The organism is Bradyrhizobium sp. OAE829 (assembly GCF_040546575.1).
GTDB lineage: Bacteria > Pseudomonadota > Alphaproteobacteria > Rhizobiales > Xanthobacteraceae > Bradyrhizobium.
Genome location: NZ_JBEPOE010000001.1, coordinates 2,646,264 through 2,701,546, shown reverse-complemented (window position 1 = coordinate 2,701,546; position 55,283 = coordinate 2,646,264). Strand labels below are relative to the sequence as shown.

Annotated in this window: 56 protein-coding genes and 3 pseudogenes (2 of these 59 cut by a window edge); 34 read left to right on the top strand and 25 right to left on the bottom strand. The window is 59.9% G+C overall.

What is annotated here, in order from left to right:
* From ABIE49_RS13140 to ABIE49_RS13130, 3 genes are all read right to left on the bottom strand, one after another.
* Positions 1-1,185, bottom strand: the 5' portion of a protein-coding gene (locus ABIE49_RS13140; protein WP_192737502.1) for a DUF763 domain-containing protein. It extends 60 nt beyond the left edge of the window; only the first 1,185 of its 1,245 coding nucleotides appear in the window; the start codon lies at positions 1,183-1,185; its stop codon lies off the left edge, out of view.
* 33 nt (positions 1,186-1,218) lie between these two features.
* The gene (locus ABIE49_RS13135; protein ID WP_354066810.1) at positions 1,219-1,809 is read right to left on the bottom strand and encodes an alpha-ketoglutarate-dependent dioxygenase AlkB; all 591 of its coding nucleotides are present in this window, start codon (positions 1,807-1,809) and stop codon (positions 1,219-1,221) included.
* A 97-nt stretch (positions 1,810-1,906) separates the two neighbouring features.
* Positions 1,907-3,409 (bottom strand): FAD-dependent oxidoreductase, encoded by a 1,503-nt coding sequence (locus ABIE49_RS13130; RefSeq protein WP_192737501.1) that lies wholly within the window; start codon positions 3,407-3,409, stop codon positions 1,907-1,909.
* Between the two features lie 147 nt (positions 3,410-3,556).
* On the opposite strand from ABIE49_RS13130, the gene ABIE49_RS13125 reads away from it, so the two are divergent.
* On the top strand, positions 3,557-3,766 hold the full coding sequence (locus tag ABIE49_RS13125) for a DUF3072 domain-containing protein (protein ID WP_192737500.1): 210 nt from the start codon (positions 3,557-3,559) through the stop codon (positions 3,764-3,766).
* 10 nt (positions 3,767-3,776) lie between these two features.
* Positions 3,777-3,932, top strand: coding sequence for a DUF3072 domain-containing protein (locus ABIE49_RS13120; RefSeq protein ID WP_192737499.1), 156 nt, complete (start codon positions 3,777-3,779; stop codon positions 3,930-3,932).
* A 50-nt stretch (positions 3,933-3,982) separates the two neighbouring features.
* On the opposite strand, the gene ABIE49_RS13115 is transcribed toward ABIE49_RS13120, so the two are convergent.
* The 3 genes from ABIE49_RS13115 to ABIE49_RS13105 are packed head-to-tail and all read right to left on the bottom strand — an operon-like array spanning position 3,983 to position 6,212.
* The gene (locus ABIE49_RS13115; RefSeq protein ID WP_192737498.1) at positions 3,983-4,237 is read right to left on the bottom strand and encodes a SemiSWEET family sugar transporter; all 255 of its coding nucleotides are present in this window, start codon (positions 4,235-4,237) and stop codon (positions 3,983-3,985) included.
* Positions 4,238-4,252: 15 nt separating this feature from the next.
* Positions 4,253-4,987: a DUF72 domain-containing protein gene (locus ABIE49_RS13110; RefSeq protein WP_192737497.1), complete on the bottom strand. Its 735-nt coding sequence runs from the start codon at positions 4,985-4,987 to the stop codon at positions 4,253-4,255.
* A gap of 55 nt (positions 4,988-5,042) precedes the next feature.
* Complete coding sequence (locus ABIE49_RS13105) at positions 5,043-6,212, bottom strand: zinc-dependent alcohol dehydrogenase (protein WP_192737496.1); 1,170 nt, start codon at positions 6,210-6,212, stop codon at positions 5,043-5,045.
* Positions 6,213-6,336: 124 nt separating this feature from the next.
* Between ABIE49_RS13105 and ABIE49_RS13100 the strand changes: the two genes are divergently transcribed.
* From ABIE49_RS13100 to ABIE49_RS13070, 7 genes are all read left to right on the top strand, one after another.
* Complete coding sequence (locus ABIE49_RS13100) at positions 6,337-7,116, top strand: SDR family NAD(P)-dependent oxidoreductase (RefSeq protein WP_192737495.1); 780 nt, start codon at positions 6,337-6,339, stop codon at positions 7,114-7,116.
* Between the two features lie 178 nt (positions 7,117-7,294).
* Positions 7,295-8,290, top strand: coding sequence for a DUF305 domain-containing protein (locus ABIE49_RS13095; RefSeq protein WP_354066809.1), 996 nt, complete (start codon positions 7,295-7,297; stop codon positions 8,288-8,290).
* Positions 8,291-8,927: 637 nt separating this feature from the next.
* Positions 8,928-9,512 carry a phosphatase PAP2 family protein gene (locus ABIE49_RS13090; protein ID WP_192737493.1) on the top strand — a complete coding sequence of 195 codons (585 nt, stop codon included), beginning with the start codon at positions 8,928-8,930 and terminating at the stop codon, positions 9,510-9,512.
* The gene (locus tag ABIE49_RS13085; RefSeq protein ID WP_192737492.1) at positions 9,499-10,104 is read left to right on the top strand and encodes a cupin domain-containing protein; all 606 of its coding nucleotides are present in this window, start codon (positions 9,499-9,501) and stop codon (positions 10,102-10,104) included. Before ABIE49_RS13090 ends, ABIE49_RS13085 begins: the two co-directional genes overlap by 14 nt.
* The gene (locus ABIE49_RS13080) at positions 10,101-10,448 is read left to right on the top strand and encodes a DUF3147 family protein (protein ID WP_192737491.1); all 348 of its coding nucleotides are present in this window, start codon (positions 10,101-10,103) and stop codon (positions 10,446-10,448) included. The genes ABIE49_RS13085 and ABIE49_RS13080 overlap by 4 nt, the downstream gene beginning before the upstream one ends.
* Positions 10,448-10,930 carry a DUF3147 family protein gene (locus ABIE49_RS13075; RefSeq protein WP_192737699.1) on the top strand — a complete coding sequence of 161 codons (483 nt, stop codon included), beginning with the start codon at positions 10,448-10,450 and terminating at the stop codon, positions 10,928-10,930. Before ABIE49_RS13080 ends, ABIE49_RS13075 begins: the two co-directional genes overlap by 1 nt.
* A 514-nt stretch (positions 10,931-11,444) precedes the next feature.
* A complete protein-coding gene (locus tag ABIE49_RS13070) occupies positions 11,445-11,618 on the top strand; it encodes a hypothetical protein (protein WP_192737490.1) in 174 nt (57 codons plus the stop codon).
* A gap of 238 nt (positions 11,619-11,856) precedes the next feature.
* Here the strand turns inward: ABIE49_RS13070 and ABIE49_RS13065 are convergent, their stop codons facing one another.
* Positions 11,857-12,372: a YciE/YciF ferroxidase family protein gene (locus ABIE49_RS13065; protein ID WP_192737489.1), complete on the bottom strand. Its 516-nt coding sequence runs from the start codon at positions 12,370-12,372 to the stop codon at positions 11,857-11,859.
* 85 nt (positions 12,373-12,457) lie between these two features.
* Between ABIE49_RS13065 and ABIE49_RS13060 the strand changes: the two genes are divergently transcribed.
* From ABIE49_RS13060 to ABIE49_RS13050, 3 genes and pseudogenes are all read left to right on the top strand, one after another.
* Positions 12,458-12,673, top strand: coding sequence for a hypothetical protein (locus tag ABIE49_RS13060; protein WP_192737488.1), 216 nt, complete (start codon positions 12,458-12,460; stop codon positions 12,671-12,673).
* Between the two features lie 27 nt (positions 12,674-12,700).
* Complete coding sequence (locus ABIE49_RS13055) at positions 12,701-13,309, top strand: cysteine hydrolase family protein (protein WP_192737487.1); 609 nt, start codon at positions 12,701-12,703, stop codon at positions 13,307-13,309.
* Between the two features lie 63 nt (positions 13,310-13,372).
* A pseudogene (locus ABIE49_RS13050) lies at positions 13,373-15,384 on the top strand (NAD(+) synthase).
* A 20-nt stretch (positions 15,385-15,404) separates the two neighbouring features.
* Here ABIE49_RS13050 and ABIE49_RS13045 read toward each other — a convergent pair.
* Positions 15,405-15,782, bottom strand: a complete 378-nt coding sequence (locus ABIE49_RS13045) for an MOSC domain-containing protein (protein ID WP_354067474.1) — start codon at positions 15,780-15,782, stop codon at positions 15,405-15,407.
* Here ABIE49_RS13045 and ABIE49_RS13040 point away from each other — a divergent pair.
* Positions 15,759-15,914, top strand: coding sequence for a hypothetical protein (locus ABIE49_RS13040; RefSeq protein ID WP_354067743.1), 156 nt, complete (start codon positions 15,759-15,761; stop codon positions 15,912-15,914). The genes ABIE49_RS13045 and ABIE49_RS13040 overlap by 24 nt on opposite strands.
* An 86-nt stretch (positions 15,915-16,000) precedes the next feature.
* Here ABIE49_RS13040 and ABIE49_RS13035 read toward each other — a convergent pair whose 3' ends face one another.
* Positions 16,001-17,776, bottom strand: a complete 1,776-nt coding sequence (locus tag ABIE49_RS13035; RefSeq protein WP_192737485.1) for a thiamine pyrophosphate-requiring protein — start codon at positions 17,774-17,776, stop codon at positions 16,001-16,003.
* Positions 17,773-18,309: an aldo/keto reductase gene (locus ABIE49_RS13030; RefSeq protein WP_210337376.1), complete on the bottom strand. Its 537-nt coding sequence runs from the start codon at positions 18,307-18,309 to the stop codon at positions 17,773-17,775. The genes ABIE49_RS13035 and ABIE49_RS13030 overlap by 4 nt, the downstream gene beginning before the upstream one ends.
* Positions 18,310-18,516: 207 nt before the next feature.
* Here ABIE49_RS13030 and uvrA point away from each other — a divergent pair, with 207 nt between their 5' ends.
* The 4 genes from uvrA to ABIE49_RS13010 all read left to right on the top strand — a co-directional run bounded on the left by uvrA (position 18,517) and on the right by ABIE49_RS13010 (position 22,811).
* Positions 18,517-21,045, top strand: coding sequence for an excinuclease ABC subunit UvrA (uvrA, locus tag ABIE49_RS13025; protein WP_192737484.1), 2,529 nt, complete (start codon positions 18,517-18,519; stop codon positions 21,043-21,045).
* Between the two features lie 96 nt (positions 21,046-21,141).
* Complete coding sequence (locus tag ABIE49_RS13020) at positions 21,142-21,540, top strand: VOC family protein (protein WP_192737483.1); 399 nt, start codon at positions 21,142-21,144, stop codon at positions 21,538-21,540.
* A 169-nt stretch (positions 21,541-21,709) separates the two neighbouring features.
* Positions 21,710-22,117 carry a hypothetical protein gene (locus ABIE49_RS13015; RefSeq protein ID WP_192737482.1) on the top strand — a complete coding sequence of 136 codons (408 nt, stop codon included), beginning with the start codon at positions 21,710-21,712 and terminating at the stop codon, positions 22,115-22,117.
* A 226-nt stretch (positions 22,118-22,343) separates the two neighbouring features.
* Positions 22,344-22,811, top strand: a complete 468-nt coding sequence (locus ABIE49_RS13010) for a hypothetical protein (protein ID WP_192737481.1) — start codon at positions 22,344-22,346, stop codon at positions 22,809-22,811.
* 465 nt (positions 22,812-23,276) lie between these two features.
* On the opposite strand, the gene ABIE49_RS13005 is transcribed toward ABIE49_RS13010, so the two are convergent.
* The 3 genes from ABIE49_RS13005 to ABIE49_RS12995 form a co-directional block, all read right to left on the bottom strand.
* Entirely contained in the window at positions 23,277-23,768 is a 492-nt protein-coding gene (locus ABIE49_RS13005; protein WP_192737480.1) for a hypothetical protein, read from the bottom strand.
* 116 nt (positions 23,769-23,884) lie between these two features.
* Entirely contained in the window at positions 23,885-24,988 is a 1,104-nt protein-coding gene (locus ABIE49_RS13000; protein WP_192737479.1) for a glycosyltransferase family 4 protein, read from the bottom strand.
* A gap of 42 nt (positions 24,989-25,030) precedes the next feature.
* Positions 25,031-25,876 carry a glycosyltransferase gene (locus ABIE49_RS12995; protein WP_354066808.1) on the bottom strand — a complete coding sequence of 282 codons (846 nt, stop codon included), beginning with the start codon at positions 25,874-25,876 and terminating at the stop codon, positions 25,031-25,033.
* Positions 25,877-26,151: 275 nt separating this feature from the next.
* Between ABIE49_RS12995 and ABIE49_RS12990 the strand changes: the two genes are divergently transcribed.
* The 3 genes from ABIE49_RS12990 to ABIE49_RS12980 all read left to right on the top strand — a co-directional run bounded on the left by ABIE49_RS12990 (position 26,152) and on the right by ABIE49_RS12980 (position 29,153).
* Positions 26,152-26,487, top strand: coding sequence for a DUF1236 domain-containing protein (locus tag ABIE49_RS12990; RefSeq protein WP_192737477.1), 336 nt, complete (start codon positions 26,152-26,154; stop codon positions 26,485-26,487).
* A gap of 248 nt (positions 26,488-26,735) precedes the next feature.
* The gene (locus ABIE49_RS12985; RefSeq protein ID WP_192737476.1) at positions 26,736-27,134 is read left to right on the top strand and encodes a hypothetical protein; all 399 of its coding nucleotides are present in this window, start codon (positions 26,736-26,738) and stop codon (positions 27,132-27,134) included.
* Between the two features lie 285 nt (positions 27,135-27,419).
* On the top strand, positions 27,420-29,153 hold the full coding sequence (locus ABIE49_RS12980) for a peptidoglycan-binding protein (RefSeq protein WP_192737475.1): 1,734 nt from the start codon (positions 27,420-27,422) through the stop codon (positions 29,151-29,153).
* 296 nt (positions 29,154-29,449) lie between these two features.
* On the opposite strand, the gene ABIE49_RS12975 is transcribed toward ABIE49_RS12980, so the two are convergent.
* Complete coding sequence (locus ABIE49_RS12975; protein ID WP_192737474.1) at positions 29,450-29,653, bottom strand: CsbD family protein; 204 nt, start codon at positions 29,651-29,653, stop codon at positions 29,450-29,452.
* A 256-nt stretch (positions 29,654-29,909) separates the two neighbouring features.
* Between ABIE49_RS12975 and ABIE49_RS12970 the strand changes: the two genes are divergently transcribed.
* From ABIE49_RS12970 to ABIE49_RS12960, 3 genes are read left to right on the top strand one after another with little or no spacing between them, the layout of a single operon-like run.
* Positions 29,910-30,416 (top strand): 2Fe-2S iron-sulfur cluster-binding protein, encoded by a 507-nt coding sequence (locus tag ABIE49_RS12970; RefSeq protein ID WP_192737473.1) that lies wholly within the window; start codon positions 29,910-29,912, stop codon positions 30,414-30,416.
* On the top strand, positions 30,413-31,402 hold the full coding sequence (locus tag ABIE49_RS12965; RefSeq protein WP_192737472.1) for an FAD binding domain-containing protein: 990 nt from the start codon (positions 30,413-30,415) through the stop codon (positions 31,400-31,402). The genes ABIE49_RS12970 and ABIE49_RS12965 overlap by 4 nt, the downstream gene beginning before the upstream one ends.
* Positions 31,399-33,708, top strand: a complete 2,310-nt coding sequence (locus ABIE49_RS12960; RefSeq protein WP_192737471.1) for a xanthine dehydrogenase family protein molybdopterin-binding subunit — start codon at positions 31,399-31,401, stop codon at positions 33,706-33,708. Before ABIE49_RS12965 ends, ABIE49_RS12960 begins: the two co-directional genes overlap by 4 nt.
* A gap of 133 nt (positions 33,709-33,841) precedes the next feature.
* Here ABIE49_RS12960 and ABIE49_RS12955 read toward each other — a convergent pair whose 3' ends face one another.
* Both ABIE49_RS12955 and ABIE49_RS12950 read right to left on the bottom strand, forming a co-directional pair.
* Entirely contained in the window at positions 33,842-34,012 is a 171-nt protein-coding gene (locus ABIE49_RS12955) for a hypothetical protein (protein WP_192737470.1), read from the bottom strand.
* A 118-nt stretch (positions 34,013-34,130) separates the two neighbouring features.
* Complete coding sequence (locus tag ABIE49_RS12950) at positions 34,131-34,595, bottom strand: PRC-barrel domain-containing protein (protein WP_354066807.1); 465 nt, start codon at positions 34,593-34,595, stop codon at positions 34,131-34,133.
* Between the two features lie 126 nt (positions 34,596-34,721).
* Here ABIE49_RS12950 and ABIE49_RS12945 point away from each other — a divergent pair, with 126 nt between their 5' ends.
* The 11 genes and pseudogenes from ABIE49_RS12945 to ABIE49_RS12895 all read left to right on the top strand — a co-directional run bounded on the left by ABIE49_RS12945 (position 34,722) and on the right by ABIE49_RS12895 (position 47,210).
* Positions 34,722-35,807, top strand: coding sequence for an AI-2E family transporter (locus ABIE49_RS12945; protein WP_192737468.1), 1,086 nt, complete (start codon positions 34,722-34,724; stop codon positions 35,805-35,807).
* Positions 35,723-36,508, top strand: a complete 786-nt coding sequence (locus ABIE49_RS12940) for a hypothetical protein (protein ID WP_192737467.1) — start codon at positions 35,723-35,725, stop codon at positions 36,506-36,508. Before ABIE49_RS12945 ends, ABIE49_RS12940 begins: the two co-directional genes overlap by 85 nt.
* Before the next feature lie 47 nt (positions 36,509-36,555).
* On the top strand, positions 36,556-37,734 hold the full coding sequence (locus tag ABIE49_RS12935) for a hypothetical protein (RefSeq protein ID WP_192737466.1): 1,179 nt from the start codon (positions 36,556-36,558) through the stop codon (positions 37,732-37,734).
* A complete protein-coding gene (locus tag ABIE49_RS12930; protein WP_192737465.1) occupies positions 37,727-38,350 on the top strand; it encodes a YtxH domain-containing protein in 624 nt (207 codons plus the stop codon). Before ABIE49_RS12935 ends, ABIE49_RS12930 begins: the two co-directional genes overlap by 8 nt.
* A gap of 16 nt (positions 38,351-38,366) precedes the next feature.
* Entirely contained in the window at positions 38,367-38,726 is a 360-nt protein-coding gene (locus ABIE49_RS12925; RefSeq protein ID WP_354066806.1) for a phage holin family protein, read from the top strand.
* Between the two features lie 5 nt (positions 38,727-38,731).
* A complete protein-coding gene (locus ABIE49_RS12920) occupies positions 38,732-39,400 on the top strand; it encodes a hypothetical protein (protein WP_354066805.1) in 669 nt (222 codons plus the stop codon).
* A 142-nt stretch (positions 39,401-39,542) separates the two neighbouring features.
* Complete coding sequence (locus ABIE49_RS12915) at positions 39,543-40,373, top strand: hypothetical protein (RefSeq protein ID WP_354066804.1); 831 nt, start codon at positions 39,543-39,545, stop codon at positions 40,371-40,373.
* Between the two features lie 386 nt (positions 40,374-40,759).
* Complete coding sequence (locus ABIE49_RS12910; protein WP_192737461.1) at positions 40,760-41,653, top strand: YihY/virulence factor BrkB family protein; 894 nt, start codon at positions 40,760-40,762, stop codon at positions 41,651-41,653.
* A 129-nt stretch (positions 41,654-41,782) separates the two neighbouring features.
* Positions 41,783-42,061, top strand: a complete 279-nt coding sequence (locus ABIE49_RS12905) for a DUF2934 domain-containing protein (RefSeq protein WP_192737460.1) — start codon at positions 41,783-41,785, stop codon at positions 42,059-42,061.
* Between the two features lie 563 nt (positions 42,062-42,624).
* Entirely contained in the window at positions 42,625-45,729 is a 3,105-nt protein-coding gene (locus tag ABIE49_RS12900) for a DEAD/DEAH box helicase (protein ID WP_192737698.1), read from the top strand.
* A gap of 130 nt (positions 45,730-45,859) precedes the next feature.
* A pseudogene (locus ABIE49_RS12895) lies at positions 45,860-47,210 on the top strand (transposase).
* 711 nt (positions 47,211-47,921) lie between these two features.
* On the opposite strand, the gene ABIE49_RS12890 reads toward ABIE49_RS12895, so the two are convergent.
* The 9 genes and pseudogenes from ABIE49_RS12890 to ABIE49_RS12850 all read right to left on the bottom strand — a co-directional run.
* Positions 47,922-48,251 (bottom strand): hypothetical protein, encoded by a 330-nt coding sequence (locus ABIE49_RS12890; RefSeq protein ID WP_354066803.1) that lies wholly within the window; start codon positions 48,249-48,251, stop codon positions 47,922-47,924.
* 350 nt (positions 48,252-48,601) lie between these two features.
* Entirely contained in the window at positions 48,602-48,757 is a 156-nt protein-coding gene (locus ABIE49_RS12885; protein ID WP_192737459.1) for a hypothetical protein, read from the bottom strand.
* Positions 48,758-48,811: 54 nt separating this feature from the next.
* Positions 48,812-49,303 carry a DUF2231 domain-containing protein gene (locus tag ABIE49_RS12880; protein ID WP_192737458.1) on the bottom strand — a complete coding sequence of 164 codons (492 nt, stop codon included), beginning with the start codon at positions 49,301-49,303 and terminating at the stop codon, positions 48,812-48,814.
* 1,118 nt (positions 49,304-50,421) lie between these two features.
* Positions 50,422-51,051 (bottom strand): LabA-like NYN domain-containing protein, encoded by a 630-nt coding sequence (locus tag ABIE49_RS12875; protein ID WP_192737457.1) that lies wholly within the window; start codon positions 51,049-51,051, stop codon positions 50,422-50,424.
* 917 nt (positions 51,052-51,968) lie between these two features.
* A complete protein-coding gene (locus ABIE49_RS12870) occupies positions 51,969-52,298 on the bottom strand; it encodes a hypothetical protein (RefSeq protein ID WP_192737456.1) in 330 nt (109 codons plus the stop codon).
* 202 nt (positions 52,299-52,500) lie between these two features.
* Entirely contained in the window at positions 52,501-54,123 is a 1,623-nt protein-coding gene (gene groL / locus ABIE49_RS12865) for a chaperonin GroEL (protein ID WP_354066802.1), read from the bottom strand.
* Between the two features lie 48 nt (positions 54,124-54,171).
* A pseudogene (gene groES / locus ABIE49_RS12860) lies at positions 54,172-54,498 on the bottom strand (co-chaperone GroES).
* Between the two features lie 446 nt (positions 54,499-54,944).
* The gene (locus ABIE49_RS12855) at positions 54,945-55,115 is read right to left on the bottom strand and encodes a hypothetical protein (protein WP_192740760.1); all 171 of its coding nucleotides are present in this window, start codon (positions 55,113-55,115) and stop codon (positions 54,945-54,947) included.
* A gap of 129 nt (positions 55,116-55,244) precedes the next feature.
* Positions 55,245-55,283: the 3' portion of an NADH dehydrogenase ubiquinone Fe-S protein 4 gene (locus tag ABIE49_RS12850; RefSeq protein ID WP_192740759.1), read on the bottom strand. The gene runs 678 nt beyond the window's last position; the window shows 39 of its 717 coding nt (coding positions 679-717); its start codon lies beyond the right edge, outside the window — the gene reads right to left on this strand; its stop codon occupies positions 55,245-55,247.

Sequence of the window (55,283 nt, the reverse complement as noted above, 5' to 3'; positions counted from 1 at the left end):
GTCCAGCGCGGGAGAGGCCGCGCGCTCAACAGCCATGAAGGCTTCCAGCGACGGACCCTCGGCGAGGCCCTCAAGCCGACGCGCCTGGTTGTCGAGGCGCTTGAGGGCCTGCATCTCCTCATCTCGTCCGAGCTTGGCTTTCTGTACGGCAGACTTCATCACGCGGATGGTTTCATCGTAGACTTTGAGGGGAACCGGGTAGGGGTGACGATCCTTCCCGCCGTGCGCCAGCGAGAAGCGGGCGGGATCCCGGAAGCGATAAGGCGCTCCGTGCACCACTTCGGCGACCATGGCCAACGACCGGACCGTACGCGCGCCAACGCCAGGCGTCAGGAGAAGATCGGGAAAGTCCACGGGGCCACGCTCGGCTGCCGCGGCGAGCGTGCCGTGGAGCCGCCGCGCAAAGACGTCACCGGAGCGGACGTCGTGGTGTGCCGGCATGGCGAGATGGGGGAGCAAGGCTTGCGCCGGCGCCTCGCCCGAAAGGGCGGAAAGCTCGGAAACGATACGGTCCGGGCCCAGACCGGTCAACAACTCCAACTGGGCGGTACGAGAGGTCTCGGCGCGCTTGTCAGTTAGGTTCACGATCTCACCCTGCACGGGACCGTCGATCGCACTATGCGGTTCGTCGACGAAGCTCTTCAGATCCTCAGAATGCCAATGGTACCGCCGCGCCTGCTTGTTGTCGCCATTCATGCCCTGCTGCACAACCGTCCATTTGCCGTCGTCGGTCACAAAGAATCCATGCAGGTAGAGATCGAAGCCGTCCTGGACGGCGGCGCTATCGACTTTGGCGACGAGGCGGCTTGCGCGGGTGAGCCTGGCGCCATCAAAACCGACGCGTTCACCAAGCAGGCGCAATTCGTCGGGCGTCTTTCGCGAATGCTGGCCTCGGCCGCCGCAGACGTGGATGCCGAGTTCATCCGAGAGCGGTTGCAGCCCCCGCTTCAGGGCGCCGATAACGCTGGTCGTGATGCCGGACGAGTGCCAGTCCATGCCCATGACGGCACCGAACGACTGAAACCAAAATGGATGTGATAGTCTTTGAAGGAATTCGTCCCGGCCGTAATGGTGGACGATCGCCTGCGTAATGATCGCGCCGAGCGAAGACATGCGCTTGGCCAGCCAAGGCGGCACGCGTCCGCCATGCAGAGGAAGAATTGCGGTGCCGGAGCGTCTTACCATCGAATCGCAAAGTCCAAGGATGCCCGAACCGTATCAGGCCGGCGCCCCAAGGTCAGGTTCATAGCCCATCGTGCGAAATGTAATGGAATACCGCGGTGCCTCTACGGCGGGAATGCTGTGTTCCCACGTCAGTCGCGAGGGGCCAGACATCGTGTAAAGCGAGCGAGGTTCAGCATCGAGCGTAAAGCGCTCCCACGACTTACGGGCGGGTCTGCGGAATCGGAATTTGCAGGCGGCTCCGAGGGAAAGGCCAAATATCCTGTCAAAGTGGGGCTTGTCGCGGTGCCAGCCGATGCCGACGCCGATGCCGTATTCAGTACAGAGAACCTGCTGGATTCGGGTTCCAGGACCTCCGAAGGTCTCGACGCTTGTGACGATTTCCGCCAGCCAGGCGGGAATCGGCTCGGCGCGCTTCAATTGGCGCTGGTCATAGTCGTAGCGGAAGCCGAACGAAGCTACCCGCCGCTTACCTTCAAACTGGCCGAATTGAAAAGGCTGAAGTGGCAAGGTCCGGATACACTGAATAAGTTCCCTTTCGATTGCAGGCGATACGAAGTCGGCTGCGTAGCGCAGCCCTTCCGGCTCTGCACGCACTTTATCAAACAAGGCCAATTGCTCGGACACGAAACCTCCATGGGCGCATGAAACGTATGTAGGTTTCCACGGCGCGTGTTGAAGGGCGGGCCTACGCCGTTAGGGCTGTTCGCAGCCAAGGTGATTGTCAAGAAATCGGAGTAAGTCCGGATATCGCTGGCGCGCTCAGCACCTGTCCCTCAGGCCCAAATATGGAGCCATGGCAAGGACAGTCCCAGCAACTCTCAAAGCTATTCCAGTGTAGATGGCATCCGAGATGCGTGCACGCGGCGGAATGCTGGTGAATGATTCCGTTGGCATCCCGGTAGGCCGCGACCTTCCTTAGCCCTTCGCGTATGATCGCGCCCTGCCCAGGCTCTAGTTCATTCGCAGAGCTGATTTCGCCCGGGGTCACATACTCTGCCAAATTCTTGAGCGCCGTGCTGTTTTCCATCACCCAATTTTTGGCTGCCTTCAGTGGCTTGCGGTCGGGCGTATAAAGTTCTGCCCAATTGCTTTCGCCGCCGGTAACGAGGGTTGCATTCAGCATTGCACCCATCACGCCGTGCGTCAGGCCCTGTCCGGAGTCGCCGGTGGCGACGTAAATGTACTCCGACCCCGGGTTTTTGCCAATGAAGCCCGCGTAGTCGATCGTATCGAGTACCTGCCCCGACCAGCGATGGGTGACATCCTTCAGCATCGGCATTTTGCCGCGCGCCCATTGTTCCAGGCGCTTGAAACGCTCGTCCGCGTCATCGGCTTCGCCGCTCTTATGATCCTCGCCGCCAACCAGCACGAAATCCATGCCCTTGTCTCCGGGCTGAAGGCGCACGTAGTGATAGGGTTCTTCTGTATCCCAATAGAGCGCATCCGGTAGGGCGCCGCGATCGATTGCGAAAGCAATGACATACGTTCGGTAAGGCGCCGTTTTCGAATGCAGCGCCACGCGGTCAACGATCGATGAATTGGTGGCAACAACGGCATGGCCGGCGCGGATCAGGCCGCGCGCGGTCTTGACCGTCACCGCGCCATTTTCTTCGACGATTTCATCTGCGGCCGTATCTGCAAAGAAGCGAACCCCGCGCTTGACGCAAGCGTCAGCCACTCCCGCCAGATATTTAAGCGGATGAAATGTCGCCTGTCGGGGGTAACGCAGCGCGTGTCGGCTGTCGCATCTGCTCAAAGGGACGCCGACCAGACGCTCGACGGACGCACCTGCTGCCCGCACTGCATCGAGTTCCTCGTCGATCACGTCGGCGGGCATATCGTCGCCCTGAAACAAGTAGCCGTCGAGACGGCGAAAATCGCAATCGATTCCTTCGCTCTTCTGTATTTCTTCGATGCGGTCTACTGCCGCGGCCTGGCTTTCATAATAGAGCCTCGACTGATCTTCCCCTTTGATCTTTTGCATCTCGCTCATCAGGTCATCGCACAGCGGCGCCAAGTGAGCGGAGGTACGCGCGGTCATACCGCCTGCAATCGGTCCGCGATCAATAACGATCACCGACCGACCGCGCTGGCTCAACTCATAGGCCGTCGACAGGCCGGCAATGCCGCTCCCCACGACGACCACGTCGCACCGTTCGTTACCTGCCAAGGGAACGGCCTGAGGCGCCACGGTAATCGACATCCAAAGAGATTTGCTGGTCATTGAAATTCCTCGCTTCAATGCATGCAACGGCTTGGCGTATCGCCAGTTCCAACCCCTGCCAGGACGCGAGACGAGGCTAGGGCCGACTGCCAGGAGAAGGAACATTCAGCGAACGCCCAAGTTATTGCGATCGAAAGGAGCGTCATCATGAGTAATCCAAAAACAGAGTTGACCGACAACACTCAAAAGGATCCCGACGAATGGGTTTCGGGCGATGATCCGATGACCGGTGCTCAAGCCTCCTATTTGAAAACACTCTGCGAGCAGGCGGGCACGCCCGAGAAGTACGCCGACGATCTCACCAAAGCTCAAGCGTCAAAGCTGATCGATGAGATGCGGGAAAAAGCTAACATTTAGAGGAGAAACCATGGACGAACCAATGATGACCGAGGCGCAACGGGACGAACTCAAGACGCTGTGCCAGAAGGCGGACGTTCCGGACAAGTCGGGTGAAATGCTGACCCAAGAAGGGGCGCAGCGTTTCATCGATGATCTGAAGAAGCAGATGGGCGAGCGAAAGTAGAGAGATGTCTGACCTCACAGCTTGCGAGATTGTGGGCTTCCATCCGGACTTTAACCAGCATCCCGGATCTTGAAGCCGATCAGCATCGCAACCAAGAGAAAGCCGACGGCGTTCGCGACGATGATCACGAGATCGCCTTTGAGGATGCCGTACCCGATCCACAAGGCCAGTCCAGCTGCGAGCACCGCAAGCGTTTTGGACGAGAGGTCGTCGGTTGATCCTGCTGGAAGCGCTTTCTTCACTTGCGGGATGTAGGAAAGCGACGTTAGGGCAGCCGCCAAAATGCCAATGATGGTAATGAGCATGCAAGGCCCCTTGCTCTAACGTTTGGGCAGTAAGATTCTCTTCAGCTTCAGTGCATCAATCGGCGCGGCGCTCTTTTGGTCGTTATCGAAGAATACAAATACGTCACACCCTTGCGCTTTCCACGAACTGATACGCTTGGCCCATTCCGCCAAGACATCTGTTGAGTAGTGTCCCTTGTACCGTCCGCTAGGACCATGCCCTCTAACATAGACGAAGTCTGCGGTACGCCTCCAAGGCGCCGGCGCATCATGATGGTCGGAGATGCATAGCGATATGTTGTCCTCCGAGAGGAGGCGCATGATTTGTGGCGAATACCAACTGGGGTGCCGAAATTCGATGCTGTAACGTCTTTTCGGCGAAAGCATGCGCAGAAATGCGGTTAGGCGGTCCGCGTCGGCCCTGAAGTTGGGTGGCAATTGGAAAAGAACCGGAGCGGCCTTTTCGCCCAGTAACGACAGACGACTCTCCATCAACTCGAGGCTGTTCACCGAGTTAGCCGACAGCCGCTTCCAGTGGGTGATGAATTTCGACGCCTTCCATGTGAAGACGAAGTTCTTGCCGGTCTGCTCCTTCCAGCTTTTGACGGCAGCCGGCGTAGGTGTTCGATAAAATACGCCATTGAGTTCGGCGGCTTCGAACTGGCTTGCGTAATATTGAAGCTGCGCCTTGATAGGCAGTCCCTGGGGGTAAAAACGACCCCGCCAAGAATCATAGTGCCAGCCCGAAGTGCCGATCCGAACGCGGGCCATGATTATTCCGGCGGAACACCGCCGCCAAGTCCAGCATTCATCGACCTGCAGCCGATCATGGCTTCATGACCACTTTGATGCATCCGTCCTGCTTGGCGCGGAACTTCTTGTAGAGTTCAGGTCCTTCTTCAAGTGTCGCCCGATGGGTGATGACGAACGACGGATCGATCTCGCCCTTCTCGATACGTCCGAGAAGCTGGGGCAAATAGTGCTGGACCGGCGTCTGGGCCATACGGAAGGTGAGTCCGCGGTTGATGGCCGATCCCATCGGAATCTTATCCAGCAGTCCGCCGTACACACCGACGATCGACACAGTGCCAAAATTACGACAGCAGTGGATTGCCTGCCGCAGGACATGCGGACGGTCCGTTCCCATGAACGTCGCGACCTTGATACGGTCGACGACGGCGTCGAAGCCGGAGCCAATATCAGGTTCGGTGCCGACGGCATCGATGCAGGCGTCGGCCCCGCGGCCATTGGTCATTTCCTGGATCCGGTCGTAGATGTCCTCTTTCCTGAAGTCCAGGGTGACGGCACCGGAGGCTTGAGCGAGGGCGAGACGCTCCGGCACGGTGTCGATGGCGATAACCCGTTCTGCGCCGAGCAAGAACGCGCTCTTGATGGCAAATTGTCCGACGGGACCGCAGCCCCAAATGGCCACCGTCTCGCCGCCTTTCAGATTGCAGAAATCGGCGGCCATGAAGCCGGTGGGGAAGATATCCGACAGAAACAGAACCTGTTCGTCGCTCAGGCCCTGCGGCACCTTGATTGGGCCGACGTCGGCGTAAGGCACGCGGAGATATTCCGCCTGGCCCCCGGCATAGCCGCCGAGCATGTGGGAATAGCCGAAGAGACCGGCGGGAGAGTGCCCCCACAGTTTCTCGGCAATCTTGTGATTGGGGTTGGAGCGTTCGCAGCCTGAGAAAAAGCCCTTCTTGCAGAAGAAGCATTCCCCGCAGGAGATCGTAAAGGGAACCACGACGCGGTCGCCCACCTTCAGTTTGTTGTTTTCGGAGCCGACCTCGACCACCTCGCCCATGGTCTCGTGGCCGAGGACATCGCCCTTTTCCATTGTGGGCATGACGCCGTCGAACAAATGCAGGTCCGAGCCGCAGATGGCGCAGGCGGTGACCTTGATGATGGCGTCGCGCCCGTGCTCGATCTTCGGGTCCGGCACTGTGTCGCATCGAATGTCATTCTTGCCGTGCCAGGTCAGCGCTCTCATCCCAAATCTCCGTACCAAATGTGTGTCGGGACAAATTCGGTGGCGAAAATCGGTTCCTATGGTTTGCGGAACGACAGGCAAAAATGAGGGTTAATGATCGAATGGCACCACAAGGAGATCAATCATGTCCCGACCTTTCGCGATCGTCACCGGTTCGTCTACGGGCATCGGCCTGGAACTAGCCAAGCGCTGCGCAAAGGAAGGCTACGACCTCTTGATCGCAGCTGACGAACCTGAGATCGAACACGCGGCGGCTTCCCTTCGAGCCGGCGGTACCGAGGTCCAATCCCTCCAGGTCGATCTTGCGACGACTGAAGGAGTGGACAAGTTATATGCTGCTGCGAAAGGCCGTCCCGTAGATGCACTCTTGGCGAACGCGGGGCGCGGCCTCGGCCATGCGTTCCTGGACCAGGATTTGGGGAAGGCGCGGCAGGTGGTCGACACCAACATCATGGGCACGATCTATCTTATCCATAAGGTCGGCAACGACATGCGGCGCCGAAATTCCGGAAGAATCCTGATCGTGGGATCAATCGCAGGCTTCACCCCCGGCAGCTTCCAGGCCGTCTACAACGGCACCAAGGCTTTCCTGAACTCTTTCTCCTTCGCGCTTCGCGAGGAACTCAACGATACCAAGATAACGGTCACCTGCCTGATGCCGGGCGCCACCGAAACGGAATTCTTCCGCCGTGCGGAGATGATGGATACTGCCGTCGGGACAGCCGAAAAGGATGATCCCGCTGAGGTCGCCAACATCGGTTTCGATGCCATGATGAAGGGCGAAGGCGATGTGGTCAGCGGGTTGAAGAACAAGGTCCAATCCGCGGCTGCGAATGTAATCCCAGCCGGCGTTCTGGCCAGTCAGCATCGTAAAATGGCCGAGCCCGGCACCGCAAAAAAATGACAGATACCTTCCCGGACGTGGATTTCCATTGATATCGGGGGACAGATTCTCCGATTGCGCCGGGACCGCCAGGCGATGGATCGCGGCCGCCTATCTCGGGCTCCTCAGCAGTACATTTTCTACAATTGTCAGCCAGCTGTCTGCCGCCAGAATTGGCCGCGATGGGCTGGTAGACTGGATGTCGGTCGCAGCCATCCCGACCCGCGACTGGGCGTTGAGCGCGGAACCATCGATCGGCGCGGTCGTGGTCGGCATCGCATTTCACCAATGGGCCGATTTCTCCTGGGCGCTAGTCTTCTTCGGGGTTCTCGGAAGGTGGACCGCCACGCGAGGCCCCGCCTGGCTTGCCCTCGCGGCTGTGCCTTGGGCCATCCTGACCTCGGCGCTCGAATGGTTCGTGCTGGTGCCCTTATGTCCGTTTTGGCAGCCGATCTTCACGTTACAGCAGCCCTATTGGATCGGCTTTCTGGTCCATCTCTCGTCGGCATCCGTGTACCCGCTATTCGCCTGGCTCTGTCGCTCGCCTTCGGAGCGTTGGTCATTCAAAGGACGGACATTCCTTCGAATATGGAGCTTGGCCGCCATTGCCGGGATCCTGCTCCTCGGGACTTTTGCACTTTTCGCCGCCTACGATCGCGAACTGCCTTGGAGCGGTCGGGATCCCACCATCGACCAGACGTTCATCCGGCATATGTTGACCCATCACGAGCAGGGAATTCTGCTGGCCGAAATTGCTGCGGAGAAGGCCAGCAACTCTCATCTTCGCGCCCTTTCGAAGCTTATGGTAGCGAGCCAAAGGGGGGAGGCCAGGATTCTCTCACATTGGTGGGCGAGCTGGTTCGTGGAACCGAGGCAGGTCTGCTCAGCGCGGGAGCGCGAGTTGATGCCCGGCATGCTCGACGTGGTGGAGGTCGAGAGACTTGGATCCACAGAAGCATCCTCTTTCGACGTCCTATTCATCGAACTCATGACCCGGCATCACAAGGGAGCAGTCGCAATGGCAGATGCTCATCTACGCGATGGGAGCGACCCGCGGCTTCGGATCATGGCGCATGCCATCCGTCATGAGCAGCAAGGGGAAATCGCGCTGATGCACGGCGTGAGCGGCGGACGTGCGGTATTCGCCGCTTTCCGAAACATGTTTGCTGACAACGTGAATTCCGCCAAATTCTAGGTGTGATCGAACCTTCCGAACCGGGATAGGATGCGAAGATCGACATCGCCTACCATGCAAACCTGGCTTAGATCGTTGATGCCCAGAGGGTGTCCACCTGGACGATCGTTATCCCTTTCGGGTCGTTCCCAATAGCCTTGGCGCTCCCGGCGATTGCCTTCGACGAGCTTGCCGTCGCCCAATTCACCGCCGCACCTTCTTGGTCTTGCCGATAATGTTATCGCTATCCTTCGACATCCGCTTTCCTTCTGTTCTCAATGAAACTGATCGCACAACAAGCCATGACCCGGCGTTCCTTCAGCATGCTAGAAGGAGCTTAGGTCGGCCGGAAGTACGTTCGCGCGGGCCCCGGCGACCACTCGCTCAGTCTTGACAACGGAGTCGGCGTGGACGGCCCTCGAATCCTTACCGCCGGTCAGAGATACCCGATCACGAACCAGCCAGCAGTTCCGCGTACTCGCCGTCTCGCCATCCCCCTGGGTTCTCCGCACCGCGCCCCGGTCGTGCTTTCATTGGCGGGTGTTCGATCGGTTCCATGACGGGCCGATGAACCTGGAACCAGCCAGGGAGTTAATGGTGGCAAAACCATTTAAACAAAGTTCTGCGGCTTACCCCAGACGTCGCCCCGGACGAAGTGATGGCTCTAGTCAAGGTCAGACCTACAAAGCCCGACGTGCTGATCGCGCGGACCGTGGCACGCAACACCAATCAGCGCGTCGAGGGGATCCCGCGGGGGCTTACCTGGGCTGCCGACGAGAAGATCCTCTTGCTTCTGGCTACCGCCGGATGGGTCGCAACCCGCAGCAGGTCTGAGGAACTGCAGCGAGTCGGCAATCACGGGCTCCTCGTCGCGGTGGCGGCTTCGCTGATACCCCATGCGATGAAGTCGGTGTTCGACCAGACCCGCCCTGACCGGAAGACGGTACTCGGCCATGTGCACGGCGTCTCTTTCTCCGGCAGGCGCGAGGATGCTTTCCCGTCCGGGCACGCCCTCCACATGGGCGCGCTGGCTTCCGCTGCGGGCACCCTGCCGCCTCTGCCGAGGCGGGCAATCCGCACGCTGGCGGTCGGTCTTTCGCTGACGCGGATCGTCGTGCTGGCGCACTGGGCCAGCGACGTGGTCGCGGGCTTCGCGCTCGGCGCCATCACGGAACGGCTGTTGCGCTTCTGGACCGGCTATCCGCTGCGAGCATCGAGGGAAGATGAACATGCCAATCCTTGAGGACGTGAAGGCGTACATGCAGCGGGCGACTGGGCTGCGACGCCCAGGCAAGAAAGAAGCTCCAGAGCTCGCGCGTGCGAGAAAACCTCATACCGTCAGGTTCAAGGATGACGGTCTCATCCCCAATCATCCTTGCTGGCCCTTCGTCATCTATCGGAACGCCGTCGATCTCGGCGACGATCACGATCCGGCGGCCGTGATGGAAGACCTCTTCGAGGCCAACGGTTGGGGCGATACCTGGCGCGATGGTATCTACGACTACGTCCACTACCATTCCAGGATCCATGAGGTGCTCGGCATCGCGCGCGGCAAAGGTCGGGTGCGCTTCGGCGGCAACAAGGGCCGAATCTTCACGCTCAAGGCCGGTGACATCGTGATCGTGCCGGCCGGGACCGGCCATCAGTGTCTCTCCGCCAATGAGAACTTCCTCGTCGTCGGGGCCTATCCGCCGGCCGGGACCTATGACGAATGCACGAAAGTTGAGGATCGCCCTCGAGCCCTGAAGACGATTCCGAAGGTGCCGGCGCCCGAGAAGGATCCTGTATACGGCAAGAGCGGTCCGTTGGCCAAACTCTGGAAGAGGCCGAAATGACCGAGTACCTCGTCCGCTTTCTGGTCGGCGGGATTGTGGTGTCGGCTTTCGCGGTGCTCGCCGATGTTCTGAAACCCAAAAGCTTCGCCGGGCTGTTCGGAGCAGCGCCTTCGGTGGCCCTGGCGACCCTCGGCATCGCGATCTACCAGCACGGGCCATCCTATGCGGCCTCTCAGAGTCTCTCAATGATGGCTGGCGCAATCGCACTGGTCATCAACAGCGTCGTCGTCTGCCAATTGTTGATTAGGGCACGCATACGAGCACTGTGGGCAACGATGGCATCGGTCGTGGTGTGGCTAATCGTTGCTTTCAGCTTGTGGATCATCGCGGGAATGCAGACATGATGGCGCCGATCCGCATTTCTTCGTCCTCGCTGCGGCAAGGTCGCTGGTACGAATACGTGATCCGTTTCGCGCTCGGAGGAGGCGCGACGGTCTTCACAGGAATTATCAGCAGTCGCTACGGGGCTTCCGTCGGGGGCCTCTTCCTGGCCTTGCCGGCAATCTTTTGCGCCAGCGCGACGCTCATCGAAAAGCACGAAATTCGACGCAAGCGCGAAGCGGGTCTCAGCGGCGTACGGCGCGGACAGGAAGCCGCAGCACTCGACGCCGCCGGTGCCGCCCTCGGAGCCCTTGGAATGCTCGCCTTCGCCGGAGTGTTCTTGTGCCTGGTCGAGCGCAGCGTCGCCGCTGCCTTCGCTGCAGCTTCGCTGGCGTGGATACTCGTCTCGGTGGCGGCCTGGTTCGTTCGGCGGAAGTTGAGATTTGCCCGGCGGGTTGTCCGGGAGACGAACGGCTCTGCGATGCCGCGAAGGCGCTCGTTCTGAGGATGGAATGCTTGGTCCCAGGCGGGCTTGCCGGCTGATCATGCCCAGCAAACTTCCAACCACCATTTTGATGCCGAAAGCCCCGCTCATCAGCACACCAACTGACGCTGTCGGCCAATCAGGTTCGATTGTACTCGTAACGGTCACGTACGATCTGGTCTGTCATCCGGTGCTGGCGTCGATTGGCAATTCAGCGTTCCATTTATCAAGGGAACCAGGAGCACGAACGCGCTGATGAAATAAACGCTTCCATGAGACCTCCGGCAAGTCCCATCGGGCAAGTTAATGATGTAGTGAAAAACGCGGTAAAAATCTCGTGGTTCCTCCCGATCCTACATCAGCCTTTTGAGTTAGGTTCCAGGCAGACAATGCCGAAAGAATAAACAAGGGAGTTTGGGCTCGATCAAAAGGCCCCGGCGATTGAAAATATGCGCTTGGGAAACAACTAAAGCGAACCGGGACAGTCCTTGCAGCCCTTCAGGAAGGACGACGAGCCTCGAAACGAGGGATATCAATGTATGCTTTGTTTAAAGGCGAAAAACAGATTGGAAACCCGTTCCCAACCGAGAAAGAAGTGTGGGAGGCCGCATTGAGTGAAGGCCTTGTCTCCGACATTCCGGTAGCGGACGAGGAAGGCGGTCAGGTTATTCCGAAAGGATACCACGTCGCACATGTCGCCGATGTTTGATTGCGATGGCTGCGGCAAAGTTCGTAGCAATGAGCCGAGACGCCGATCTTATTCAAACCGTCGCAACTATCCGTAAGCGTGCCGTCCGGCAAGGACGGCCACGCTTTCTTACGAATTTTTATCTACTCCCAGGCTTGACCTCTCTGGCCGCCTCTCAAATTGCAGCCAGCTATTGCCTGACGGCTCTCATGAGAGGGCGGCTTCGCTTTCGCGAGCCGCCCGGCAAAATCAGCCGACATCAGGCAGCGGTCGAGGCTTTCGCGTTGACGCCTTTGCGCAGCGCAACCGTGTTGAGCTTGGTGTTCGCCGCCTTCTCCTCGTTCAGGTTCGTTGTCAGAAAGCGCACGATGTCGTCGTGGCCGAGTTCTTCGGCCCATGCGATCAGCGTCCCATAACGACAGATTTCGTAGTGCTCGACAGCTTGCGCATTCGCTACGAGGGCCGCGTCCAACACGGTTTTGTCCTCGATTTCACCAGCCGTCTCGTCGGCCTCTTTGATGATACCGTCGATGGCTGGACAGCTGGTCCCGCTGGGCTCCTTGCCTAGCTTTTCGAAGGCTTTCTGAAGCCGTTCGACCTGCTTGTTGGTTTCTTCGAGATGGCCCTTCAAGCCGGCGACCAGGTCGCGGTTGGTGGCTTTCTCGATCATCTTTGGGAGCGATTTGATAATCTGCTGCTCGGCGTAATAGATGTCCTGAAGGCCGTGAAGCAGCAAATCCTCCATGGTTTTGATGTCTTTGGTAAAAAGTCCCATTCGAGCCTCCTTCTGCAATGATGGCAATGGAACGCCGAGGCCCGTTCGCGGTTCCTTTCTCATCGACAGCAATTCCGGAGGGCCAATGACGGACAGACTGGAACGCTTCGCGGGCTTGCTCGGACGGGCGGCTATGGATGTTTGGGGCGACATGCCGCGCGATATTCAGGAGGCCTTGTTTGAAACGGCCATGAAAGGCCAGGACGCGGAACGGGAGGAATTGGCCCGCGTCCTGCACGACCGTCACCCTCGAACCTTGCATCCACCGAGGCGCGATCTTGAAGCAGAAAGGTCTGCCTGAAGGTTACCTCATCGAGGGCGTAAGGGTATGGCACTGCCGCAATCACTCGAACCGATTTCGAATGCCGTCCATCTATCCATCGACATGCAGAATTTGTTCGCACCTGGGGGCATCTGGGCGACTCCCTGGATGGAGCGGGTGCTGCCGGCGATCGTGGCAGTGGCGGAGCTTAATCCCCAGCGCACAGTGTTCACCCGATTTGTGACGCCTCTGCACGCACAGGACAGGCCGGGCCGATGGCAGCGATACTTTACGAGATGGGAATGTGCGACACGCTCTCGTCTGCCTGGCGCGCAGCTTGAGATCGTATCCCCGCTATCCCGCCTGATACCCCCGGCCACGGTCATAGACAAGCCCGCTTACTCCGCGTTTGCGGAATCCGGGCTTACCGCATTTCTCCACGATAAGAGCGTCGACACTCTTATCATCACCGGTTCGGAGACCGACGTGTGCGTGCTGGCCACCGTGCTCGACGCGGTGGATCTGGGCTTTAGGACCATAGTGGTCGAAGATGCCCTCTGTAGCTCGTTCGATGAAGGTCATGATGCGCTGATGACGCTTTACCGCAACCGCTTTTCAGAACAGGTTGAATTGATGACGCAGGCGCAGGTAGCCGAGCTTTGGCATGACCGTTGAGACACGATTGCTCGGGCATCGAATGCCAAACAGGAAGCGAAGCCGTCCGTGATGGGCCGTAAAATGAACTTTCATTCAATCTACAGTCACGGCTTCGCGCGGGTTGCGGCCTGTACGATTGCCTCCAATGTGGCCGATCCGAGCGCAAATGCGACCGCGATAATGGATGCTGCGAGAGCGTGCCACGAGAAATCGGTCGCTGTAGCGGTATTCCCCGAGTTGTGCCTTTCGGGATATGCCATTGAAGATCTTTTGCTGCAGGATGCGCTTCTCGATGCGGTCGTGCGTGGGCTGACCGCCGTCGTGGAGGCGTCGACTAGGTTTATGTCGGTCTTGGTCGTGGGCGCACCGCTTCGGCAGGGCAGTCGAATTTACAACTGCGCTGTCGTAGTCCATCGCGGGCGGGTCCTCGGCGTCGTGCCAAAAACCTACCTGCCGACCTATCGCGAGTTCTATGAAGCTCGTCACTTCGGATCGGGGAAGGACATTGTCGGTCTCGAAATTTTGATCGACACGATACGCGCACCCTTCGGTACCGATCTGACGTTCGAAGCTAATGACGTGCCGGGTCTGGTCATCGGGATCGAAATTTGTGAGGACATGTGGATACCCGTCACCCCGGGATCCGAACTTGCGCTCGAAGGCGCTACCGTACTCCTCAATCTTTCCGGAAGCCCTATTACGATAGGTCGCGCTCGCTCCCGCGCACTCTTGTGTCAATCGACTTCAGCCCGTTGTCTTGCGGCCTACGTGTACGCGGCCGGGGGTGCGGGAGAATCCACGACAGACTTGGCGTGGGACGGTCAGACGTCCATTTTCGAGAACGGCACCCTTTTAGCTGAAGGCGAGCGCTTCAGGCAGGACGGACAAATCACGGTCGCCGATATTGACCTAGACCTCCTGCGGCAAGAGCGCGCGGCCATGGGCACGTTTCATGACAACCGCTTGAATTCAAGGAAGCGAACTCCATTCCGGCGTATACAGTTCTCGGTGAATCCGCCCGAAGAGAATATCGGGCTCGCTCGGACGGTGGAACGCTTCCCGTTTGTGCCCAGCGATGAGAGCAGGCTCGAGCAGGATTGCTATGAAGCATACAACATTCAAGTCGCCGGACTTGTGCAGCGTCTACGCGCGATCGGATCGCAGCGGGTGGTGATCGGCGTATCCGGCGGGCTGGATTCCACGCACGCGCTGATCGTAGCGGCGAAGGCGATGGATCTTCTGGGTCGCCCACGGACCAACATACGGGGACACAAAGCAAGAGCCAGGCGTGGGCCTTGATGCGAGCGCTTGAGGTCAGTTCCCAAGAACTGGATATTCGGCCGTCTGCGACGCAGATGCTCAAGGACATGGGCCACCCCTTCGGTAAAGGCGAGCCCGTTTATGACATCACGTTCGAGAACGTGCAGGCGGGATTGCGGACTGATTACCTGTTCCGTCTGGCAAACCATCACGGGGGCCTCGTCATTGGCACGGGCGATCTTTCGGAATTGGCTCTCGGATGGTGTACTTACGGAGTAGGGGATCAAATGGCCCACTACAACGTAAACTCCGGCGTCCCGAAGACGTTGATTCAACATTTGATCCGGTGGGTCATCTCGTCGCGGCAATTCAGCGACGACGTCTCGCAGACCTTGCGCGCTATTCTGGCAGCGGAGATTTCGCCTGAACTTGTTCCAGTAGGGGAAGGCCAGAGACCGCAAAGCACAGAGGCCGCAATCGGCCCCTACGCGCTGCAAGATTTCAATCTGTATTACACCCTGCGGTTAGGGTTCCGTCCGTCCAAGATCGCATTCCTGGCGATGCACGCCTGGCACGTTGATGCAAAGGGCGATTGGCCGTCCGGTGTGCCGGCCGATCAGCGGCATGACTATGATCTGGTAGCCATCCGAAAGTGGCTGGAAGTGTTTCTCAGACGGTTCTTTGCGTTCAGCCAGTTCAAACGATCTGCGATGCCAAATGGTCCGAAGGTTTCTGCAGGCGGTTCGTTATCACCTAGAGGCGATTGGCGGGCTCCTTCCGACGGGAATGCGGCTGCATGGCTCGAAGATCTTGAGCGCAACGTTCCAACGTAAACGTCTGTTCTCGGACGCAGTTAAAGCGCGGGAAGCGGCTTTAGGCTGGACGAGGGAAGCTCGACAATTATGGGATCGCCCGGTGCAATCTCTCCAGGCGCCTTTGCCACGCCGAGCACGCCGCATCTGAACATGGGCTGTTGGTGCTTCATGATCATAGCTCGCTTCAATCCCTTCTGAAATCGGTCGATCAGGGAACACGGTGTCCGAAGCCCCGTGAGCTCGACAACCGCTGAATGCCCTAGTCGTAGTCGAGTGCCGAGCGGGAGTTTAGTAAGATCCAGTCCTGCAGTAGTTATGTTTTCGCCGAGGTCACCGGGCGCGACGTTGAAGCCGCTCGAGCCCAGCTCGGTGAACAGTTCGGAAGCTATTAAATGAACTTGCCTGTTGTTGGGCATAATCGGCATCTTTCTAGCCAGATAGCGATGCTGCATAAAGCGGCCGGCGTGGGCGTCGCCTTCCACGCCATAGTCCTCGACAAGCGTTATGGCCTGTCTGGTGCGTTTGCTAAATTCGTGTTTTGCCTTTGACGCTACGGCAACGACGGTGCCCCTTAGGACCGTACTTATAATTGAATGGGTCATGTTCTCATGGAGGTCGAGTCGCTAGACATTCGTCATTCCTGCTTGCCGAAGAGGCCGCCGACGACTTGCTTTGCCGTTTCACTGATGATGTGGCCGGCTTCGTCGTCGCCTTTAGCAATCGACGACATGAATCCCCGCGCCTGCGTGAGCGTCAGGTGTGGCGGCAGAGGTACGACTTCAGGGTCGGTTTTGACTTCGATCACGACCGGCCGATCGCTCGTGAGGCTTTCTTGCCAGGCCAAACCCAGGTGATCAGGAGAGTCCACGTAGATGCCCTTGAATCCGAGCATCTCGCCGAATCTGGCGTAAGCGAAGTCGGGAATGTCCTGTGAGGCATTGAATTTTGGATTGCCTTCCATCACGCGCTGTTCCCAAGTAACCTCGTTGAGATCCTGATTGTTGAATACACATACAATCCAGCGCGGATCCACCCAGCCCTTCCAATATTTCTGGACCGTGATGAGTTCGGCCATGTTGTTCATCTGCATGGCACCATCCCCGACGAGCGCGATCACCGGTCGGTCAGGATGGGCGAACTTGGCGCCGATGGCGTATGGCACGGCCGCGCCCATCGACGCCAGGCCGCCCGAGAGCGATGCTGCTTGACCCTGCTTCACCCGATAGTCTCGGGCAAACCAGTTGGCGCAGGATCCGCTGTCGCAGGTAATGATCGCGTTTGCCGGCAGCAGGGGCGACATTTCCCAGATCACGCGCTGCGGGTTTACTGGATCGGCCTTCGCCATCGCGCGCCCTTCCAGCTTCTTCCACCATGCGCCCACGTTGGATTCGACCTTTTTCGACCAGTCGCGGTCGTCCTTGCGTCGGATCAGAGGAAGTAGTGCCTCCAATGTATCGGCGGCATCGCCGTGCAGATTGACTTCTGCAGGATACCGCAACGAAAGCATCGAGGCATCGATATCAATCTGCACGGCGCGTGCGGCGCCGTCCTTGGGCAGAAATTCGGACCAAGGGAAGCCGGTTCCCACCAACAGGAGGGTGTCGCAACCTTGCATCAGGTCCCAACTCGGCTCGGTGCCCAGGAGCCCGATTGCGCCGGTGACGAAGGGGAGGTCATCGGAGAGCACATCTTTTCCCAGCAGCGCTTTTGCGACGCCTGCGCCCAAGCGTGTCGCCATTTCCGTCAGATGAGGCGCCGTTCCACGAGCGCCGGCACCTATCAGGATCGCAACCTTGCTGCCAGCGTTCAGGACTTCCGCTGCCTTGGCGAGATCGGCCTCTTCCGGCACGATCTTCGGCTTGCTGTAACCGATGCCCGAACGGGTGAATCCGTGGGCGACAGCGGGCTCTTCGTAATCCTCATTCTGAAGATCTTTCGGCAGGACCAGGACGGTGGGGCCGTTTGATGCTCTCGCTACCCTGACGCATCGATCGATCAGATGCCGCACCTGGGCCGGTGCAGAGGCTTCTTGTGCGAAAAGGGCCGCATCCGAAAACATGCGGTCCAGGTTGAGTTCTTGTTGGTAGTTGGCCCCCCGGACCGTGGCCTCAGCCTGTCCGCAAATCGCCAGAATGGGCGCGTGGTCCAGTTTGGCGTCGTACAGGCCCGTGAGCAAGTGCGTAGCGCCGGGGCCGCCGGTTGACAGGCAGACACCGAGCTCACCGCTGAACTTGGCGTGGGCGACAGCCATGAAAGCCGCCATTTCTTCGTGGCGGACCTGAACAAATTCGATCTTGTCGGCTCGTTGAAGCGCCCCGATCACACCGTTGATGCCATCACCGGGATAACCGTAGATGCGCCGAACGCCCCAAGCATGCAGCCGCTCGACGACGAAATCACCGACTTTCATCTCACAACTCCGGACTGGCGGGAAGCGATGCGCCGGGCTCGATCAGGCCTTGCTGTTTGAGTTCTGCCCAGACATCGGAAGGAATCTTGGCCTTTAGCGAGTTGTAGTCTTACTGAATCTGCTCCGCGCTTCGCGTCCCCACGACCAAAGCGACCGCGATATCCGCCGCCGCCGAGAACTGAAACGCAGCGCTGCGTAGATCGACGCCGTACCGGGCGGCGACTGCCCTGAGTCTGTCGCGCTTTTCGATCGCGGTCGTCGGAATTTTGGTTCTTCGAAGCCTCGAAGAGCTTTCCCACTTTGGAGGAAAGTAAGTAATCCTCGCGCTTTTGATTGTGCAGGAAATGACCGAAGCGACGCTCAGACAATCCAAAGCCATACCAGCGACCTACGTCGAAATACCGCATTCCCACTGCCCTAGCAGCTTCGAGGGTCGCCCCGGCGCCCTTGTCGGTATGCTTGTTGAACTCGTTGCCGAGGGAGGCTCCCCCCAGTCCGAAGCGAAATTTCGGTTGCCGCGCGAGATTACTCATGAGAAATGCTCAATACTTTCCTCGTCCGAACAAAACAGCGCTCTAACGGACGGGTTCCATAGCGCGAATTCTAAAACCGCCCTTCTGAAGACGCCGCTGCGTTGGGCATACCCGGTTGCGGGCCGACCCCTGCGGGAACCGGTCATTCCACGAAGACTTTCCTTATCCAAACCGCCGCGGCCGTTTGCGCGCGGCAAGGAGGTCTGGATGGAAAAGTCGCTGGTCGGCAGCAGGGCCAGACGTGACACGGAAGTCGACGGCGGCTTCGTGCAAGTCCGCGGAGCCCGCGAGCATAACCTCAAGAACGTCTCGCTTGAGGTTCCCCGCAATGCCCTTGTTGTCTTCACCGGCGTGTCCGGATCGGGAAAGTCGTCGCTCGCGTTCGGGACGCTGTATGCCGAAGCTCAGCGGCGCTACCTCGAATCCGTCTCGCCGTACGCCCGGCGCCTTTTCCATCAGATGGCGGTGCCCGAGGTGGATTCGGTTGAAGGGTTGCCACCGGCTGTGGCCTTGCAGCAGCAACGCGGCTCGCCGACCACCAGATCATCGGTCGGAAGCGTGACGACGTTATCCAATCTGCTGCGGATGCTTTACTCGCGCGCTGGAGACTATCCCCGAAATCAGCCGCTTCTTTACGCAGAATCGTTTTCACCTAATACCCCCGAGGGCGCCTGTCCGAATTGTCACGGCATCGGTCGTGTGCATGAGGTTGACGAGCATTCGCTGGTGCCAGACGACCGGTTGACCATTCGCGAGCGGGCCATCGCGGCATGGCCGAGTGCCTGGCAGGGCCAAAACCTGAGGGACATTCTGGTGACGCTCGGTTACGACGTGGACAAGCCGTGGCGGGAACTACCGAAGAAGGATCGGGACTGGATCCTGTTCACCGACGAACAGCCAACCGTGCCGGTCTACGCCGGATACACGGCGGCGGAGACCAGGCGGGCACTGAAACGGAAGGAGGAGCCCAGTTATCAGGGCACCTTTACCGGTGCTCGAAAATACGTGCTGCAGACCTTTGCCACGACGCAAAGCGCGATGATGAAGCGACGGGTGGCGAAGTTTCTCTCAAGCTCGGACTGCCCGGTCTGCAAAGGCAAGCGGCTTAAACCCGAGCCTCTCTCAGTGACCTTCGCGGGAAAGGACATCGCCGAAATTTCGCGACTGCCGCTCAAACAGCTGCGCGAAGTGCTCGGCCGGGGTCTCGGCAGCCGAAAAATGAACTTGGCCGAGCATCCTGAGAAGGCTCTTGTCGTACAACGGATAACCGAAGACATATCTGCACGTCTGGAAGTACTGCTCGATCTGGGTCTCGGCTATCTGACTCCCGAGCGCAGCACGCCGACGTTGTCGCCGGGAGAGTTGCAGCGGCTTCGGCTGGCCACGCAAGTCCGATCCAATTTGTTCGGTGTCGTGTATGTTTTGGACGAGCCGTCGGCAGGGTTGCATCCGGCGGACACCGAGGCCCTGTTGCGCGCCCTGGAGCGCCTGAAGTCGTCCGGAAATTCGTTATTCGTCGTCGAGCACGAACTCGACGTCGTGCGGCGCGCGGACTGGATTGTCGACGTCGGTCCAGACGCCGGTGCGCAGGGCGGCCAGATCATGTACAGTGGCCCGCTGGCCGGCCTCGCGGACATGCGGGAGTCCCGTACGCGGCCCTACCTTTTCGGCCAAGCCGACAGGATTGCTAAGATGCCACGCGAGCCTCGCGGCTGGCTTAAGCTCCGCGGAGTGACACGCAACAATCTGGATCATCTGAATGCGAATATTCCCTTGGGCGTCTTCACGAGCGTCACGGGCATTTCCGGGTCGGGCAAGTCGAGCCTTATCAGTCAATTCCTCGTCGAGACCGTCGGCGACAAATTGGATCAACGCAGTGAGCCGCCGGATGAGGATGATCGACTAGAAGCGATGGTGGAGACATTAGGCGGCGAGATCATCGGCGGTCTGGAGAAAATTAAACGGCTGGTGGTTGTTGACCAAAAGCCGATCGGTCGCACGCCGCGGTCAAATCTGGCGACCTACACCGGTCTCCTCGACCATGTCCGCAAGCTCTTCGCCGCCACCAAGCAGGCGCGCGCCAGACGATACGACGCGGGCAGGTTCTCTTTCAACGTGGCAAAGGGCCGTTGTGAGACATGCCAGGGCGAAGGGTTCGTTTGCGTCGAACTGCTCTTCCTGCCCAGCGTGTATGCGCCCTGTCCGACATGTAAGGGGGGGCGCTACAATGCCAAGACCTTGGAGATCAAGATCCGGGACAGGTCTATCGCGGATGTGTTGGCCATGACGGTCGATGAAGCGTTCGGATTCTTTGCGGACGAGGATGCCCTGCGCCGATCCCTTGGTGTGCTTCGTGAAGTCGGTCTGGGATACATCCGATTGGGGCAATCCGCCACGGAACTGTCCGGTGGGGAGGCCCAACGCGTCAAGCTTGCCACCGAGCTCCAGCGCGCGCAACGAGGCGAAACGCTTTACGTGCTCGATGAACCGACGACGGGGCTGCACCCGTCGGACGTAGCGAAGTTGATGAAACAGCTGCACAGCCTCGTCGAAAGCGGCAACACGGTCGTCGTCGTCGAACATGACATGACCGTCGCCGCGGCCAGCGACTGGATCATCGACATTGGGCCTGGAGCAGGCGACGAGGGCGGCCGCATAGTGGCTTCAGGACCGCCCAAGCAGGTCGCATCAGAAACGCAGAGCCGAACGGCGGAATACCTTGCCGCTTCTATTTGACGAGGTGCCAAGGCGGGTGCAAGTTTTTAGGACCGGCCAATTGGCAGGTCCTCGGGCGATATCGGTCCGCCGTGATTTGGAGAATGACGAAGCCCCATGATTCATCACGTCTCGCTTGGTTCCAACGACATCGCAAAGGCGCGGGCATTCTACGACCAGCTCATGTCGCTGATCGGCTTTCGGGTATTGAAGGCATCGGCCACTGCCGCCCATTACGGGGCATCCGATATCGTCTTTAGTCTTGAAACGCCGGTCGACGGTAACCTCGCTTCGCCCGGTAACGGCGTCCATGTCGCCTTTCAGGCACCTGACCGAGAAACGGTCCGGCGCTTTCATGCTATGGCGCTGGAACGGGGTGGGCAGGACGAGGGCGCGCCAGGCATTCGCGCCAACTACAATGCCAACTATTATGCGGCGTTCGTGCGCGATCCCGACGGCAATAAGATCGAAGCCGTGACCTACACAGCCCGTGAATGCTTCGACGCGATAGCTTAGTCTCGCTTGCTTTCCCCCGCGCTTCTCCACCTGCCTGCTTTGGTTCCTATGTACGCAAGCCGACCTGGACCGATCTATAGCCGTAATGGTCTTGCGCACAGGCGGGATAAAGCGGCAATCTGTGGCGGATGGGCTGGTGGGACGGCCCGCGTACCCGCGTGGGCTGACGGTGAACTTCCAGGTGACAGTTCTGAAAGTGCTGGTGAGCTATCCCGACGGCTTTGCAAGCTTGTCGGAGCTCAAACGTGACGTGGCCATCCTCGTCACCAGCGGACGGGAGTGGTCGGAACGCACCACAAAGCTGGCGGCTCGTGTACCCGGGCTCGAAATATTCGGCCAAGGTCTGGTCGAACGGCGCGACGGTGGCTGGCAGATCACCGACGCGGGGCGGACCGTTCTCGCGCGAATGGAGGCGCAATCCGAAGCCGCCGTTGACCCGCAGGTTGCCGCGCCGGGTGCGCCGGCTGCACAGCCCGCTCTTCTAGCCATCTCGGGAAGCGAACGCCGTCGCCAGCAGCGCCGAAAGCGTCGCCGGCCCTCCTCCAATGACGCACGCCATTCATTCAAGGCGTCATAGTCGGTACGGTTTGGCTCGGGGCCGTCGACGCGAGCGCGAGGCCATCGATTAACGTTCGCAAGGCACGAACGCGTTTGCAATATCGAATTAGGAACTCTTGGTAACCATGACGTGTTGGTGGGGACCCGGCCGAAATGTGGCTCATGGGCGCAATTTCCTTGCTAAGGAAGTGAGGGCGGGGCGCACGCGAAAGGAATTTGGAATGCATCGGAAGGGAGATCGCATAATGCGTTTGCCGTACTTGATCATTGCCACGGCATTGACGTTCGCTCCAGCAATTGCCGATGCTGGCGGCACGGAATGGCGCCGCTATGTAATCCCGACCACGGGAGCCAGCATCGATATGCCGATATCGATCTTCAGTCGGGATGGTGGACGTGCGGAAAGCGGAGCGGGGCGGCGTTTTTTCACTGATGACAATCGGGCCGATCTCACAGTCCAGTCCATTCCGAACCCTTCGAGTGATTCTCCTGCCGAATTCCTGGCCAAGAAGCGGCCGCCGGCCGGCATCATTTACAAACGGATTACGCCTTACTTTTTTGTGGTTTCCAGCATTCGCAATGATCGGATCTGGTATAACCGTTGCAATCGCGGCGACAGGGTCATGAACTGCGTGATGATCAACTACCCAGCCGTAGAGAAGCGCGGCTGGGACGGGGTGGTTACACGGATAAGTCACACCCTGCGAGGTTAGCCCCGCCGGTGGCCATTTTCGGCACTAGAAAAAGCTTGAATATTACGTCTGAATAATTGCGGATTGCCAGCAATATACTCGGCCCAGAGTTCCCTCATAATTCTCTCTACGTCATCGGAGTTGAAGTTACTTCCATCTGGCTGCTTGCTGCCGAGTCGACCCATACGTAAGATCCCCGAATACGGGTCGCCGGGGCATGGCGTAAAGGCCGCATCCGTTGGCTCGTGGATAATTCCTTGCGGGGAAATGTTAAACTGGTCGCGCCTGACGAGGCAGCTATCCATGATCGTCTTCGCATTCTCCGGCACTCAGTTTCAGTTTCCTTCTCAAGCCGAGTAAACCGGGCAACTCCCGAGTGAGAATGCCATGCTGTATTGCGGCTCCCGCTGGGCCACGTCGATTAACGGGTTCGCTGGCGGTTTTCAGAACACTTCCTGACATAAAAGATCCCAGCACGATTTGTCGCTAGTTACCGAAGAAGCCGAAGCCGGCACTTTGCCGACGTTCATCGCCACTAAAGGCCATAATGGGCGCGTCCTGCCGTTCGGCCTGTTCTATCTGCAGCTCGCGCTTAGCTTTTTCTGCTTTCCACTTTGCTTTGCGTTCGGCGTATCGCTTGCGAGGCTCCCGCTGCTCCGCTTCAGCCTTTCTGGTAGCTATCTTCTCGACTTGCTTTTCCACGGGCGGCTCGGCTTCCTTTACCGGCCGTATCTCCGATGGCGGTTGCGGCGCGGCGACAATCTGTGGCGGTGGCTGCGGCGGCTGCGCTGCCTCGGCTGAGGTGGGCAGAACTGTTCGGACGGCCGATGGCGGTTCTGGAACAGAAGCGACGTTCCGATACCCAATTGGTTGGTTCAGCGCCGATTTGGCCATCATGAGCCCGCCGCCAAATCCTGCGCCAAGAATGATGAAAGTGGTTCCCATCCCTGCGAAGAAAATGCCCGCGTTCGATGCCATGACGGCGTCTCCGTTGATAGAAGACGAACGCGGAGATCTCCAAAAATGTTCCGGCCTAGGAAAAAGTGGTAATAGCCTCCCATGACGACATCGCAAGCGCCGTTGGATTCGCGTTTTCAGTTCCGGGCCGGAAGGCGATCACCCACCGAATCTTGAAACAGGGCAGACCTGATGACTGCATGACCCCCGCCGGCATTCGGTTTACCCAAAGCTTCGTAGTGGCGGAGATACTCCTGCGCCATTCGCCTTGCGGCAAATCTCTGCTCGAACTGCCGGCGCACCTGCCGCCGATCGAGTTCGGAAAGCCTGCCAATCGCCTGTAGAGCTTCTGCTTCCCCCGATACGACAAAGCCGGTAATGCCATCGTCGATGACCTCCGGCACCGAGCCGGACTTGAAAGCAATGACGGGCGTGCCGCAGGCCATAGCTTCGATCATAACGAGACCGAACGGTTCTGGCCAATCGATGGGAAACAGCAACGCAGCCGCGCCCCCCAGAAAGTGCTGCTTCTTTTCATCATCGACCTCACCGATAAGCTGGACCTGATCCCCGTCGATCTGCGGCTCAAGCTTTTCCTTGAAATATTTCCTTTCGCCCCGCGGTACCTTCGCGGCGATACGAAGCGGCATTTTGGCGGCATGGGCAATCCGGATCGCAGCTTCCGGCCCTTTTTCCGCCGTCAGCCGGCCCAGGAAGGCGAGGTAGGAGCCGGGTTCGAAGGACGGCCGGAACAGGTCGGTCGGCAAACCGTGGTAAATCGTGCCCAGCCAATTTGCCTCACTCAGGGGAGCGCGCTGATCATCCGATATCGAAACGAACGGCGCGTCGGGAAAGAGGCTGACCACGTCAGGAAAGCCCGGCAAATCCATCCGTCCATGGCAGGTGATCAAAAAGGGCACACCGAGCCGGCTAAGGAGCGGCAGTTGCAGCCAGTCGATATGCGTATGGATGACATCGAATTCAGTCGCGCGGCGGGCTACCGCTTCCAACAATGCTGCCTGGGCAACCATTGGGTCCGTCCGTGGGCGGCCGAGGCGTAGGGCCTGAGGCCAAACGGAATGGAGCTTAGCGGCGGTCTTCGAGTCCCCGCTGGCGAACAGCGTCACGTCATGCCCCAAGCTTACCAGTTCATCGACCAGCCACGCTACCACCCGCTCGGAGCCGCCATAGAGCTTGGGAGGAACACTTTCGGCCAGAGGCGCTACCTGGGCAATTCGCATCGGCTTTCCACCATTTAGGTATCACTCGCGAATCCAAACCGGTCAGACCACCGGCCGTTCGTATTTGGCCAGCAGGTCGAGCCAATCCTCTAATAGCCGGCTCATCAGAAAGTTCTGCCGCACGCTTTCTTTCGCCCGCGAACCGACTTGCTCGCGGAGCCGCGGGTTCTTCAAGAGCTGGACGATTCTTGCGGCCGCCTGATCGGGCGTACTCACCAGAAACCCGTTCCATTCGTCCTTGATCTGGTGCCGGATGCTTCCTACGTCGCCGCCGATGACGGCGGCGCCCTTCCACATCGCCTCGGTCACCGTAAGGCCGAAGCCTTCGCGGGTCGACTTCTGCAGGACGACAGCAGCGGCGCGCTGCAGCGCATTCACCAAGGTTGGATCATCCACTGCGAGAACAATGATGCTTTCATCGGCAACGCTCTTGATCGTCTTGAGGATTTCTCCACCTTCAGGATCGTCGGTGGCATTGTTGCCGACAAGCACGAGCGTACACTCCACTTGATCTCTGGCTTTTCGGAAGGCCTCAATCACGCCCATCGGGTCTTTCCATCGATCGAACCTGGAAATCTGCGTCACTAATGGACGATCTGTCGGAATTTTGTAGTTGCCCAGGAATTCTCGAATCTCCCGATCTGACAGGTCCCGGTTCTTCGCGGAAAACGGATCGATCGATGGGGTAACGAACTGCTGGTCGATCTGAAGGTCCTGGCCGTATTCGGGGAGCGAGAAGATGGCACCGTTATACTGCTCGATGAACTGGCGCAGATAGGTCCAGACCGGCGCATGCGGCGACGAAAGATCGACGTGACATTGCCAGAGCCAGGGCATTTCCCGATCGGCGAAATGTGTGATCAACGGCAGAGGCTGAGGATCATGCACAACGCACACGGGGATGGATCGAGCGACCCTCCCGGGCGCCTTTTACACTTTTTCCCACTGCAATAATTCCGAAGGCGCCCGGAAGTTGCCTCCGCCTATGACGTGCTAGGGAATTGAAACGGGATGAACGTCTGTTCATCCCGGCGCGATTTCGGTGGCGCAAAAAACCCCATGCGCAGACGAGGTTGCCGCAAGCCGACAAACCTTCCGACTGGGAACAAGTGGCAATGGCTGCAGTTTTGTAATTTGTCGCATTCAGCGACTGGAGAAAATCGATGAAGAAATTGATTTTGGCGGCTGCGGCAGTCGCTTTGCTGTTAACCGGCGCAACGGCGCAGACCACGGTTACCACCGGCGCCTCGCGTGCCACGGTTCAGATCGAGCCAGAGGCTCGTACCAGGATTAGGAGCTATGTGACCGAACACAAGATTCGTCCGGTTACGGTCAAGGAGCGCATCGCCGTCGGCGCGACCGTGCCAAGCGATGTCGAACTGGTGCCGGTGCCGTCCGATTGGGGGCCGTCGCTCACGAAGTATCGCTACGTCTATTCGAACAATCGCGTTCTGCTGGTGGATCCTGGCAGCCGCGCGGTAGTGGAGGAAATCGACTGACGTGATCTGGCTGCCTGCGTTAGCAGGCAGCCATCGAGCGGTTCTCGATTTGAGGCCAAGATTGGCGGTGGTCTTGACGTGCCTCGTGCGGACCCGTATGGCCGCCGTCGGGCTCCGAATGCGGGCTGCGCTGCACGGCCGTTCATCAAGATTAAATTCGAGAGCCATTCGTTCGAGTGAGGTTTCGTGAGGAACCCACACCTTCCTGCGGCGGTTGAACGCTTCAAGAAACCAGGAAGGAGACGACCATGAAGAAGACTGCATTGGCACTAGCTGCGGCCGTCACCATTGGCGTCACTGCTGTGGCGTCGCCGTCACCAGCTGAAGCACGGTGGCGTGGTAGCTGGGGTCCTGGAATCGCCGGCGGCCTCATTGGCGCTGCCATCATCGGTGGCTTGGCTTCCAGCGCCTACGCCTATGGGCCAGGCTATGGGTACTACGGCTATCCGTACGCTGGCGGCTACGCGCCGGCCTATTACGACGGTTATGGCCACGGTCCTTATCCGTGGGGTGCCTATACAACCACCTATTATAACGGGTACTCGCCGGCCTATTACGGCTATCGCTACCGCCGAGTTGTTCGACCGGCGTTCGCCTACTACGGCGGCGCTTATCCGCGGCGTATCTATCATCGCCACCGCTGGTGAACAGGCTCGTAACGCTAGGCTCGGCGCGCGCTCACTAGCGCCGAGCCTTGGTTTCCGGGCTTCTACGAGCGATGACAATTTAACGCTGGAACCGTGGGGTCATGGCCATGAGCGCATTACATAGGTGCGTCGCGGCATGGAGTTTCAAAGCCTGTCACCGACGGAACGATCGCATCTCCACCCGGTTTCTTCGGACGCACTCTCGCTTCTTGAAGCACGTCGGTCTGTCCGACGCTTCATTCTCTTCGGTTGAAGAGCAAGCGAGCAACTCACGAGGAGGAGTAGATGACGAACAGAATGAAGAGCAGATTTCTGATTACGACGGCGGCGTTGCTCGCTGGCGCAAGCCTTGCGTCCGCGCAAGGTCCGATTGGCGGGGCCGGCGGCGGCGCAGGCGGCGAAAAGGGAATGTCGCAGAGTTCGCCCGGTGCTTCGCGCAGTGAAGGCATGACGCAGGGTCGTGCGACGGAATCCCGCGAAGGTAGCCGGGCCGAGGAGTCTGGACGCGCGCAACGCGATGAGCCTGGCATGCGTGACCGTGGTCGCGCCGAGGGCCCGCGCGACAGCAGCAACAAGGGTCAAACGGTGGGTCAAGGACGATCCGATCGCGACGATGCGCGGCACTCGCAGGAGTCCGGCAAGGAGCAGCGCGACTCCAGCAAGGATCGGGCACAGCAGCAGGGTCAGAAGGACCAAGCGGTGGGTCAGGGACGATCCGACCGCGACGATGCGCGCCGCTCGCAGGAGTCCAGCAAGGAACAGCGCGACACCAGCAAGGATCGGGCACAGCAGCAGGGTCAGAAGGACCAGGCGGTGGGTCAAGGACGATCCGACCGCGACGATACGCGGCGATCGGAGGATCGGACCCGTGACAAGGGCAATGCCGATAGCAAGCAGGCCCAGCAGCCGTCTCGTGAGAACCAGAGCGGATCGGGCCAGAACGCCCAGGATCGAAACTCGAGCTCGGGCACCGGCCAGAATGTGACGCAGGGCCAAACCAACGCGCCTGCGCCGGGTCCAGCCGCCGCGCCCCCGCAGGCTCAGACACCACCACCAGCGCAAGGCCAGGCCGCAGCGCCTGGGCAGGGCCAGACGACGGCCGCCAGCCAGACCCGCACCAACTTGACCGCGCAGCAGCAGACAACGCTACAGCAGTCGGTGCTTCAGGCGAGCAACGCCCCGCGCGTCAACGCGAACTCCATCAACTTCCAGGTCCACACCGGCGTAGCATTGCCTTCGAGCATCTCGGTCGTATCGGTCTCGACCTATCCGGCGCTGATCGATGTGTTCCCTGCGTACCGCGACTACAGTTTCTTCGTCGTGGAGGATGAAGTCGTGTTCGTCGACCGTGACCGGCGCATTGTTGACGTGGTCCCCGCCGGCCCGCGGACGCGTTTTAGCGGCGGCGGAGGCGGTCAAGGCAGCAGTGCCAGCGTCGCCGTGGTCGACCTTCCGCCCGACGACATCCGGGTCGTGCAACGTGTGTTGATCGAGCGTGGCCTTCTACGCGGCGAAGCCGACGGCATCCTGGGTACGCAGACCCGCGAGGCCATCAGCGTGTTCCAGCGGCAGCAGGGCATTCAGGTAACTGGCAGTATCGACGCCCGCACGGTGTCGTCGCTTGGCGTGTCCGGCCGGCTGAGCCAGCAGGCGAACCAGAGCATTGGCCAGTCGCAGTCGTCGACGACAGGCGCTCAGACGTCAACGAGCGGTCAGGGACAGGCCGGCACTGGCCAGGTTCAGACGGGCCAGCAGCAGCCGAGCCAGCAGAACGCGACAGGCCAAGCGCCCAACCATAACCCTGGCCAAGCGGCCACTACACCCGCTCAGCAGAACCAGCCGTCAACGACGACGGGCCGGAGCACCGCTCCAAATCAGCCGAACACGACGGGACAGGCTGCCCCGCAGATGCAGAGCGGAAATCAGCCGACGGTGAACCAGAACCCGTCCTCCGGACAAATGCAGGGCACGGGTTCGTCACCAGGTCAGGCGACGCAGGGCAACACGCCCAGCAGGTAGAGCAACCTTGGGAGCCCCGCATTCGCGGGGCTCCTTTCCTGCTACGAGGGCGGCGTTCAATTCGCAAGTCTTGCCTCATTGACACGCGAGAAGGAGGCGTGCGCGCGGACGACACCTTTCGCCGGTAACGTTTCGGAGGTGCTATGCATCCGATGCGAGAGAAGGCGAATGCAATGCTAGTACAAAAAAGTCAACGAGCGTTTGGGAGTGGGGCTATCTGACGAGCGAACCCGTTCGTATCCGTGATCGTCATGTCAGTAAAAAGCCCCGCCGAAGCGGGGCTTTTTATTGGGGAGCTACCAGGTCTGGCGACCGTACCAGTCGTCCATCTCCTTTTGCGCCCGGTCTTTCGCATAACCATACCGTTCCTGAAGTTTTCCCTGCAGTTGGTCCTGCTTGCCAGCGATGACATCGAGGTCATCATCGGTCAGTTTTCCCCACTGCTCCTTCACCTTGCCCTTGACCTGCTTCCAATTCCCTTCGACACGATTCCAGTCCATGGCTGCCTCCTACAGTTGGAGAACACGTAACGTGGTGCCGCGCATTCCGTTCCGGGCCGGTCTGGCCGCCGTAGAACAGGATCCGGTGCCGGGCTCGAAGCAGCCCCTTGCGTATTGGTTGCGGGTTTGTGGCCCATGTCGTTCTGGCAATTGTTTGAGCGTCACTGGTTGGAACGCAGTCCCTTGCGGAGCGTTCTTCGTGCTGTTCTCCCGCCCGATGTCAATTGGGCGTGACTGCATTCCCATGGAGCCGGCCATGCATTTCCTGATAAACGGCAAATCTTTCGATTTCGAACTGGATGCTCGTGTTTCACTACTCGATCTCTTTCGCGAACACATGGGGCTCACCGGCACCAAGAAGGGGTGTAATCAGGGTGCCTGCGGGGCTTGCACAGTGCTGGTCGACGGTGAGCGGATCAACGCCTGTCTCGCGCTGGCGATACAGTATCAGGATCGGCCTATCATCACGGTTGAGGGCCTCTCACAGACCAACCATCTGCATCCACTGCAGCAGGCGTTCATAGAGCACGATGGCTTTCAATGCGGTTATTGCACGCCAGGCCAGCTCTGCTCCGCGGTCGGCATGGCCGACGAGATAAAGCGAGGAGTGCCGAGCGCTATCACGACTGACCTGGCGGCCGAGACGATTGGGCTCAACCATGACGAACTCCGCGAGCGGATGAGCGGCAACCTTTGTCGATGCGGCGCATACAACGGTATCGCTGAGGCGATTGCCGAGACCTTCGCGAAGGAAAAAGCATGATCGAATTCAGCTATGCGCGTGCCGAAGATGCGCCCGGGGCAATCCGGCTATCCAGCTCCGCCGCCCGCCCCAAGTATCTCGGCGGCGGCACTAACCTCGTCGACCTAATGCGCGAGACGGTCGAGCGACCAGATGCGTTGGTCGACGTGACCGGGCTTTCGTCCGATATCGAGGCTCGCGACGACGGCAGCCTGCTGATCGGTGCCGCCGCGAAGAACACGGCGGTTGCGGCAAATCGAGTGGTGCGAACGCATTTTCCGATGCTATCGCGCGCGCTGCTGTCGGGCGCGAGTGGACAGATTCGCAACATGGCGACCGTCGGAGGCAACATCCTGCAGCGTACCCGATGCACCTATTTCTATGACGACGCCAGCCGCTGCAATAAGCGTGCACCAGGTGCCGGATGCGATGCGATCGACGGTTTCAATCGCTATCACGCGATTCTTGGTGCATCGCCGTCATGTGTCGCGACCCATCCGTCCGATATGTGTGTTGCGCTTGCAGCTCTCGATGCGCTCGTTCATCTCGAAGGACCCAATGGCAGGCGGATGTTAACGTTCGTTGACTTTCATCGGCTCCCGGCCGGCCGCCCCGACGTCGAGACCGAACTCGGGCCCCACGAGCTGATCACCGCAATTGAGCTTCCGGCGCTGCCATTTGCCACACACTCGACATATCGCAAGGTACGCGACCGGGCGAGCTATGCTTTTGCGCTGGTTTCCGTCGCCGCCGCGCTTGACCTGGGTCCGGATGGCTCGGTTCGCGACGTGCGGCTCGCATTAGGCGGTGTCGCACACAAGCCCTGGCGAGCCTGGAAGGCGGAAGTCGCCCTGCGAGGGCAGCAGGCCACCCCTGACAGTTTCCGCGCTGCCGCCGAAGCAGAATTGGCCGAAGCTTCCGGCTTGCGCGACAACACCTTCAAGATTGAACTTGGCAAGAGAGTAATAGAAGCCGTGTTGAGCGAGTTGGCGGGAGAGTCCGCATGAGCATCGTGGAGAAGGCCATCCAGACTGCCATCCGCCTGACGCCAGAGAGTTGGCTTCCCGGCGGCACTCCCGATCCGCTGATGCACAAGCATGGCCTGATCGGCAAGCCGGTGTCGCGGGTCGATGGGAGGCTGAAGGTTGAGGGGAAAGCGCGCTTCGCCGCTGAGGTGCCGCTTGAGGGGCTGGAGTACGCGGCTCTGGTTTATAGCAGCATCGCGCGCGGGCGGATTGCGACGCTCGATACGGCCGAGGCGGAAGCCTCGCCGGGCGTCACGCTCGTGATGACGCATTTGAATGCCCCCCGCATGAAGCCGCCGCCGGTGATGATGTCCACGCCCAAGGCGGCCGGCCCGAGCGATCTGCCCATTATGCAGGACGGGGAAGTTCACTGGAATGGTCAGCCGGTGGCGCTCGTGCTCGCCAAAACCCAGGAACAGGCGGATCGCGCCAAATCGTTGGTGCGCGTGGCGTACGATCTGGCGCCGGGGGTGGTCTCCTTCGATGAGGCAAAGACACGTGCTCGAACCCCCGACAGCATCCTGGGAGAGCCGCCGTCTATCGAAATCGGTGACGCCGAGGGGGCATTGAAGCAGGCAGCGTACAAGGTCGATCTGACTTACCGCACGCCGCGCTATAATCACAATGCTATTGAGCTGCATGCGGCGACAGTGGCTTGGGATGGCGACGAACTCGTCGTCCATGACGCGACGCAGATGGTGAATGCCACAGCCTGGACATTGGCCCAGGTGTTCGGGCTCAAGGAGGAGCAAGTCCGTGTTCTCTCGCCCTATGTCGGCGGCGGGTTCGGCGGCAAAGGACTGTGGGATCATCAAATTCTCGCCGCAGCGGCGTCCAGGCTCAGAGGGCGCCCGGTGCGGATCATGCTATCGCGTGAGGGCGTTTTCAGGATCGTCGGCGGCCGGACTACGACCGAGCAGCGCGTCGCACTCGGCGCCAAGCCAGATGGCACGTTGGCCGCGCTCGTTCATACCGGCGTTGCTGCGATGACCACCCATAATGCCTGCCCCGAACAGTTCACCTTTCCGGCGCGCCATCTCTACGCCGCCGATACGATCAAGGTTGCGCAACAGGTGGCCGACATGGACATGCTCGCGAACACATTCATGCGCGCGCCGGGAGAATCCGTCGGCACCTATGCACTCGAATGCGCGCTCGACGAACTTGCGGAAGCGATGAAACTCGATCCTATCGAGCTGCGTCGGCGTATCGAGCCCGACAAGGATCCGACATCGGGCGCACCATTCTCCTCGCGCAATCTCATAGAGGCGTACCGGCGCGGTGCCGAGCGGTTTGGTTGGGACAAGCGGGTCGCTACGCCGCGTTCCCGACAAGAGGGCGAATGGCTGATCGGAATGGGATGCGCGACCGCCACCTATCCGTATTATCGGATGCCCGGCGGCGCAGCCCGCATTCGGCTCACCACCGACGGTCGCGCGCTTGTTCAGATGGCCAGCCATGAAATGGGCATGGGCACTGCTACGGTGCAGGCGCAACACGCCGCCGAGCGGCTCGGTCTTGCATTGGACGATGTGACTTTCGATTATGGCGACACGTCGCTGCCATCAGGCACGCTCGCCGGTGGCTCGTCGCAGACCGCCTCGATCGGGGCTTCCATCATCGCGGCGACTGACGCCTTGACCAAAGAATTGCTCAAGCTGGCCGGCAACGATTCCCCGCTGGCGGGCCTAAAGCCAGAAGAGGTCGAGGCGCGCGACGGTGGTTTGTGCAAATGCGACGAGTCGGATCGGTGGGAGAGCTACGTCTCGATATTGCAACGCGCCAAACGCGATGAGGTGGTCTGCGAGGCGGACGCACCGATGCCGCTCGAGGTGCAGAAGTATTCGATGCATTCGTATGGTGCGCAGTTCTGTGAGGTTCGCGTCAGTGCGGTCACCGGGGAGACGCGCGTGTCCCGCTTCCTTGGATCATTTGATACCGGCCGCATCCTCAATGCCAAGCTGGCGTCAAGCCAGTTCAAGGGTGGCATCATCATGGGTCTGGGCCTCGCGTTGACAGAGGAGACGTTGTTCGATGAGCGCTCGGGCAGGATCATGAATCCGTCGCTCGCCGAGTATCATGTTCCGGTTCAAATGGACGTACCGGCGATCGAGGTCATCTGGAACGACATCCCGGATCCGCACAGCCCTTTGGGGGCTCGCGGAATAGGCGAGATCGGCATTACGGGTGTGGGCGCCGCCGTAGCAAATGCCGTCTACAATGCGACGGGCAAGCGCATTCGCGAGTTGCCGATTACGTTGGATAAGTTACTTACACTGGGATCCTGACCCAGTTGTGAAAGCCGATCGTTGCCGGCACATGTGAGGGCCCGTCACGTCGCAGATTGCGATGAGTGTCTTTCAAGCAGGTTAAGCGGATTTTCATTGCCGCTTGCCATTTGAGGTCCACCAAACGAGAAAGCTAGGAGTCAGCGCGCGGACCAATCTCCAGTCCAGCTTCGGTCAGTGCCTCAATAACGCATTTCGCTATCTGTTTGGCTTCCTCCAGTCCGATTTTCTCGTCCGGACTTTCATTCAAGCACTCAGAGACTGCCGTCGCAATTATCGAAATCACCTGATGCTGATCAACCATCTTACGCTCCGTGCTGCTAAGATCGTTTTGCACGAAACTTCAAGGCACCCTGGGGATCAATTGCGGTCATCCAATAGGTCAAAGGAAATGGCCCGACCGCTAGGTCGGGCCGCTCCGTTCAATACTTGAATTCCGGCATCGCCTTAAGCTGATCCTTGGTGGCATTGTAAACCACGTGATCGGGATACCAGTTGGTGTTGCGGGCCGTCGTTGAGGCCGCGCCCGTGGTCGTAGTCCGCACGCTGCCGTCGGTCGCTGTGCGTGCGTTGCTGTCCACGCTCGTCGCCGGGGCGGCGACAGGACGGTCCGAGGCGGTGCTAGCCGACCGCACTGGTTCGTTCACCCATTTCAGCTTGTCGTATGCGACGGCCACATAATGCTCGCCCATTCCCAGGAAGCCGCCGACGCCGATGATGACGTTCGCGACCTTGCCCGACTTATCGAGGATGATCTCGCTGATGTCGCCAATCTTCTCGTTGGCTTCGTTATAGACGTCAACGCCGACGAGCTTGGACGCGCGCCATTCGCCTTCCCGGTGTGCGGCCGCAGCGCGCAGCGTAAGGAAAATCGAGAGAGCGTTCACAGGGAAAGACGGCCCTGTTAGGATTGGAACCATTCCAACGGGAGTTTCATTGATTTGCCAACACGGCGCGCTCCCGTGTCGCGTTGGCTCGCGCATTGGTAAATTGAGGTGTTGGTCCCGGCTGGCTTGGCATTTTCAAACGTTTTGATCGGCGCCGTTGTCGTCGGCGCCCTGTATTTCACGCGTGAAATTCTGGTCCCGATCGCGCTCGCCGTCCTTTTGAGCTTTGTCCTGTCGCCACTCGTGAAGGCGCTGCAACGCGTGAACCTGCCGCGGTCGATCGCGGTGCTCGGCGCGGTGAGCCTGGCACTGGCCATCGCGCTGAGCCTTGCGGCGATGGTGATGATCGAGGTCAACCAGCTCGCAAACGACCTGCCACGCTATCAATCTACATTGGGCGAAAAAATCCATAACCTGCGCGATAAGGTGGGTAGCGTTGGTGTGCTCAGGAACGCATCCAGCCTGCTGAAGGACCTGGACAGGGAATTGAAATCGCCCGCACGGGACGACGCTCAAACGGCCGCGCCCTCGCTGCCAGACGGCCCGGCAAAAGCCCCCATACCCGTCGAAGTCCATCAGCCAGATCCGGCCGCGTCTGAAGCATTGATCGCCATACTGCGGCCGCTCGCTGGTCCCTTCACCACCACGGGAATCGTGGTGATCTTTCTGATCTTTTTCCTCTTTCAAAGAGAGGACTTGCGTGACCGATTCATCCGGTTGCTTGGCAGCGAGGATCTGGAGCGGACCACAGCCGCCCTCGACGATGCAGCGCAGCGCCTGGGAAAGCTGTTTCTGACCCAACTCGTCTTGAATGCGACTTTCGGCGTAGTCATCGGCGTTGGCTTGGCCGTCATCGGAGTTCCGAGCGCGCCTCTTTGGGGGCTGCTGGCGATGGTTCTTCGATTTGTACCTTACATCGGCGCCATCCTGGCTGCCGGTTTGCCGATCGCGTTGGCCGCGGCGGTCGGAAGCGATTGGACAATGACGTTCTGGACGGTGATCTTGTTTACGGTGGTTGAACCGCTGACCGGACATGTCGTCGAGCCTTTGGTTTGCGGGAAAGTGCCGGTCTGTCGCCGGTCGCGGTGGTCGTCGCCGCGTCATTCTGGACTTGGCTATGGGGGCCTTTGGGCCTGCTGCTGTCGACCCCGCTCACGCTTTGCCTGGTCGTCTTTGCTCGGCACGTCGAACGCCTGCAGTTCATCGACGTGATGCTGGGAGACCAGCCGGCGCTGACACCTCAGCAAACCGCATACCAAAGAATGCTGACGGGCGACCCGCTTGACGCGATCGAACAGGCCCGGTCGTTCCTGAAAGACGGCACCGCCCCGGCTTATTACGAAGACATACTGCTTGGCGCCTTAAGATTGGCCGAGGCCGACGCCGCGCAGGGTCGGCTGGACGACGTTCGGCTCGAAAATATCCACGAAACCATCTCCGAGATCATCGAGGATATCGCCTCGCATGAGACCGGTCAGGCGAGGGCGATTGACAAGGCTCCTGGCCGGAAAGCAAAGATCGTCAACATAGACGCCCGTAAGCTGGGCAAGCCGGTTTTCTGCATACCCGGGCTGGGGCGGCTCGACGATTGCGCTGCGCTAATTGTCGCAGATGCGCTCAAGCGTGAGGGATTCAACGCGCGCGTTTCCGGCGCCGACACCGAAATTGATGCCGGCAACGCGGACACGATCTGCGTTTGCTTTCTGGAGGAAGTCTCGGGCGCGAGGTTGTCGTTTACGGTCCGAAAGTTCGCTCGGCGGGTACCTTCGGCCACGATCATCGTTTGCCGGTTGGGAAATCAGATCGAAGCCGAAGAAGAGCAGACGCGTGATGAGGATGCGCCGCGCTCGCTCGCTTCCGTTATCGCCGCAGTAGCCAAAAACGCCAGTGTCAAAACGCGTCGGGAACAATAGGCAATGTCCGAGAGCTCAGGCTTGGCACAGCGCAAGGAATGAAGGTCATGCAACAGACAGCCGATCGATCGCTCCGGGAGCTTCAACGTGAAACCGAGCAGACGCGCGCCGGTCTGACCCATACGGTCGATCAGCTCAAGGCGAGCGTTACGGATACCGCCAGCGAGATTCGGCAGCGGATCAGTCCCGAGCACATCAAGGCGGAAGTATCGAACTATGTCCGCTCCAAAGGCGAAAGCATGCTGGAAGACATAACGGCTGCTGCGCGCCGCAATCCGATGCAGGCGGTAGCCGTCGGCGCAAGCCTCGCCTATCCATTGCTGAGGTTCGCAAGGTCTATTCCGTTGCCCGTGTTGATGGTCGGGGCCGGACTATTCTTCGCCGGCTCCAAGAGCGGACAATCCATCACACAAAAAGCCTCCGACATGGCGTCCGACCTGACGGACGAAGTCGGCCGGCGCAGCCAGGAGGTCTCGGCGCAAGTCGGGATGACGGTCAGTGCCGCAAAGGATGCGGTTTCTGATGCCGCCGAGCGAGTCGGGGGAGCGCTATCCGCCGGAGCGGACCAGGTTCGCCGCACCGCAACCTCGCCGACCGCAGAGATGAGTTTGGCAGACCGGTTAAAGGATTCGGCCGCCTCTGCCGGGGACGCGATCAACACGCGTGTGACCGGTTTGAAAGAGGGCGTATCAGACCTCGCCAGTTCCGCGATGGATTCGTCGCGTATTATCGCCGGCGACGCAGCCGCTGCCGCGAAAAGCGCGGCCTCGTCTGCCGCGGATAGGGGACTGGAAGCTGCGCGGGATGCACGGGACAAGGCATCGGATTATTCAAATCGCGCCGGAAAGACCTTGGTGGACACGATCCAGGCCAATCCCCTTTTGGTCGCGGGCGTCGGCTTGCTGATCGGGGGGCTGATCGCCAGTGCGCTTCCCAAGAGTGAGCTGGAGGAGGATCTCGTTGGCGAGGCGGCCGCTGCGGCCAAAAGGCGGGCGAGCGAAGCCGCTTCCAAAGGCTTCGACGCTGCCAAGGGCGTAGCAGGCGAAATCCTTGAGAACGTGGCGCGGCAGGCCGGTGCGGAAGGCCTGACGCCAGACCAACTCGACCAATCGGCCCGCGATCTTGGGCAACGCGTCAGGCGCGTGGCTGAAAGCGGGGTCACGACCGCGTTCGATCCGGACAAGTCATCTCAAACAAACACCGGCGGAGGAAACCAACATGGCTGATCCTATTGGCACTGCACATCAAGGCCTGGCGTCTTCCGGCCAGGGCTCGGCAAGAGCGAAATTCGACGAGGCCGCAGCATCGACCAAAAGTCTGGGCGAGCAGGCAATGTCGGCCGGCCGGGACCTTACGGACAAGGCAAAGGACATTGCTGAAACCTCGACCGACGCCATCAAGGGCCAGGCGTCCGATCTGATCGATGCCGCCAAAGATGTTGCCTCTCAGGCCACCGACAAGTTGAAGGACGCGGTCAACGATCGAAAATCGTCGGGCGCGGAATACGTCGGCAGTCTGGCGAATACAATCCGGCGCGCGGCACGGGAGTTCGATAAAGACCTCCCCATCGCCGGCACCTATATCCGAAAGGCGGCTTCCCAGATCGAGGGCGTTTCCGATCACATTCGCAACGGCAATCTGAACGACGTGGTTCGAAACGCGCAAAACTTTGCGCGCCGTCAGCCGACGGCATTCCTTGGTCTGGCGGTCCTGGCCGGTTTTGGAGCCGTTCGTTTCCTCAAGAGCTCGTCAGGCGATGAGGGGACGGATTCCGCAAGCAAGCCAACGGGCGGCCGTTCATCCGAAGACAACCGAGGATACCGCGATGACTTCGCGAACTGATCGCTCGATCCCGGAATTGTTCAGCGACGCGTTCGCTCAGCTTGCAAAGTTGATTGGCAACGAGTTTGCACTGGCTCGCGCCGAACTGTCCGAAAAAGCCGGACAGGCGGGGAAAGCGGCCGCCATGATGGGCGCGGGCGCGGTGATCATGATTCCCGCTCTCGTCATGCTGTTGTTCGCCGCGGCGGCGGCGCTTATGCATGCCGGCATTTCGGACCCGCTCGCATATCTGATCGCTGGTGGTGGTGCCGCCATCGTATCCCTTGGGCTTATTGCGGTCGGGATCAACCGCCTGTCCGGCGATGCGATGAAGCCGACGGCGACGATTCAAGAAATCGAGCGTGACAAGGCGGCAGCGAGGGAGATGGTTCGATGACCGATATGACTGAAAAAGGCTCGGACTTTATCAGGGATCTGGGGGATGCAGCGCGCCGCAATCCGGTCTCTGCGGCCCTGATCGGAATGGGGTTGGTATGGTTGTTCGCCGGCAAATCCGCCGTAGGAGGGGGCGATATCCTTCATAGGACAGGCCTGGATCGCCTTCCGGACGCGGCAAAGAACACGGTGAACGCCGCGCAGGACCGTCTTGCATCCGCTGCAGACGCGGTCCGTGAGACAGGCAGCGACGGTATCGAAACCGCGACCCGCATGGCCTCGGAATATGCAAAGTCTCTGCCGGACTCCGCCGATGTCTTTGGCAACGTGCGAGAAAACCTGACAGACCTGTTCAAGGCCCAGCCCCTGGCCCTCGGCGCCATCGGATTGGCCATCGGTGCCGGCATTGCCGCGGCCTTGCCGGCCACGGAGATCGAAAATTCCTACCTTGGCGAAACCAGCGAAACCCTCAAAAGCAAGGCGGCCGAGATCGCAGGGGACCAGATCGAGAAGGCCACTTCGCTTGCGACGGACGTTGTCGAAACAGTTGCGGAAGAAGCGCGCAAGGAAGGCCTCACGATGGATGGCGCCAAAGCGGCGATGAGCGACCTTTCAGGCAAGGTCGGCCGGGTTGTCGATGCGGCGGGAAAGAGCGTGTCGGAAAGCGCGCGATGAACTGGAAGTTTGGTCGATAACTAAAAGGGAGGAAAAATGAACGGTATTATTTATCTGGTCGGACTGGTTGTCGTGATCCTGGCCGTGTTGTCGTTCTTTGGGTTGCGGTGACATGGTGAAACCGATTGAACCCGCGACTCCCATGGGAGTCCTCCCGAGATATCTGCATTGGACGCCGGTGATCCTCGGCGCGCTGGTAGCAACCGCGCTTTCGTCGATTCTGCTGGCCTTTGGTGCGACGATCGGGCTCGGCATCTCGTCGACCGCGCCGACCTGGCGGGACGCGTCCGCTGCACTCTGGATTCTGTCGGGCCTTTATCTCATTATTCAGGCCGCACTGAGTTTCGGAGTTGGAGGCTATCTTGCGGGGCGGACCAGCTTCGGTCTGGCGGCTTCGGACAGCACCGAAATCGAACATCGCGACGGTTTGCATGGGCTCGCCGCCTGGGCGCTCGCCGTGGTGCTGGGCGTGGCGCTGGCGGCGTTGCTTGGAAGTGCGACCCTGACGCGATCCGGCAATAACGTGTCCTCAGCACGAACCAGCGCTGCGGAACCGCTGCTAAGCTATGAACTCGACCGCCTGTTCAGGCCATCGCGTCGCCCTGCGAACGCGGACCTTTCGCAGGAACGGGCGGAAGCGGGAAGAATTCTACTGACGTCATCGAGCCACTCCGGGATGAGCAGTGAGGATCGAACCTATCTTGCTCAAGTCGTTGCGGCGACCACCGGTCTTGCCGGACCGGATGCGGAAAAACGTGTCGACGGCGTGATTGCAAGCTCTCAGTCCGCGATCGCGAAATCCCGCCGCAGTTCGGTGATCCTCGCGTTCTCCGTCGCTGCGGCTCTGTTATTGGGTGCTGTCATCGCATGGGCCGCCGCCGGCATCGGCGGCCGCCACCGTGATGGTGCGCCGGTGCCGCACTGGATGGGTGTCCATGGCTCCGGAGGTGCCTATCGACGCGAAATCGCTTGAGAAGTTAAAGGGGCGAGGTTGATCAGATGAAAAACTTCAACCTCGCCCCCGATGCCGTATTGATCGCATGCCCAAAATGCCATGCGTGGCCGATGGCTATAAACATCGTGAAGCCATCCTGGGCGTCTCGGCCGACGATGCAATTTACCTGCGCCAAATGCCATTCCACCTCTGATCAGAAAAGCGGGCCTTCTCTATCGGGTTCGCCGGCCCATCCTGATATCGACCGCAGCTGATGTGGCGGCAGCCAGGCATCGTCTGCGGTGAGCACAGCGCGATTTGCTTCATTTGTAGAACAAGCAGTCCGCGGTTTTTGGAACCCTCGCGTCGGCCGGTCGTTGAGACCCTGCACCCATCGTTAAAACCCTGCATGCGAAGGCAAGGCGATGTCTGAGGTGTGGAATATTCTCAAGTCTGCTGTCACCGGCTTTATCGCCAATGAAGCCCTGACGAGGGGCGCGGCAATTTCCTTTTACGCTGTTACGTCACTGACGCCCGTGCTTCTGATCGTGGTGGCGGTTGCCGGCATTGCTTTCGGGAGCGACCTGGTACGCGACAGCTTGATCCGGGAAATGAGTGGCGTTCTCGGGCAGGAAAGCGGCGATTTGGTCAAATCGATGCTCGCCAAGTCAAGCGATCCGAAAACCGGTACTTCCGCCACGATCTTCGGGGTCGTCATGCTGCTGGTCACAGCTTCAGGCGTGTTCGGAGAAATGCAGTCCGCGTTGAACAAGACCTGGAAGGCAAAAGCGCCGGACGAGCCGGTTTTTTCGCTAATCCGCAGCCGCGCCACGAGTCTGGGCCTGGTCGGCGCCCTCGGCTTTCTGCTGATGGTTTCCCTTGCCGTCAGCACAGGCCTTTCCGGACTTGCTGATTACCTTGGTAGCAAAAATACATTGACCCCTTTCATCCTGTCCTGCGTCAACACGCTGGTTTCGGTTGCCCTTTTCACGGCCCTGTTTGCAGCCATCTATAAGGTTCTACCCGATACCCCCATCGGATGGCGGGATGTCGGCACCGGAGCGTTTCTGACGGCACTCTTGTTTACCGCGGGCAAGGGACTGATCGGTTGGTATCTCGGAACGACGGCGACGAGTTCGGGTAACGGAGCCGCGGGCGCCTTAATCGTTATCCTGCTCTGGACATACTATTCCGCGCAGATTTTTTTGTTTGGGTCGGAGGTGACCAAAGCCATTGCTGACGTTTGCCGCAAACCCATGGCTTCTGAGGTGCGTCGCATCGATAATTCTTCCGAAGTGGCCCGAAGCAGATCTTCGTAGATCAGCCCTCATGACCCTAGTCGGCCTGGCGAACGTTGCGCCGTCCTGTCAGGCACCTTGGCGGCGCCGAATGAATCGCCGATTGAAACAATCTTGTACCACCCCGTTTTATATCAAAAGAGGTGGGCTATGGATGAAATCGAGGATCCCGGCGACCTGGAACGGAAGATCGACCAAGCGAGCCGGATCGCCTCCAGGGTGAATGACCCGACGACCTATCAGCGCCTGGCCGCTTGGGTCGACGAGCTAAGGCAGAGGCTGCAAAAGGGTCTTGCTGCCAGGCGGGCTCGGGAAAGAATCAGAATACGCGCCCACGAGCTATGGGAACAGCACGGTCGTCCAGTTGGGAGGGATGAGGAGTTCTGGCTCCAGGCGGAATCAGAATTAAGCGAAGATCGAAGCGAGTAAGGGCAGCCACGCGCGCGCGTAGAGAACGGCTGAAGCAGGCCCGCGTTCTATTGCCATGGGAAGAATAGTGCCGGTAACCGCCGACACGTTCCTCAACGTTCCCGTGTTCGTCTCGCATCTGTTCTGGAGAATCTCGCGAGCGGGTTCAGACGCTCTAATCATGGCCTGGAGATTCTTTTTTCTCTGCGAACTTCGTACCAAAACCCGGAAGTCCGGCGTTGTAATTCTCCTCAGGTCAAAGGGTTTTGCAGATAAGTTCCAAGGCCGATGCTACGATAGCTAGGTCGATGTCGACCTCAAGCCCTGTGCTGGGATCATTCCAACTGACACGTGGATGATCGGCAAGATCGAGATTTACTGCGCCCGGATGAATCCAAGGAAGCGTAGAAAGTGGATAACTAGTATTTTGTTGGCGATTCGCAGCAGCCAGGTTCTCGAATGACGATGGAAGTCTCGTGAAGAAAAGCAAGCAGGTCGGCGCCAGCGATGCGACCAGGAAAAGCGCGACCAAGAAAGGCAAGAAAGTCTCGGGTTCGGTGATCTCGACGTCCTCGCCGCTCGGCATGTTGGCGCTCCATCTTCGCGAGCAGTGGAAAAAGTCCGGTCGTGACGGGTTAGTGTTTCTCGCTGAAGACGAGAACAGGGCCGAGCGGCTCGGCGGCATCGTCCATGCACTTGATCCATCGCTCGATGTTCTCGTATTCCCTAGATTGAATACGTTGCCCTTCGATGGGCTGGAACCGTCACGCGAGATCGCTGGCAGGCGGAGTTCGGTCTTGCGCCGTCTTGCCAGAAGAAAGAAGCCGATTCTGCTCATCTCGACGGCAGAGGCGATCATGGAGCGGCTGCCCTTGCCGACGAGTTGGTCGCGCATCAGCCTAAGCCTCAAGGTGCGAGCGTCGTATGCCGAGCAGGACCTCAAGGCACGCATTGCGGAATTGGGCTACGATCTCGACGAAGAGGCTGAATATCCGGGCGCCGCGCTCTTTCACGGCGCGACGTTCGAGATCTTCCCGGCCGGTGCTCTCGGGCCGTACCGGATCGAGCATTCCGGCGGTGCGATCCGCAGAATTGTTGCCGTCGACCCGAATGAGCACGACGTCATATCCGATTACAAGGAACTGGTTATTGATCCGATGTCAGAACGCCTCGCGCTGGGCGGCGACCGGGCGCAGCGGGCTATCTTCCCGGACTATTTCGATCGCGCACGTTGGATCGCGGATGCAAAAGTTCCGGCCCACGCTGACAGCTGGCTGAGTACGATCGAGGAGGCGGCCGGCCGCAGGGATGCGGAACGCGAGTATCTAGGGCGAGGCGACTGGAAGAAACTGAAGAAGCGCACGATTGTGCTTCCTGCCAGGGCGGCGTTTGTGGCCACGCCCGACTTCTCGAAGGTCGCGGCACCGAGGAAAGCGCTTCGCGCGTTCGTGGCCCGTGCGGAACGCGCCGGATCTCGTTTGCTCTTCGTCGCCGCTGTCGAAGACGATCTGCGCGCGATGGAGCGCATGAGTGGGGTCAGGGCAGAGCGTTTCGCCAACTGGGACGAGGCGGCGGAGGCCAGAAGACGCGAGGGCGCGCTGTTGGCCGACTTCGACGCGGGCTTTTTCGCTCGCGGGAAAAAGCAGACCTTGGTTGTGACCGCGTCTGACGTGCTCGGTAGTCGTGCCCATCATCCGCAACCGATGGCCAAAGCCTGGACAGTCGCCTTCAATCACCCTGATATTCCTGAGCGCGGCGCGGCCGTCGTTCATCTCCAGCGTGGCTTGGCTTTGCTTGATGGTTTGCAGACCCTCGACATGGGCAATGGTACAAAGCGCGAGATGATAAGGCTCGAATTCGCAGGCGATGATGCTGCGTTTGTTTCTCCGGCCGATCTCGCCTTGATCTGGCCCTACGCCTCAGAGCCCGGCAAGCTCACATTGGACAAGGCCGATGGCAGCACGTGGTGGAACAGACGTGGGGAGGCCGAGCAGGAAATCGAAGCAGCGGCCAAGCAGCTTGCGAAACATATCGCCCAACGACGGCGCCGGCGTGCTCCCAAGCTGGTCGCTCCGGGGGCGGCCTATGAAAGATTCGTCGCGCGTTTTCCCTGGTTCACGACGGTTGATCAGGCCAAGGCGACCCGGGACGTGCTGGACGATCTGGCGGCTGGTCACCCGATGGACCGGGTGGTCTGTGGTGATGTCGGCTTCGGCAAGACTGAGGTCGCCTTGCGGGCGGCGGCGGCTGTCGCGCTGTCAGGAAAACAGGTCGCTGTTGCGGTTCCGACCACCGTCCTGGCCAGACAGCATGTCGAGACGTTTCGCAAGCGGTTCGGCCCCTTTGGAATCGAGGTGGCGAATTTGTCGCGAGCGGCAACGGCAGCGGAGATACGGGATACGAAGGAAAAACTCTGTCGCGGTAAGCTGAAAGTCGTTGTCGGCACACAGGCTCTCGCCTCGGCTGACGTGAGGTTTGCCGACCTCGGTCTCGTCATCATCGATGAGGAGCAGCATTTTGGTGCGGCGGAGAAGGCGAAACTTTCAGGCCTTGCGAAGGGCGTCCATACCCTTTGGATGAGCGCCACGCCGATACCGCGCACGCTGGCGGCGGGTCTTGCAGGATTCAGGGACCTCAGCGTTATTGCTACGCCACCAGTTCATCGGCTGCCGATCGTCACCAGGGTTGCTCCGCTATCGGACGCCGCGATCGCCGCGGCTTTGCTGCGTGAGCAGCGACGCCACGGGCAGAGTTTTCTGATTTGCCCCCGTATCCAGGATCTGGAGCCGATGCTCGCAAGGGTGAAGTCGACGGCTCCGGAACTTCGCATCGTATGTCTCCATGGTCGGTTGCCAGCCGCAGATATCGACGATCGAATGATGAGCTTCGTCGAAGGTGAAGCAGACGTGCTGCTGGCGACCAATATCGTGGAGAGCGGCCTCGACATTCCCCGGGCGAACACCATCGTCATCTGCTGGCCGGAGAAGTTGGGTCTGTCGCAGCTTCATCAGCTAAGGGGCCGCGTCGGACGGGGCGGCACGCGTGCTTTCGCGTATTTGTTAAACGAGTCGAACTCCGAACAATCCGAGAAGCGTTTGGCAGTGCTGGAAGAGTTCAGCAAGCCCGGCGCCGGCTTTGCCATCAGCGAGCGTGATCTGGATCTCCGGGGCGCCGGAGACCTCCTCTCCGAACAGCAGTCTGGGCATCTGCAGGTATTCGGGCCGATGCTCTATAGCCATCTTGTCAAGCGGGCGTCGGAGAAGGACACCGACCGTGGCGCCGAGCTGTGGGTGCCTGATCTGAACTTGCCGATCGCCGACATGCTGCCCACGGGCTACGTACAGTCGGACGCTGTTCGCCTGGAAATCTATGGCCGAATTGCCAGATGCCGCACCGAGGATGATCTCGAGGATTTGGAGGACGAAACCGCACGTCGTTTCGGCAGGCTGCCGCCGGAAGCGCGCGACTTTTTCGCGGCCGCAAGGCTCAGGCTCGATTGCAAGCGGCGTGGCATTATGAGGCTCGACGTCGGCCCCGAGGCTGTTGCGGCGACGTTTCTCCCTGGTCGGCTTCGTAAGTCGAGAGCGAAGTCGCTAGAGCGCGAAGGCGATCGCGTGGTCTATATCGGCAATCGTAATGCGAAGCCGTTCGAGCGAATAAGCGACTTCCTTGAGTTGCTGGACGAGTAGTTGGCTAGAGCCGTTTCATAACATTCGATGAGGGAATGGCCGCTGTTGGCGGATTTTGTTGAAAAACTCGACTGTTGAAGCCGAAGGAGATCGCTTATCCATTCCCCTTAGCGGGTGGAGACTTGAATCGATGATGGGTCCTCGGCAGGTCGATCAGGCGGCACTGTTTTATGAGTTCTCACTTGAGCGACACGTTCCGGCCGGCCACTTGCTGAGGTCTCGCTTTGTCGATTTGTCAGAAGTTCGCGGCCATCTGGCGCCATTTTATAGCTCGACCGGCCGGCCTTCGATTGATCCCGAACTGCTCGTCCGGATGTTGCTGGTTGGCTACTGCTACGGCATTCGCTCCGAACGGCGGTTGTGCGAGGAGCTGCACCTGAATCTCGCCTACCGCTGGTTCTGCCGGCTCGGCCTCGATGGCGAGGTGCCGGACCACTCGACTTTCTCCAAGAATAGGCATGGCCGCTTCCGCGATTGCGATCTGCTGCGTAAGCTGTTCGAGACCGTAGCCCGACGCTGCATGGCAGAAGGGCTGGTTGATGGGACGGCCTTTGCTGTCGATGCCAGCCTGATTGCCGCCGATGCCAACAAGCAGCGCTCTTCTGCCGGGTCTGATGATATCGACTGGGAGGCCGTCGCCAAGACGCGCCGATCCGTCCGGGAACATCTCGATACCCTGGATGAGGCTGCCTGGGGCGCAGCCAGCGAGACGGTACCGAAGTTCATCTCCAGATCGGATCCGGCCGCGCAATGGACCGGCGCTCACAAAGGGCATGCCTTCTTTGCCTACGCCGACAATTACCTGATCGACCTGAAGGCAGCGATCATCGTCGATGTCGAGGCGACGCGAGCTATCCGGCAGGCCGAGGTCGGTGCGGCACGCACAATGATTGAGCGCACCGAAGATCGCTTCGGGCTCTGTCCCGAGCGCTTGGCCGCCGACAGTGCTTACGGCTCAGCCGAGATGCTGGGGTGGCTGGTTAACGAGCACGCGATTGAGCCGCACATTCCGGTGTTCGACAAGTCGGCCCGGGACGACGTTCTCCCGCGAAGACTTCGCCTACGATCAGGAACACGATCTCTACGTCTGCCCAGCCGGCAAGGTACTGAGCTCTACCGGAACTCTGGTGAATGATGGGGCAACACTGCTCTACCGCGCCAGCAAATATGACTGCGATGCTTGCGAACTGAAGCCGCGGTGTTGTCCGAAAATGCCTGCCCGCAAGGTCCCGCGTTCAATCCACGAACAGGCCCGAGACGTTGCGCGCGACATCGCGAAGACCGATGCCTATGTCAGGTCGCGCCGTGAGCGGAAGAAGATCGAAATGCTGTTCGCGCGTCTGAAGCGCATCCTGCGCCTCGATCGGCTCAGGCTGAGAGGTCCATTTGGTGCTCAGGACGAGTTCCTGCTGGCTGCCACCGCCCAGAACCTCCGAAAACTGGCAAAGCTGATCCCGCTGCGTGGCCCAATGCCGGCCTGAGAGCAAACAAACTCACGTGCGCCCTGATTCCTTGCAACATCCCAAACATTTGGGACGCCGACTTCTTCAACACAATCGGCGCAAAGCGGTCCATCACGAAACATAGCCGACCGTTGACGGGCCGTGCGATGAACAAAGCGAGCAGTGCGGGTTCGCCTGCTCGTGCGATATTGCCGCCAAATCTACGATCAAAGAGGAGAGACCATGGCCCGATCGAACGGGAAACATTAATTTGCGGGCACTGGACTACGGCAATGAACGACGAAGCAGGGCGTTTCTGGCGCGGTGGTTCAGTAGAGCAATGAAGCAGGACGAACTAACCCATTGATTTTTGGTGGGCCCGGCAGGACTCGAACCTGCAACCAGACCGTTATGAGCGGGAAGGGGGACCCGGAAAATACTGAAAACATGGATGAATTTGGCGACGATTGGTAGCGTTTGTTCACGTTCGGTAGCGGCGTGGCGTTGGTTTAAAGTTGGTTGGCTCCGGATCGAGTTATTCACCGTTTGGTCTGAAGCCTCTTGTCATCGGTTCCCAGGTTCGAGCACTGGTGCGCCCACCGAGCTCTTCAGGTCATGCTGCTCCTTGCTGGCTAGCGATGGATGCTGACTGAACACGTCCTGCACACAAGTACGATGATTGCGATAGCACAAGCAGCAATCTGGGAAGTCCGAACTCGCCCTGGAAAAAATCTACCCCCCGACCCTCGGTTAGCCGCGTTCGCGCGTCGCTTTCGCCATTGTCTCGAGAGTCTCGGTCCCGTCGGAGGCGCCGGTGTGGCAGTGCAGGATCCCATGCAGGTCCCTGTCCCTGACGAGTTTCGGCAACTTTCCCTTCAGTGCCCGCTCGATCTCGTCGCGGCCCTCGCGCAATTCCGGCTCGATGAAAGGCAGGCCAAGCGCCCGGTAGATGTCTTCCTCCTTGGCGCCCCTCACGCTGCGGCCCTTGTGAAGTCCGTCCGCTTCGAGCCGCATACGCTTCTTCTGAGCCAGAGCCCGGACGCCGTCCAGATGCGCCGCCGAGCCCGTCGCCTGCAGCAAAGCCGCACCGAAATGTTTTCGGTCAGATGAACCTTCAGCCCCGAGGAATCGAGCACGGCCGGCTCGTTTTCGGACGGCGGAGCCTCGGCCACTAACGCGAGATCGCCGACCAGCTCGCAGCCGCGCCGGAAGTCACTGGCAACGGTGAGCCGGGCCGGGCGCTGCGCAGCGATGCCGTCGCGTGCTCAAGCAGGGCCGCAGCGCGATACAGGTGCAGCCGTCCGCCGCCGCTCTTGGCGATGGCCAGGTTCTGCAAAATCAGGTCTGCAGCGCCGCGCCGAGCCTGGCCGAGGCGTCGCACTCCGGTTTGAACTGACCACCGGCGGTATCGTCAGGCGCATTCCCAAGGATCAAGTTGCTGATTCTCCCCGTAAAGGGGCGGGATTACTCTGCCCGTCTTCTTCAGAACGTCGCTTTTGGTCCTTTCGTTGCCAATCATCAAGCGTCTTGCGAGGAACGGTTTTCTCCGCCGGCTGTGCTTGATCCCGATCATTAACGACCTTCATGATTCGCCTCCAAAGCCTTCCTGAATTATTGATTCGATGCCGCGCGGCCCCCGTCTACGCCGCCCTGCGAGAGCGTTGCGTTGGCTGCCCGGCGAACTCACTGTCGTCGGCGACGCCGACGCGGTGCCGGTACACCATTTCCCAGCCTTTCCACCCCGTAAACAAGAGTCCGGCCACTGCAATGGCCGACAGGATCAGACCTTTGGGAACGATTGCCGACGTTCCTTCGCTGTATCGAGCATACCAGTTGTAGAATTCGACCAAGACGACCAGAACATTGCCGCTGGCGTGGAGCCACGCGTCATTCAGGCTGCGGATACGCTGATCTCCGAGCACGTCGACCAGACCTGCGATAGCCGCTAGTGCAGCCATCACCAGAGCCGCACCCAACAGCCATGTCGCGGATGTCGCAACCGTCGTATTGCCGTTGCTCCAGAACACGACGTCGCACACCAACGTAGCGACGAAAAAAGCGATCGGGAACGGGATCAGCATTGGATGGACGGGGTGCCCAGCGACGCTCGCGGTACTTCGCGGGTTGCTCATGAAAGCCTCCTCTTAGTTTCCGAATTAACGTCCACTTGAGGACGGAAGTTCCTAGCAAGCTCTCCGATGCGAAACTCTGATGCTGTCGGTGAAGGCGGAAGCGAATGCCGAAATCTGCTGGCCCGCCTTTGGTCCGCCCCTCGGGAAAATTCGGACAAGCTGACGCGACAGGATCAGATCGGCTGCAGGTGCTCGGCACATCATCCCGCGCAGGTCGCTTCGAACTGATAGAAAGAAGTCTCTCTGCCGAGGCGCCCAGGATACGGGATCACGGCACCCGAACCGGCTCCCGCGACCTGCATGCGCAAGTTCTGTTATCGGCGCCACACCGGAGCGTCGAACGGCGACGACGTCGCCGGCGACCGAAGAGCTGCCTTGGGGACAACTACCCCACTAAGCTTGGCGTTATGGAGGGCGTAGCCGAGGCGCGTCCCCGTCTCACCAGCGCCCATCTAACGGGTGAACCGCGGACCCAGCGCCCTGATAGCAAGCCCAGGGGCCGATTGCTTGGACTCAATTGCAACGATGGCCTTGTTGGCGAGCCATATGCGATGCCGGCACTTGCGATTTGCCGCGAGCCACTCGTCAAGAATAATGCGCGCGCAAACCGCCTCAGTCATCGAATATGGGTAAGCCTGTCTAGTTGCTTCCAGATAGGCTAAGGCGATGTCCAGTGAGGACTGAAGGACCGGGTCGGGCTGTTCGAACGGCCACGGGTACCGCATGACGCTTACTCAACCGTGATCTTTTCAGCAGGAACGTCATCGCCTTATCTTCGTTCCTAGCGCGGGCCACCACTGGTCATGGGCGGCTCAAACACCGGGCGGCCCCTTAAAAGGGCCGCGGGCCGTCCGGCTCCTCGGCTCCTGAGACCATGATCTTCGGCGGCGGTTTTTACCGGCTTGGGAGACCGCTTCCGACCGCACCTGGAACTTCGATTGTAGTTCGGCGCGACTTGCCAGCCAATCGAACCGGGAGACCCCGGCGTAGGCCGATATGGGCTATTTGTTACCGCCTACTGGCGAGCGCCAACGCCTCGTTGGGTGCTTGCCCCGATGAGGAAATTAGGCGACATCGTCCCTGCGAGCGAGGATGACGTCCGCAGCGGTTGCGGCATATCACCGATTGAACTCTTCAACGTCCACGCGCTGACTAGCGACGGGTACGCGCTGTTGGAATTGCGGCGGGCGAGTCTCTCTGCGCTCGCGCGGAGGCCGCTCGGACGGGTCCCGGACCACCTTAGCCCGCAGCTCCATCAGGTCAGTGAAAGTGTCCGCCTGCCGACGGAGTTCGTCGGCGACCATCGGCGGCTGGCTGGCGATGCTGGAGACCACCGTGACGCGGACGCCGCGGCGCTGCACCGCCTCGACCAGCGAGCGGAAATCGCCGTCGCCTGAAAACAGGATCATCTCGTCGAGATGCCCGGCTAGCTCCATGGCGTCTACCGCGAGCTCGATATGCATGTCTCCCTTGACCTTCCGGCGGCCGGAGGCGTCGACATATTCCTTGGTCGACTTGGTGACGACGGTGTAGCCGTTGTAGTCGAGCCAGTCGACCAGCGGGCGAATCGACGTGAATTCCTGATCCTCGATGATGGCCGTGTAGTAGAAAGCGCGGAGCAGGCTGCCGCGGTTTTGGAATTCGCTCAGGAGGCGCTTGTAGTCGATGTCGAAACCGAGCGTCCTAGCCGTGGCGCGAAGATTGGCGCCGTCGATGAAGAGGGCAATCCTGGGTGATGCGGGCGACATTCTGTGGCGCTCGAATTGGCCAATGCGGGCCGTCCGCACGGGCGCTGGTTAACCGAAGCGATCCGAAGTTGAGATTGGGGCGGCCTCAGTCGCCGCTCACATTGCTCATGACCCAAGATCAGGCGGGAGCAAACGCGCTCTCAGTCATCGGACCTTGCCCAAGGAGCACCGATGATGGCGCTGATCATACCACATATGTCGGGTGCCCGTCATTAAATTTCACGCCTTTCCGATGGGGCAAGCTGTTCCCAGTTGCGCGAGATTTTCCAAACCTTTTTCATGAACACTTGAACCCGCTCTGCGAAACAGAGACAGACGACACGATGCCGGACCAACTCCCTCTTTCTGAAATTCGACTGAGAAAGCGTGGCCGGGCCTGTCAAGTGGTGCCTGTGCACGACCGACGGCCGCGCGTCATGCTGGGATCGGCGGGTAGCCGGACCGCCGCCAGGTACCAAGCCAATCGTGCGCTGTTTCTTATGCTGCTGGCTTCGGTCTGTCGACTGCCCCCGCGGGCGCATTTCGCGGTGCAGCCGTTTAACAGCCGCGTGAGACAAGTTCCAGCGACGAAAGCTGGTCGGCGCGAGAGATCAAATCGGTCCTGAGGAAAGCTGGTCGCCAATCGAAGTTTCAGTTCCAATCCGTAGATTTACGGAATCCAAATCGCGCCGCCACCGTGCTCTAGTATCGCGACACCGGGCAGGCGCAATTTCATCAGCAATCGATATTTCCGGTGGGCCGCAGGCCGATTGGCTGCGGCCATTTTGTTTTTCAGCTTCCGCCCGCCGGGCCCGCTTTTCCGGACTTCGGCTGCTAAGCACGCTGGAGCACCCCGCCGACGCGCCGGTGAGGCGCGCAGTTCGCGCCGCGACCCGGCCGGCGCTGCGAATCGAAGACTAGCTATTGTCCGCTTCGATCTAGCTCACTCTCGGGAGGCCCCGGTCGTACTCCGATGGCATGCGGAAGAATCCGGGCCGAGCGCTGTCGGGTAACAGAAGGGTGTCGACTTTGAAAATCGGCGCGCTCGGCTTCCAGTTCATCCAGCGCATCGAATCGAGATATGGAATGGGCGGAAGGGGCAGCAGATTGCCGGCGGTGTCCATGGCCAGCTTAGGCGAACCGTCCATGCCCCAGGCGCCGAACGGCATAAGCATTGTCGCCAAGGCAAAGGCGCCGGCCACGATTTTTCGGGTTCGGCCGCCAAATGTCTCCGCACCGGCGGAGTCGAGTGCGCGAGTCCTGATCATCTCATCCTCCCATCGTTGAAAAACTGATCCATGCGATCGTGAGAAGGCTGAGGGCGAACATGAGCCAATGCATTACAGCCGCCCCGCTCTTGCGCGATCGAGATTGCATGCGTGTGCTCATCTGAGTCTCCTTGCTTTGCGTTCCTTTCTCTTTGGTGAGTGGTTAGGGAGCCCGGCCGGTGGCGGCTGGGCTCGGTCTCGATTAGAAGTCTATTGGCGGCGCGGCAGGCTCCGCCTCGGACTTCTTCGGCTTCTCGGCGACCAGCGCTTCCGTGGTGATCAGCAGCGCCGCTACGGAAGCCGCATCCTGCAACGCGGTGCGAACAACCTTGGCCGGATCGATCACGCCTGCCTTGGCTAGGTCCTGGTATTCGCCGCTGGCGGCATTGAAGCCCCAGGTGTAGCTGGAGTTCTCCAGCAGTTTGCCGACCACCAGCGAGCCGTCTTCGCCGGCGTTCTGCACGATCTGCCGCGCCGGCACCTGGATCGCGCGGCGCACGATGTCGACGCCGGCCTTCTGGTCGGCATCCGCGGTCTTGATGCCATCGAGCGCCTTCAAGGCGCGCAGCAGCGCAACTCCGCCGCCGGGCAGGATGCCTTCCTCGACTGCCGCCCTGGTCGCGTGCATCGCATCGTCGACGCGGTCCTTGCGCTCCTTGACCTCGACTTCGGTCGCCCCGCCGACGCGGATCACGGCGACCCCGCCGGCCAGCTTCGCAAGCCGCTCCTGCAGCTTTTCGCGATCGTAGTCGGAGGTGGTCTCCTCGATCTGCATCTTGATCTGGGCGACGCGGGCCTCGATGTCCTTCTTGGACCCCGCACCGTTGACGATGGTCGTGTTCTCCTTGTCGATGACCACCTTCTTGGCGCGGCCGAGCATCTTGAGCGTGACGTTCTCGAGCTTGATGCCGAGATCTTCCGAGATCGCCTGGCCACCGGTCAGGATCGCGATGTCCTCCAGCATGGCCTTGCGGCGATCGCCGAAGCCCGGAGCCTTCACGGCCGCGACCTTCAACCCGCCGCGTAGCCTGTTGACGACGAGGGTTGCCAACGCTTCGCCTTCGACATCCTCGGCAACGACGAGCAGCGGCTTGCCGGACTGCACGACGGCCTCGAGCAGCGGCAGCATGGACTGCAGGGTCGACAGCTTCTTCTCATGGATCAGGATGTAGGGGTCTTCGAACTCGACCCGCATCTTCTCGGCATTAGTGACGAAGTAGGGCGACACGTAGCCGCGATCGAATTGCATGCCTTCGACCACCTCGAGCTCCGTATCGAGGCTCTTGGCTTCCTCTACGGTGATAACCCCGTCGTTACCGACCTTCTGCATGGCGTCCGCAAGAAAACGGCCGATCTCGATATCGCCATTGGCCGAGATGGTCGCGATCTGGGCAATCTCCTCGTTGGTGGTGACCTTCTTGGCGTGCGCCTTCAAATCATCAACGATGGTTTCGACGGCAAGATCGATGCCGCGTTTGAGATCCATCGGGTTCATGCCCGCGGCGACGGATTTCGCGCCTTCCTTGACGATGGCCTGGGCCAATACGGTCGCGGTGGTGGTCCCGTCGCCCGCGAGGTCGCTCGTCTTGGAGGCGACTTCGCGCACCATCTGCGCGCCCATGTTCTCGAACTTGTCCTCCAGTTCGATCTCCTTAGCGACGGTCACGCCATCCTTGGTGATGCGCGGCGCTCCGAAGGATTTCTCGATCACCACGTTTCGCCCCTTGGGGCCAAGCGTCACCTTGACCGCATTCGCCAGCGTATCCACTCCCCGCAGCACCCGGTCGCGGGCGTCGGTGGAGAATTTCACCTCCTTGGCAGCCATGTTTGTTGCTCCTCTCTCCTCAATGACTGTCGGCTTCGCAAGTTGTGGTCAGGCGGCTTTCTTGACCGAGCCGGTCTTGTCGATCACGCCCAGAAGATCGCTCTCCTTCATGATTAAGTAGTCCTGACCGTCGATCTTCACTTCGGTGCCCGATCATTTGCCGAACAAAACCCGATCTCCCGGCTTGACGTCGATCGGGATCAACTGGCCTTGCTCGTTTCTGCCACCCGGGCCCGCGGCGACGATTTCGCCTTCCTGCGGCTTCTCCTTTGCGGTGTCGGGAATGATAATGCCGCCGGCAGTCTTCTCCTCGGCATCGATGCGGCGCACCAGCACGCGGTCGTGCAGTGGCGGAAATGCATGCACATCCTCCATGTCAGTTCAGCGATGTCCAAAAGCCGGGTCTGGCAACCGGGCCCGGCGAAAACGAACTAGGAAGCGAAAAACAACCGTGCAAGTGGTCGTCGGAAAAATTTTGGTTACTCCGGCCGTCCGAGTGACAGCCGCGGTCTCGAACGACGGATTTGGCTCGACCAGTTAACCGGGAAGCTTCCACTCATCGCCCTCGCTCCGTAGCTGACCGCGGATTGAGCCAGTGTGCCCAATGTAGAACGCCCGCCAAGAACGACGAACATGGACGACTTTCGCGCCTGGTGATGGCTGGTCCGGCGGTGCTGTGGGCAGGTCTCATGTTGGTCGCCGGCCTCCTGTTCATTCTAGGTCCGTCCGACGGGTCAAAACCGGCGGAGCTTGAGCCGCCACGCCCGCAGGTCGCTGCATTCGAGTCCTTTGGAGGCGTGGGCGTTATGGAAAGCCAGGGGTCAGCGCCGCTTCTTTTCCTGCTTTCGCTTGGCCTTCATCACGTCCGCTTGCGTCCGATAGGCCTTTGCCAAGTTCAAGAGACTTTCCGAGATTTCGGCATCGGCGGTCACTCTCGCTTTACGCTCGGCCTTGTCCGCTTGCTTTCGCAGGAGTTTGGTTTCCTTTGCCATGGCGCCTCCCGCACGCGAATGAACATCATGCTCTGACTATCCTTCTACATCCATTATATCGCGCTACCTCTGTTTCGCACAGATAGGCGATGCCCTTCCCCTGGGCGGGCCGACGTACTGCGATCGAAGTCAGCTTGCCTTCCTGTCGACGTGCTGGAAGGATGCTGG

Bases quoted from the DNA above. Each gene is read 5' to 3' on its own strand.
- ABIE49_RS13065 (WP_192737489.1), bottom strand. From the start codon at position 12,372: ATGGGACTTTTTACCAAAGACATCAAAACCATGGAGGATTTGCTGCTT.
- ABIE49_RS12975 (WP_192737474.1), bottom strand. From the start codon at position 29,653: ATGGACTGGAATCGTGTCGAAGGGAATTGGAAGCAGGTCAAGGGCAAG.
- ABIE49_RS12985 (WP_192737476.1), top strand. From the start codon at position 26,736: ATGAAGAAGACTGCATTGGCACTAGCTGCGGCCGTCACCATTGGCGTC.
- ABIE49_RS12920 (WP_354066805.1), top strand. From the start codon at position 38,732: ATGACTGAAAAAGGCTCGGACTTTATCAGGGATCTGGGGGATGCAGCG.
- ABIE49_RS13110 (WP_192737497.1), bottom strand. From the start codon at position 4,987: ATGGCCCGCGTTCGGATCGGCACTTCGGGCTGGCACTATGATTCTTGG.
- ABIE49_RS12910 (WP_192737461.1), top strand. From the start codon at position 40,760: ATGTCTGAGGTGTGGAATATTCTCAAGTCTGCTGTCACCGGCTTTATC.
- ABIE49_RS12960 (WP_192737471.1), top strand. From the start codon at position 31,399: ATGAGCATCGTGGAGAAGGCCATCCAGACTGCCATCCGCCTGACGCCA.
- ABIE49_RS13120 (WP_192737499.1), top strand. From the start codon at position 3,777: ATGGACGAACCAATGATGACCGAGGCGCAACGGGACGAACTCAAGACG.
- ABIE49_RS13125 (WP_192737500.1), top strand. From the start codon at position 3,557: ATGAGTAATCCAAAAACAGAGTTGACCGACAACACTCAAAAGGATCCC.
- ABIE49_RS12855 (WP_192740760.1), bottom strand. From the start codon at position 55,115: ATGGCAAAGGAAACCAAACTCCTGCGAAAGCAAGCGGACAAGGCCGAG.
- ABIE49_RS13070 (WP_192737490.1), top strand. From the start codon at position 11,445: ATGTATGCTTTGTTTAAAGGCGAAAAACAGATTGGAAACCCGTTCCCA.
- ABIE49_RS12955 (WP_192737470.1), bottom strand. From the start codon at position 34,012: ATGGTTGATCAGCATCAGGTGATTTCGATAATTGCGACGGCAGTCTCT.
- ABIE49_RS13020 (WP_192737483.1), top strand. From the start codon at position 21,142: ATGATTCATCACGTCTCGCTTGGTTCCAACGACATCGCAAAGGCGCGG.
- ABIE49_RS13085 (WP_192737492.1), top strand. From the start codon at position 9,499: ATGCCAATCCTTGAGGACGTGAAGGCGTACATGCAGCGGGCGACTGGG.
- ABIE49_RS12880 (WP_192737458.1), bottom strand. From the start codon at position 49,303: ATGAGCAACCCGCGAAGTACCGCGAGCGTCGCTGGGCACCCCGTCCAT.
- ABIE49_RS13095 (WP_354066809.1), top strand. From the start codon at position 7,295: ATGTCGGTCGCAGCCATCCCGACCCGCGACTGGGCGTTGAGCGCGGAA.
- ABIE49_RS13090 (WP_192737493.1), top strand. From the start codon at position 8,928: ATGGCTCTAGTCAAGGTCAGACCTACAAAGCCCGACGTGCTGATCGCG.
- ABIE49_RS13115 (WP_192737498.1), bottom strand. From the start codon at position 4,237: ATGCTCATTACCATCATTGGCATTTTGGCGGCTGCCCTAACGTCGCTT.
- groL (WP_354066802.1), bottom strand. From the start codon at position 54,123: ATGGCTGCCAAGGAGGTGAAATTCTCCACCGACGCCCGCGACCGGGTG.
- ABIE49_RS12930 (WP_192737465.1), top strand. From the start codon at position 37,727: ATGGCTGATCCTATTGGCACTGCACATCAAGGCCTGGCGTCTTCCGGC.
- ABIE49_RS13075 (WP_192737699.1), top strand. From the start codon at position 10,448: ATGGCGCCGATCCGCATTTCTTCGTCCTCGCTGCGGCAAGGTCGCTGG.
- ABIE49_RS12970 (WP_192737473.1), top strand. From the start codon at position 29,910: ATGCATTTCCTGATAAACGGCAAATCTTTCGATTTCGAACTGGATGCT.
- ABIE49_RS13040 (WP_354067743.1), top strand. From the start codon at position 15,759: ATGAACTTGCCTGTTGTTGGGCATAATCGGCATCTTTCTAGCCAGATA.
- ABIE49_RS12935 (WP_192737466.1), top strand. From the start codon at position 36,556: ATGCAACAGACAGCCGATCGATCGCTCCGGGAGCTTCAACGTGAAACC.
- ABIE49_RS12875 (WP_192737457.1), bottom strand. From the start codon at position 51,051: ATGTCGCCCGCATCACCCAGGATTGCCCTCTTCATCGACGGCGCCAAT.
- ABIE49_RS12990 (WP_192737477.1), top strand. From the start codon at position 26,152: ATGAAGAAATTGATTTTGGCGGCTGCGGCAGTCGCTTTGCTGTTAACC.
- ABIE49_RS13130 (WP_192737501.1), bottom strand. From the start codon at position 3,409: ATGACCAGCAAATCTCTTTGGATGTCGATTACCGTGGCGCCTCAGGCC.
- ABIE49_RS13060 (WP_192737488.1), top strand. From the start codon at position 12,458: ATGACGGACAGACTGGAACGCTTCGCGGGCTTGCTCGGACGGGCGGCT.
- ABIE49_RS13045 (WP_354067474.1), bottom strand. From the start codon at position 15,782: ATGCCCAACAACAGGCAAGTTCATTTAATAGCTTCCGAACTGTTCACC.
- ABIE49_RS12870 (WP_192737456.1), bottom strand. From the start codon at position 52,298: ATGATCAGGACTCGCGCACTCGACTCCGCCGGTGCGGAGACATTTGGC.
- ABIE49_RS13010 (WP_192737481.1), top strand. From the start codon at position 22,344: ATGCGTTTGCCGTACTTGATCATTGCCACGGCATTGACGTTCGCTCCA.
- ABIE49_RS12885 (WP_192737459.1), bottom strand. From the start codon at position 48,757: ATGAAGGTCGTTAATGATCGGGATCAAGCACAGCCGGCGGAGAAAACC.
- ABIE49_RS13030 (WP_210337376.1), bottom strand. From the start codon at position 18,309: ATGAGTAATCTCGCGCGGCAACCGAAATTTCGCTTCGGACTGGGGGGA.
- ABIE49_RS13080 (WP_192737491.1), top strand. From the start codon at position 10,101: ATGACCGAGTACCTCGTCCGCTTTCTGGTCGGCGGGATTGTGGTGTCG.
- ABIE49_RS13100 (WP_192737495.1), top strand. From the start codon at position 6,337: ATGTCCCGACCTTTCGCGATCGTCACCGGTTCGTCTACGGGCATCGGC.
- uvrA (WP_192737484.1), top strand. From the start codon at position 18,517: ATGGAAAAGTCGCTGGTCGGCAGCAGGGCCAGACGTGACACGGAAGTC.
- ABIE49_RS12905 (WP_192737460.1), top strand. From the start codon at position 41,783: ATGGATGAAATCGAGGATCCCGGCGACCTGGAACGGAAGATCGACCAA.
- ABIE49_RS12900 (WP_192737698.1), top strand. From the start codon at position 42,625: ATGTTGGCGCTCCATCTTCGCGAGCAGTGGAAAAAGTCCGGTCGTGAC.
- ABIE49_RS12965 (WP_192737472.1), top strand. From the start codon at position 30,413: ATGATCGAATTCAGCTATGCGCGTGCCGAAGATGCGCCCGGGGCAATC.
- ABIE49_RS13055 (WP_192737487.1), top strand. From the start codon at position 12,701: ATGGCACTGCCGCAATCACTCGAACCGATTTCGAATGCCGTCCATCTA.
- ABIE49_RS12980 (WP_192737475.1), top strand. From the start codon at position 27,420: ATGACGAACAGAATGAAGAGCAGATTTCTGATTACGACGGCGGCGTTG.
- ABIE49_RS13000 (WP_192737479.1), bottom strand. From the start codon at position 24,988: ATGCGAATTGCCCAGGTAGCGCCTCTGGCCGAAAGTGTTCCTCCCAAG.
- ABIE49_RS13005 (WP_192737480.1), bottom strand. From the start codon at position 23,768: ATGGCATCGAACGCGGGCATTTTCTTCGCAGGGATGGGAACCACTTTC.
- ABIE49_RS13035 (WP_192737485.1), bottom strand. From the start codon at position 17,776: ATGAAAGTCGGTGATTTCGTCGTCGAGCGGCTGCATGCTTGGGGCGTT.
- ABIE49_RS13105 (WP_192737496.1), bottom strand. From the start codon at position 6,212: ATGAGAGCGCTGACCTGGCACGGCAAGAATGACATTCGATGCGACACA.
- ABIE49_RS12915 (WP_354066804.1), top strand. From the start codon at position 39,543: ATGGGAGTCCTCCCGAGATATCTGCATTGGACGCCGGTGATCCTCGGC.